This window comes from Nocardia sp. NPDC050412 (assembly GCF_044458825.1).
Taxonomy (GTDB): Bacteria; Actinomycetota; Actinomycetes; order Mycobacteriales; family Mycobacteriaceae; genus Nocardia.
The window spans coordinates 77,173-134,435 of record NZ_JBITIJ010000007.1 but is presented as its reverse complement, the minus strand read 5'-3'; the positions used below and the strand labels follow the sequence as shown (position 1 = coordinate 134,435).

Here is a 57,263-nt window from a genome sequence, read left to right as displayed (position 1 = left end):
CGGACGCGCCCGAAGATATCGCCGAGCCGCCCGAACATCACCACCAGCACCGCGGTGACGAGCAGATAGCCCATCAGCATCCACAGCAGATAGCCGACATTGCCCGCTTCCAGCGGATTCAGTCCGATGCCTCGGAAGATCGCGGGCAGCGAGATCAGCACGATCGAGGCGTTGACCGCGCTGAGCAGCACACCGATGGTGGTGTTGGTCAGCGCGATCCATTTGTAGTTCGGATGGTCTCGGTCGTAGCGCAGGCGGCGGCGAATGGTCTGGACATCATCCAGATCGAGATCGGCGGATGGAATCGTCACGGTAGTCCCTTGCTGATTGTTACCTCAGGAAACTATATAGTTAGCCGATGTAACTATCAACTGGCCGCCCCACTCAATGGACTGGTCAGCTCTCCGCGGCCTTGCGGTAGCCGCGAACCGCGAAGGCGCCGAAGACCAGCGCAAGCCCTGCGGACCAGGCGACGGTCTGCAGCAGCGGGGTGGCGATGGGACCGCCGATCGTGCAGCCGCGCATTGCCTCGATGGCGCAGCTCATCGGCTGGACGCGCACCACCGGCTGCAGCCAACCCGGGTAGTTCTCCACTGGCACGAAGCCGGAATTGAAGAACAACCCGAGCAGCACGAGTGCCGAAAACAATTGCACGACCTTGTCGCCCGCCTTGCTGACGGCGACCGTGATCACCATGGTGGCGAAGCCGGGAATCAGCAGCACCGGAACCGCGAGCGCACCGAGCACGCCGGGCCAGCCCTGCTCGAAGCGCAATCCGAGCGCCACGCCGAGGGCGACCACGATGATCGTCGCGATCAGCGTCCGTCCGCATTCGGCGAGCAGTCTGCCGATCAGTCCGGCCGCGCGGTGCACCGGCAGCACCCAGATGCGCCGCAGCAGACCGCTTTCCCGCTCCGCGTACAGCGACAGTCCGGTGCCCATGGCACCGTACATCGCGCCGGTGACCGCGATCATCGGGACGAAACCGTAGATGGCGTCCACGCCGGACGATGCGCTGAGGAATTTGTGGAGCACCAGTTGGTACATCAACAGCAGCAGCACCGGCAGGATCAGCGTCGAGGTCAGCACCTCCTGCTCACGCGGCCAGCGGCGCAGCAGTCGGCCCGTTTCGACGAAGCTCTGGTCGATCAGTGTTTTCACGGCCGCCGCCTTTCCACCAAGACCGAGATCGCGGTGAACGCCATGATCAGACCGAGAATCCAGACCGCCGCTATCGCGACGGCCGAGGTGGATTCGCCATTGGCCAGATCGCGCAGGGCGGCAGCGGCCTGGGACACCGGCTGATTGCGGACGAAGGGCTGGATCCAACCCGGAAACCCCTCGGCCGGAACGAGACCCGTGGACATCATGATGAGCAGAAGTTGCGGTGCCAGCAGCGCGGATGCGCCGATTTCCGGCCTACCGGTGGCGACGCCGAGTGTGTCGGCGCCGATCACCAGTGCCACGGCAAAGGCCAGCGACAGTGCGATGAAGACGAGAGCCGCTGTACCGCTGTGGAATCGGAATCCGAAGATCGCGCCGATGACCAGCGCTCCGGCTAGTCCGGCCAGCGCGCGAACCAGGTTCGCGGACATTCGGGCGGCCAGCGGGACCCAGGATTTGACCGGCATGGATCGCATGCGGGTTCCCATGCCGCTGAAAGTGTCTCGGGCGGCGCGGTCGCCCGCCGACATGGCAGTGAAGAACATGCCCTGCAGCACGATTACCGGCAGCAGGTACTGAGCGTAGTCCGCGCCGGTCTGCTCCATCGACTTGCGCAGTGGGACATAGAAACAGACGAAGAAGATCATCGGCGCGATGAAGCCGAAGGGCAGATCACCCTCGCGGACCGCCGCGCGCACGGTGCGCCCGCTCAGCGCGGTCCATTGCATTCCGGCGGGAATGGTGACTGATTCGGTCATGCGGTCACCAGCCCCGGTTCATCGGTGGTGAGCTTGATGAAGACCTCGTCGAGTGAGGGTCTGCGCAGGGCGATATCGATGAGTTCGATACCGGCTTCGGTAATGCGGCGCAGCGCTTCGGCCAGTGTGGCGGCACCGTCGGGAGCCGGAAGCGAAACCCGGTCCTTGGATTCGGCGACCGTCACCGTGCCGAGGCCGCCCAGCGCGGTTACCACGGCGGGCAAGTCACCGGCATCGACCGGCACGACCTCACAGTAGCTCGAACCCGAACGTGCCTTGAGTTCGTCCGCGGTGCCCTCGGCGATCACGCGGCCCTTATCGATGACGATGATGTTGTCGCTCAACGCATCCGCCTCCTCGAGGTACTGCGTCGTGAGCAGGATTGTCACACCCTGTTCCGCGAGCGAACGCACCAGCGACCAAACCCTCTGTCTACTCACCGGATCCAGGCCGGTGGTGGGTTCGTCGAGAAAGACGACCTTGGGCAGGCGCACCAGGCCGCAGGCGATATCGATGCGCCTGCGCATACCGCCGGAATAGCCGCCGACGCGACGATCGGCCGCCTCGGTGAGATCGAACTGTTCGAGCAGTTCGGTGGCGCGGACCTTGGCCTGCTTCGGACGCAGACCCATCAGACGACCGAAGAGGACGAGGTTCTCCCGACCGGTCAGCACCTCATCGAGCGCCGCGTACTGGCCCGTGAGCATGATAGATGCCCGCACAGCCGCGGCCTCACGCACGACGTCGTGGCCCGCAACCAGGGCGCGGCCCGCATCGGGCTTGGTGAGCGTCGACAGGATGGAGACCGTGGTGGTCTTGCCCGCGCCGTTCGGACCGAGCACGCCGAGCACACTTCCGGCGGGCGCCGAGAAGGTCAGGCCGCGCACGGCATGGACGTCGCCGAAGGACTTGCGAACGTCCTCGACCACGATGGCGTTTTCGATCGCGTTCATCGTTCTCCCGGAGTTGCGCTTGGTATGGCGGCGGCCACTGCGGTAACGCAGCGCTGCCAGATCGTTGCGAAACGGTCGATCTCGGTGGTGTCGAAAAGTGCGTCGCTCCAGCGGAACAGGGTGGCCAGCTGGGGTCCGTCGGCGCCGGGGTAGACGGCGACGACGAGGTCGAGTGCGTAGCGCAGCGGCATTTCCGGTTCGGGGGCGACCGGAAGCCGTTGGTGCAGGGTGAGATCGGTGATCGGGGTCCATGGGCCCGATGTGCCTGCGGCGAGGTCCATTCGACCCAGGTAGTCGAGCATTACCTGCGGGTCCGTGTGCGGTTCGGTGTCGCCGTAGCGAAGCAGGCCGTAGTCCAAGCCCTTGTTCGGGACGCTGTCCAGCTGTGCTGAGACGGCTTTCAGCAGGCCTGCTGCTTCGGCCGGATCGGATTCGGCGCGGGAGATGTCGAGTGTCGAGCCCGCACCGACGCGCAGTGGATAGACGGTGGTGAACCAGCCGACGGTGCGCGAGGTGTCGACAGTGCGCGAGGTGTCGGCGTTGTCGACAGTGCGCGAGGTGTCGGCGTTGCCGACGGTGCGCGAGGTGTCGGCGTTGCCGACAGTGCGCGAGGTGTCGGCGTTGCCGACGGTGGCATCCTCGCGGCCGTGGCCCTCGAGGGCGACCAGTGTGCCGGTCGAGCCGTCCTGGTTGCGTTGGGCTCGCCAAGTCGTGACCGCGATTGTCAGTGCGGTGAGCAGCAATTCGTGCATGCTGAGGTCGGTTCCGAGGCCGTCGAGGATGCGGCGGGTGATGTTTGTCGGCGTGAACGATGGCGTGAGGCGGCAGGAGGACCAGGTGTCTCGGGTCGGATCCGGGTGCCGCAGTCCGAGTTCTGGATCGGGGCCGGTTAATTGGTTGGCCCAGAAGTCACGTTGTGCTGTTACTTCAGGTGCGGTGCGGCGCTTGTCGAGTAGTTCCGCCCAAGTGCGATACCCAGTGAATTCTGGTGCGACAGTGAGGGTTTGCCCGTCAAGGAGATGCGACCACGCGTCGGCGAGATCCGCGAAGATGATGTGCCAGGAGACGGGGTCCACCGCGAGGTGGTGGATCGACAGCAGCAGCACATCTGGGCCTGCGAAGCGGACGGCCTGAATCATGGTGCCCGTCTTCGGATCGATGCGGTCGATCGCCGCTCGCGCATGCTTCTCGAGTGCGGGGCCGAAGTCACCGGAGACCTGAACCTCGTGGAGGATATCAGCGGCGCGCACGCTGCCCTGTGCTCTGGTTTCGAACCTGTCTTCGGTCGTTGACAGTTGGCCGCGCAGCATGTCGTGTCCATCGAGGAGTGCCTGCAGCACCGCTTCCAACCCGACTCGATCCAACTCGGCGGGTAGCGATACCAGTGTGGAGAGTGCGAGCCTGCGGAAGCCGCCGTACTCGTACATCCAGGACATGATCGGTGTCGGGAGCACCGCACCGACCGCGGTTGGCGTGTTCTCCTGCTGTGCCGCACAGGAATCGATGGCGGCCGCCAGATCGCGGACGGTGCGGTTGGTCATGACCATGGCGGGGCTGATCGAGAGTCCCGCGCGTCGCACGGCGTTTACCAGGGAGATGGCGACAATGCTGTCCATGCCGAGTTCGATGAAATCGTCATCGATGCCGGGTGTGGTCCCGCCCAGTGTCTCCGCGAGCGCGCGGCACAGGGTTCGCTCGGTATCGGTGCTCGGCAGGGTGCGCTGAGCCGAACCTTGCAGCGCCTCCAGCCCAAGAGCATGCAGAGCGCGGACATCGAGTTTGCCGTTAGGGGTGACCGGTAGCTCGGGCAGCGAAATGACCCGCGCCGGAACCATATATGCAGGCAGGCGCTCGGCAAGTCCGGCGCGCAAGTTGGCCGAATCAGCACCGACCGCGAAGGCGAGGAGACTCGGGCCACTCGGCCGCCGCACAACCAGTACGGCGCCCGCGCGGACCTGCGGAAGCTGCAGCAAAGCTGTTTCGATATCGCCGATTTCGATCCGGTAGCCGCGAATCTTGACCTGGTCATCGATGCGGCCGCGGTAAGCGAGATCGCCATTCGGCAACTGCCGCACCAGATCACCTGTGCGATACATGCGGGCACCGGGTCGGAATGGGTCGGCGACGAAGCGGCCCGCGGTGATGGCGGCCTTGCCGATATAGCCGCGTGCCACCTGAGCGCCCGACAAATACAGCTCACCGATGACACCGCGCGGCACCGGCCGCAGCATGGCATCGAAGACATAGGCGGACATGCGATCCACCGGTCCGCCGATGGTGGGCTGGGCACTGCCCGACTCGCTGCGACCGGTATTCACCGTCGCGACCACCGCCTCGACCGTGGTCTCGGTGGGGCCGTAGCAGTTGTAGACCGCGGTGCCCGGCAGCGCGCGCAGTTGCTCCCACATGGGCGTACCGATGGCCTCGCCGCCGAGGGCGAGCACGGTCAGCCGCTCACCGTCCACTAGGCCGGCGGCCGAGAGCTGGGTGAACATGGACGGCGAGGTGTCGATCATATCGATCTCGTGCCGGACGATGCCGTCGACGAGGCCCTGCGCATCGCGCATTTCGGTCTCGTCGAACAGGTGGACGGCGTGGCCGTCGAACAGGCCGATCATGGGCTGCCAGGAGGCGTCGAAGCTCAGCGACCAGGCATGTGCGATGCGCAGTCGGCGGCCGAGTCGGGTCACTGCCGGGCGGTAGACGCGGTCGCGGTGGTCGGTGAAGTAGCTGGTCAGAGCGGCGTTTGTGGCGATGACACCCTTGGGTTCGCCGGTTGAGCCGGAGGTGAAGATCAAGTACGCGGCGGTCTGTGGGGGAACCGGGTGGTAGGACGGGATGGGGTGGTTTGCGATTCTTTCGGCTACGGCCGGCTCGTCGAGTACCAGAACGGGACGCGCGGTCTCGCCGAGCAGCGAGGCAGACTCGGCGACCGTCAGTACGAGTTTCGGGTCCGCCTGGCGCAGGATGGATTCGATGCGTGCTGCGGGTGCCGAGATATCTACCGGCACATAGGCTCCGCCGGCTTCCAGTACGGCGAGGATCGCGACGATAGACCTGCCCGATCGCGGTAGCGCAAGGGCGACAACGGTTTCCGGACCGATACCGCCGGCGATCAGCTCATTGGCCAGTTGCCCGGCGGCTGCACGCAATTCACGGTAGGTGTAGCGATCCGAACCGGCGCTCAGGGCGATCGCATCCGGAGTGTCGGCGACCTGGTTCAGGAAGAGCTCGTAAGCCGTCCCATTAGCGTCGACCTGCTTCGCGGCCACGGTAACCTTCTCATCGGCCAGCAGCAGGTCCAGCGAATCAGGGCTCGAATCACCGTGATCGGGCAATTGACGCAGCACCGACAGTATCCGCTCGCCGATATCGGCGATCGGGAAGTGCGGCAGGGCTTCGGCAATCGCCTCGAGCATGACGACGAGTGTGCCGTCGTTCAAATGCGACACCACCGAAAGCGGATAGTGCACCAGACTTTCCATCGCCACTGGCAGGAACCGGGTGCCGCTCGCGGTGACGATCGGATCGGTGGCCGCACCGATGGGCGCGTTCTCGAAGACGAACAGCACGTCGAACAGCGCACCGTGACCGGCGGCCCGCTGAATGGTCGACAGGCTCACACATCCCGCATCCCGCATGGCCGCCGATTCGCGCTGTAGCTGCGCGCATTGCTCGGCGACGGTGCGGGTTCGGTCGATGAGGACGCGCGCGGGCACCGTATTGATGAACAGTCCGATCATCGTTTCGACGCCGGGCAGTGCATCCGGACGGCCGGAAATGGTGGTGCCGAAGACGACATCATGTCGATCGGTGAGTCTGCCGAGGACGACGGCCCAGGCGAATTGGACGACCGTGCTCATGGTCAGGCCGTTAGACCGTGCCCATCGCACCAGCCGCGCGGTTTCGGCATTGCCCAGGCTGAATCGGCTGCGGCGTGGAATCGCCGCGCCGATTTCGGTTGCCGCACTACCGGCCAGCATGAGCGGACCGCTCAGCGGCGCAAGGTATTCGGACCAGCGTCGGGTAATGGCCGCGGTGTCCTGCACGGCGAGCCAGCCGATGTAATCGCGGTACGGCCGTGCCGGTGGCAGCGAATCCGCCTGTCCCCCGGCTTCATACACCGCCATCAGCTCGCGGAAGAACACCGCGACCGCCCAGCCGTCCATCAGGATGTGGTGCGCGGTCACGATCATCCGGCGCCGCTCGTCGGGAAGCGTTACCAGCGTGATGCGCAGGGCCGGACCGCGAGAAAGATCGAACCGCCGTTGCCGGTCGGCCGCGGCGATGGTATCGAATTCCGCCGGAAGCGCCGAGATTTCGAACCAGGGCAGATCCACCCAGGTCGGGACGATCTGCACCGGCCTGGGCAGATCTTTATCCCAGAACGCGGCCCGCAGATTGGCGTGCCGCTGCAGGATTGCTTCGCTGCTGCGGCGCAACATCGGCACGTCGATCGGACCGCCGATATCGATGACGAACTGCATGGTGTACAGATCGACCCCGTCGGCGGCCAACCGCGCCAACGCGAACAGCCCCTCCTGTAGTGGGCTGAGCGCGAGCACATCCTCGATTTCGGCCGGGACGCTCCGGTCCACAGTCATCGCAACGCCTTTCGGCCCGAGGTCATCGTATCGCCGCACGTCGGGCCAGTCGCTCGGAAGTAGTCGCCTTTCATTGCGACTGCTTCCAAGCCGCGCCCAAGGCGGCCAGCGCGTCCGAGCTGAGGCCGGATACGCTCATCGCGGCATGTTGGCGCTGATCAGGTTCTGCTGGTTGGGCCGTATCGGGATGGCCGTCATCGCCGTTCGCGTCGGCTGCCACACCGAAGGTGTCGCCGATGGTCGTTGTCACCCCCGCAGCCACCGCCTCGTCGACCGCGGCCGCGAGTTCGGCGATGGTGAGGTGCTCGAATACCAGCTGTGGAGACAGTGGGAGGCCGAGCTGATTGGCGCGTGCCGACCACTGAATGGAGATCACGCTGTCGCCGCCGAGTGCGAAGAAGCCGTCATCGGCGGCGACATCCTCGATTTCCAGCAACTCCTCGAGGATTGCGATGAGCTGCTGCTCGGTCTCTGTCTGCTCGGCAGCGGAAGATGCTGTACCTGTGGCGGTTTCAACAGTGCCACCGGGCCTGGTCGCGAACACGAGTCGTCCTGCGGTGTCCCAACGCGCCCGCTGTTCGGTGCGGAACAATCGAGCTCCCGGCAGGTACGGGTCGTCGATGAATGCTTTTGCCGAATCCTCGACGTACCCCTCGGCAAGTCCGGCCCCACCGACGTACACGTCGCCGTCGACGCCGGGCGCAACCGGTCGCCGGGCTTGATCCAGCACCAACACCCGCGCACCCGGAATGGGACGCGCACGTCCGCTTCCGTCGACCGCCCCGCGCGCCACCGCGCCCGCGTACTCCGGAATCCGGAAGTCGAAGGTCGCGACCGAACCGGCCGCGAGCGCAGGCAGTAGATCGGGGAGTGCTGGGGGCCAATCGGTTCCGATGACCTCCCAGCTGCGCACCGACGGCAACATGGAGACGCCGGTCTGCACGAACCGCGACAGCGTGATGGGATCGGCAACCACATGGGTTACCGAATGTGCCCCGATCAGCTCGACCAGCGCGACCGGATCTTCGTGTTGCGGTTCGGTGGCGAGGATCAGCGTCGCCCCGTCGGCGAGCGCAGCCAGCAACTCGACCTCGATCTCGGGTCCGGACCAGGGTGCGGCGACCAGTCGAACATCCGCCGAACCCGTTGCCCGATCCAGCGATTCGCTGCGGCGATCCGCGGCGATGGCCCGTCGATCGGCAACCACGGCCGCCACAGCCTCGCGGCCGAGCACAACGTGCGAAACCGCGATAGTTCCATCGGTATTCGCTACCGCGTCCAGTGCGGCAAGCCGTCGCACCACCCCCGCCGCCGAAGCGCCATCGGGCACCTGTGTCACGCCTCGATCGAGCTGTTCGAATAGCTCGCCATAGGTGAGTGTCTCGGTACCGGAGCGCAGAGCGATCCGATCGGCCGGAACACCGCGACCACGCCGGATCAGCTCGGCAAGGCCCGGTACCCAGGTCAGCTCCACACCGGTGGCCCATTCACCGAGGACCCGTTGCCGCTCGGCGGCGGGCATCACGTCGAGTTCGCCGACGGTGCTGTCGGGAGTTTCGGCGAAGGCTGTGAGTACCCGAAGCATGCGCTGCGCGAACAACTCTCCGGTCGCGGGCTCATACAGATCGGTATTCACGATGACACTGGCATCGAAGCCGCCGTCGGATCCCGCGAAGAAATTGATGCTGAGATCCAGCAGCGAGGTGTCGAAATCCAAAGGCAATACCGTCAGTGCGGTGTGCGCGTCCAAACCCTGACCCGCGCCGTCCCAGTTCTCCTCGCGGAAGTGCATCATGGCCTGGAACAGCGGGTTCCTGGACCGGGACCGAGCCGGATTCAGCGCGTCGACCAGGCGTTCCATCGGGATATCCTGGTTGCTGTACGCGCCGAGTGCGGTATCGCGGGAGCGCTTCAGCACGGTCCGCAGCGTCGGCTCGCCGGATAGGTCATTGCGCAGCACCACCATATTGGCGAGCAGTCCGACCAACTCGGCCGCGGCCGGATCGACCCGACCCGCGATCGGCGTGCCGAGCGGAATATCCACACCCGCACCGAGTTTGTGCAGCAGCGTCGCGACAGCGGCCTGGTAGAGCATGAACTCGCTGCCCCCGCTCGCCTCGGCGAGCGCCTTCAGCTTGCCGCGCAGGGCGGCGGGGACCGCGAACGGCACTACATGTCCGTTCTTGCCGAGTATGGCGGGACGCGGGCGGTCCAGGGCGACATTGATCTCGTCCGGCAGGTCGGCGAGTGTGTCGCGCCAGTAATCCACCTGCGCACCGAGCGAATCGACCACATCGCGCTGCCACAGTGCATAGTCGGCGTACTGAATGTCGAGGGGCGTCCAGTCCGGAGCAGCGCCCGCGGTGCGAGCACGGTAGGCGGTGGCGAGATCGTCCAGAATCGTCCGGAACGACCAGTGATCGGCCACCAAATGGTGCACGAGCAGCGAGAGCACGTGAGTCCTGTTGTCCAGCATGAAGACTCGCGGTCGAATCAGCAGCTCGGTATCGACCGCGAAGCAGTGGCCACCGGCTGCGGCGAGTTCTGCGCGCAGTTTTTCCGGATCGTCCAGCTGCGTCACTGGCACAGCTATCGGCCCTGCGGGCAGCACCAATTGATATGGCACGCCGCCGTTCTCGGGAAAAACGGTGCGCAGCACCTCGTGCCGTGCAACGACGTCGGCGAGCGCGGCAGTCAGCGCATCGAGATCCAGCCGACCGTCGACCCGAACCGCGAATGGGATATTGCCGATCGCACTCGGCCCCTCCAGCTTGCGCTGGAACCACAACGCGAGCTGCGAGTACGACAGCGGAATATGATCGGGCCGTTCGCGTTTCAGCAGTGGGCGCACAGCGGCAGTGACCCGCGCCGGTGTAGCTTCGATCTGTGCGGCAAGTCCCGCGACGGTCGGGGTATCGAACGGTGCGCGCACATCGATCTCGACGCCGAATTCGGTGCGAATCCGCACGACCAGGCGGGTGGCAAGCAGCGAATGCCCGCCGAGTTCGAAGAAGGAATCGTCCGCGCCGATCTGCTCGCGGCCGAAGATCTGCGCGAACAGGCCGGCCAGACGGATTTCGGTGGCGGTGCTCGGCTCCCGGTAGCGGTGGCTGGTGGCGCGTTCCGGATCCGGCAGCGCACGACGGTCGAGTTTGCCGTGTACGGTCAGCGGGATCTCGTCGATCGCCGCGAAGGCGCTCGGCACCATGTAGTCCGGCAGCGTCGCGGCGGCATGTCCGCGGACCTCGTCCATATCGAGCGTCGACGCCGAAAGTCCTTTGGCCGCAACCACATATGCGGCCAACATCGCACCGACCGCCGCATCCTCGACCGCGATGACGACACAGTGTCCGACACCCGGATACGACGCGATGGCCGCCTCCACCTCGCCGAGTTCGATCCGGAAGCCACGCACCTTGACCTGCTCATCGGCCCGGCCGACGAATTCGATCTCACCATTGGCATTGCGCCGGGCGAGATCTCCGGTCCGATACAGCCGAGCGCCCGGCGCGAACGGATCGGCGACGAAGCGCTCCGCTGTCAACCCACGCCGATTCAGGTAGCCTCGCGCCAATTGCGCTCCGCCCAAATAGATCTCACCGACAACACCCGGTGGCACCAGCTGCAGCGCCGCATCGAGCAGGTACACCGTGACGTTCTGATTCGGCACACCGATCGGCACGATCCGGGTGCCCTGCGGGCCTTCCACATTCATATGCGTCGCGCACACAACTGCCTCGGTCGGGCCGTAATGGTTGCGCAGCTCGGCATCGAAGACACCGGCGAACTTGTCGGCCACCTCACCGGGCAGCGCCTCACCACCCACCGGAACATGCCGCAGCGCACGCCATTCGCTCACCTCCGGCAGCAGCAGGAAGGTGCTCAACATCGACGGCACCATATGCAGCACCGTGACCCCGCAGCGGGTGATCAACTCGGCGACGTAGGGAATATCGCGGAAGGCATCGGGCTTCGGGATGACCAGCCGGGCGCCGAGCGTCAGCGTCACGAAGATATCGAGCAGGGAGGCATCGAAGCTGACCGAAGAGGACTGCAGCAGCCGGTCCTCGGCGGTCATACTCCATTCCGCGACGAAGCCAGCGAGATGTTCGGCGATCGCGGCGTGGGATACCGGGACGCCCTTGGGCTTTCCGGTGGACCCGGAGGTGTAGATGACATACGCGAGATGGCCGGGCAGCAGCGGCCGCACCCGGTCCGCATCGCCAGGATCGGTATCCGGGAGTCCGCCGGCCGCGGCTTCGGCGGTATCCAGTTCGACCCGACCGAGCACCAGTCGGGGTGCGGCGTCCTCGGTCAGGTAGTCGATGCGGTCGTTCGGGTAGGCCGGATCGATCGGTAGATAGGCCGCACCGGCTTTTAGCACGCCCAGCACCGCGACCACGAACTCCACCGAATTCGACAGCCGCAGCCCGACGATGTCTTCGGTACCGAGTCCCTGCCCGATCAGCCAGTGCGCCAAGCGATTGGCGCGCCGATTCAGTTCGGCGTAGATGAGTTCGGTGTCGCGTTCCGCGGGGGCGACAATGGCGAGCGCATCGGGCGTTGCCGCGACCTGATTTTCGAAGAGCGCAACCATGGTGGTCGGTTCCGCCTCGACAATCGGGCCGTGCGACAGCGCGAGGATCGCGGCGCGATCGGCCGCGCCGAGCATATCGATATCACCGAGCCTGCGATCGGGATTCGCGAGTGCGTTGTCCAGCAACTGCAGGTAGTGGTCGAGCAGCTGTTCCACCAGGGCGCGGTCCAGATCGGCGATCCGGTATTCGGCCTCCAGATAAGCGCCATCGGCTTCTGTGACTACGGTCAGCCCCAGCGGAACCTGCGCCACCGCACTGCCGAGATCGAGCAGTGTCGCCTCGACACCTGCCAGGTCGAATCCCTGTGCGCTCCTGCGCACCCCGAAGCCGAGTCGGACCAGCTGTTCCAACCCGTCCCGGCCACCGATGCGATCCGGATTCGCCTCGCGCACAACGCGATCGATGCCGACATTCTGATGCGCGAAGGCACCGACGCAGGTGTCGCGAATGGTTTCGGTGAAGCGGGCGAAGTTGTCTTCGGCACCGATGGTGGCGCGCAGCAGCAGCGTATTGCCGAAATAGCCGATCAACGAGCCGGCGGCGGCATCGCGGCGCACGGTAACCGGGACCGATACCAGGAAATCCGTGGCCGCGGTGTAGCGATGGATCACCGCGTCATAGGCGGCCAGCCACACCATGAAAGGGGTGGCGCCGTGCGCACGCGCGAAGGCCTCCACGCGGCCGACGAGCTCCCCGGGCAGCGACAGGGTGCACCGGTCGGACTGCTTCGCCGCAGCCGTGGCGACCGTGGCTGGACCGGGGAGTTCCAGGGCTTCCGGTAGCGGGCGCAGGGTTGTACGCCAATAGTCGATATCGGTGTTGTCAGTGAGATCGCCGAAAATCGCGACGTCGACGAATTGCGCACGATCGGACTGGACGGGCTCGGCACGGTAAGCGGCATTGAGCTCGGTGAAGAAGACCGCCCACGAGTCGTCATCCCAGCTGATGTGATGCGCTACCAGCAGCAAAGCGAATTCATCGGCACCGATGCGCACCAGGCTGACGCGCAACGGCGACTCGGTCGCGAGATCGAACGGTCGGCCGAATTCCCGGCGAGCCAGCACTTCCAGCCTGCGTGACCGGCCGGTCTCCGGCATATCGGTCAGATCGTGTGTCTGCCAAGACAATTCGAGATCCGAGCGGACGATCTGGTACGGCTCGCCGTTCTCGTCCAACCCGTAGGTGGTGCGCAGAATGTCGTGGGCGTTTACCACGGCCGTGACCGCATCGCGCAGCCGTGCCTCGTCGAGCGCACCCGTCAGCCGATAGGCCACACAGATATTGAGGGTGGTGTCCTCCGGATCACGCGTCTGCAGAAACCACATGCGCCGCTGTCCGGCCGAAAGCGGATGACGTTCACCGGGTTTCGATCTCCGAATGGGCGCGGCCTCGGAAACCGGTGCGGTCAGCCCACTTTCGGCCAAACGCTGGCGCAGCAGCGCCTTCCGGCGGACCAGCACGCTGGCCGGCTCGTTGTTCGACATCGTCAATCCCTCGCCTAGACGTTGCTGTCGGCCATCAGGCGCACGACGTCGTCCAACGACGCGCCGCCCAGAATGGCCGCCACCGGAAGATCGCGGTTCAGTTCGGCCTGCACCCGCTTGCGGAAGTCCAACGCCTGCAGCGAATCCAGACCGAGCGCCACCAGCGGCACCGAGCTGTCGATGGCGTCGAGCCCATCGGCGCCCATCACCTTGCCCAGTTCGATGCGCACCTGATCGGACAGTGAACCGGCGGATGGCGCGACCCCCTCCGGCACGACCACGACGGCAGGGGCAGCGACTCTGGGCTCGACCCGCGGCGGTGCCGGTTCCACTTGCGCGAGCACATCGGCGAGCAGCGGACCCCAGCCGACCGCCGAAATGATGTCGTTCAGCTGCGACCAATCGGCCGCCATCACAATGCGATTGCTGGGCCATCCGATTTCTGCGTACTCGGTGAAACCGACGGCGAGCGCGTCACGCGGGTCCATGGACTGGCCGCCCGCGGCGGCGATCCGATCCACGCCGACCGCATGCAGTGGGCCTTCGAGATCCCAGATACCCCATTGCATCGCAACGGCATTCGTGCCAGCCGCACGCAAACGCATGGCCAGCACATCGAGCATGCGGTTGACCGTGGCGTAGAGAATCTGCCCGCGACCGCCGAAGGTAGCCGCCGCGGACGAGCAGATGACAATCCGGGCGTCAGCGGCCACCGGTAACAGCCGTAGCAGATGGTCGGTGCCGATGATCTTCGATGCCGCCATCTCGAACAGCTTTTCGGCGGTCACATCGGTGAGTTCGGCGCGCACATAGTTGACTGCGGCGTGTACCAGCATGGTCGCCGGTGTGTCGGCCAGCGCGGCGGCGAGCTCGCGCACGCTGGATTCGTCGCCGACATCGCACGCGACAACCGCGACCGCGGCGGTGCCTACCTGTCGGATAACCCGCAATCGGCCTGCGACGGAATCGGTTTCGCCGGACCGGCTGAGCAGCGTGATCCGCCGCGCACCACGACCGGCGAAGTACTCGGCGAACTTCAGGCCCAGAGTGCCGGTCCCGCCGACGATGACGACGTGCTCGAGCTCCGCATCATCCGGAACTCCGCCAGCCGGTTCGAGTTCCACCTCGAGCCGCTTGGCATAGAGTCCGCCCGCGCGCAATGCCAGCTGCGGTTCGTCCTTGGCATGCAGCGCGCGCACCATCTTGGCGGCCTGCCCCGCATCGGCGGCGTCGAGGTCGAGGTGTCGGAAGGCGGTGCCGATATTCTCCAGTCCGATGCAGCGGAATCCGGCGGAGACCGCGCCGTGGAACAGGTGTGGTGCCGGGTCGTCGGCGACCGCGGCCTCACCGCGGACGGTCACCAGCCAGCAGTCGGTGACCGTGGCATCCAGAGCGGGCAGCCACCGCGCGTCATAGAACCGCGCCAGTTCCGCGATCGCGGCGGGCCCGTCCAGATCGGGCAACTCCGGCAGCAGCACGACGATCGAGTCGTAGTCGGCGGTGTCGGCGGGCCGATCGGGATCGTAAATCGCCGCGCCGCCGCCGTGATTATGAGCCGCGGTGCACAGCGCCGCCGCGAGTTCGGCGCACTGACCGGTGTGATCGACGACGAGCATTGTGCGCGGCGAAATCAGCGAACGACGCTCGAGCCGCACCCAGTGCTCCGCCAGCCGGGTCGCGGTGTGCTCGGGGGCGACCGGCGTCGTCGTCCGGTAGGGAGCCCACAGTCGCTGCGGATTCAGCACGGTATTGGGGAAGTCGCGCAGCGGCAAACGCACCGTGTCCGAATCGGATTCGACCCGCAATGCATCCCATCGGTAGTTCAGGTCGTGCACCGCGACGGTTGCCAGGTTGCGGGTGAACTCACCGAGTCCCGCCGCCGTGCGCAGCGAGGTTCCGATCACCCGGAATTCGCGCTGCGGCCGGGCCGGATCCGGACGCACCGTGCTCAGGTTCTCCTGAATGGCCAACTGCAGCATGGGATGTTCCGACATCTCGACGAAGGTGTCGACGTCGGCGGTGGCCGCCGTGATCGCCCGATCGAACCGGACCCGGTTGCGCAGATTCCAATACCAGTACTGGTCGTGCCGCAAATCGGGCGTAATTGTCGTGCCGAGTGTCGCACCGTAGCAAGGGATTTCGGTCGCGATGAAGTTCGGCCCGCTCATTTCGTCGCCGAGCGCCGCTTCCAGTCCCTTCCGATACTCGCTGACCACCGAGGTGTGCGCCGGATACGCGACGCGGATTTCCTTGGCGAACTGCCCCCGCGCGGTCGCGGTCGCCACCATATCGACGATGGTCTCGCGATCACCCGAAATGGCCAGGATATGTGCAGAATTGACCACCGACAGCTCGGCCCAGCCGGAGTGCCTGGCCAGCAGCGCCTCACACTGATCGCGGTCCATGCCCAGCACCGCCATCGAGTAGCCGCGCGGCGAAAGCTGATCGACGGCCAGGGCCCGATGCGTCACCGCGAGCACCGAATCCCGCAGCGTCATGATTCCCGATACCGCACCGGCGGCCAGCTCGCCCTGACTATGTCCGATCGTCGCGGCGGGTTCGACACCGGCCGCGCGCCACATGGCGGCCAAGGCGTACATCTGGAACATCAACGCAGGCTGGAGCACCCGCACGTGGTCTTCGAACCGATCATCGTTGCCGAGCAGATAGTGCAGCGGCTCCCGGTGACCGAAGCGCTCCTCGAAGATCGCGGTGCATTCATCTACCGCGCGACGGAAGCTCGGGGAGATCTCGTAGAAGAGTTTGCCCATGCCCGGCCGCTGACTGCCCTGTCCAGGGAAAACGAATCCGATGCCGCGCGCGGTGGCGACGCCGGCTGTCACCGCAGGATGTTCGGCGCCAGCGACGATCGCTCGCAACGCGTCGAGGAGGCCGTCTCGGTTGCCGACCATCGCGAGCGCCCGCCGCCGACGTGCCATCCGAGTGCGAAACAGCGTGTCCGCCACCCGCTCCGGGGTCACGCCGGGATGCCGCTGCAGGTATCCCAGGATCGCTGCCGCCTCGCCGCGCAGCCCATCTGCTGTATCGGAGGACAGCAGCACCGGGACGGTTCCGTCCGGAAGTCGGTAATCAGGCATCGATTTCCTCCAGCACGGGCATCGCCAAGATCGCGTGCGCATTGGTGCCCGCGACGCCGAACGAGGAGACGGCGCCGTAGCGGACGCCGTCGACCGGGTCCCAGGGTTCGAGTTTCGTGGCCAACCGCAGGCTGGTGGCGTCCCAATCGACCTCGGTGGTCGGATTGTCCGCGTAGAGGCTCGGCGCGATCTGACCGTTCGCGCCGCTCAGCAGCATCTTGATCAGGCCGAGCACGCCCGAGGCGGCCTGTGCGTGGCCCATATTCGACTTCACCGAGCCGAGTCGCGGGCCATCGGTGCCGCGGTCGCCGCCGCCGTAGGACCGTGCGAGGGCGGTCAACTCGAGCGGGTCGCCGACCGGTGTTCCCGTGCCGTGTCCTTCGATCAGCCCGATGTCATCCGGCCGAATTTCAGCCGCCGCCAGGGTTTTCTCGATCAGCCGCTGCTGTGCCGCCGCGCTGGGTACCGCGAGCGGTGCCCCCTTGCCGTTGTGGTTGACCCGGGTGGCGAGCACGCGGCCGTAGATGCGGTGGCCGAGTCCGCGTGCGCGCGACTCGTGTTCGACAACGACCACACCGGCCCCCTCAGCCCACAGCGTGCCGGTCGCGTCGGCGGCGTAGGCGCGACAGTGTCCGTCCACGGCGAGCGCGTTGTTCTTGGCGAACTCGAAAAATGCCGCGGGCGAGCCCATGACACAGACGCCACCGGCCAGCGCCCAATCGCATTCACCGGCACGTACGGCATTGGCAGCCAGATGCAATGCGGTCAGCGATGACGCGCAGGCGGTATCGGTGGTCAGCGAGGGCCCGATCAGTCCGAGACTGTGCGAAATCCGACCGGCCACCGCGCCGAGGGCCGTCCCGGTGGCCCGGTATCCGGAGTACTCGGTGACCACACCGGACTGCGGCCCGTATTCATTGATGGACGCGCCCATATAGCAGCCGACCTCGGCGCCATCCAGCGCCCCCGGATTGATGCCCGCGTTCTCCAGCGCCCGCCAGGCCACCCGCAGCGCGACCCGCTGCTGTGGATCCATCGAAATAGCCTCGCGCGGCGTGATACCGAAGAACATCGGGTCGAATTCGGTTGCCTCCGAGAGGAACCCACCGGCATCGGCGACCCGGCTCCACCCTTCGGTGCGGTGCAGCGCAAGCAACTCCTCGATCGGCCATTCCCGATCGCGCGGGAATGGTCCGATGAGTTCGCGCGATTCGGCAAGCGCCGACCAGAAGTCGGGCAGCGTCTCGATACCGCCCGGCGCCTCGACGGCCATACCCGAGATGACGATCGGATCCGTTTCCGTACTCATCCGACGCGATCCAGCTCGGGCGCAAGCAATTCCGCGATACCGGCGGCATTGTCGTTCAGATAGAAATGCCCGCCGTCGAAGATGGTGACGCCGATTTCCTGTGCGCTGTGATTGGACCAGCCGTACAGCTCACGCGGCGTGATGAGGTGATCCTCGGCCCCGCCGAGCACGTGAATCTTGGCCTCCACTCGGACATCCACCGGGCAGCTATAGGCATCGAAGGCCCGGTAATCGGCCTTCACCACCGGCAGCGCCATCCGCATCACCTCGCGGCTGCCGAGCACATCCGCGCCGGTGCCCTCCAGCGCGCCGAGGTGGTCGAGGATCTGCTCGTCCTCGGTCGGATGCGGCGGCAAGTCGACCGCCCGACCCGGCGAGACCGCAGCGGACGGCGCGAGTAACCGCACCTCCAGTCCGGCCGCCTCGGCATTGCGCACCAGTTCGAAGGCCACCATCGCGCCCATGCTGTGGCCGAAGACCGTCAGCGGCAGACCGCGATTGTGTTCGGAGCTATGGAATTCCGCGAACGCACCGGCGGCGAGTTCGGGCAGCGTGGCGAGTGCCGCCTCGCGGGCGCGGTCCTGGCGACCCGGGTACTGGAAGATCAGGACGTTGAAGTGTTCGCTGAGCACCTTCGACAACGCGCGATAGGTGGACGCGCCGCTACCCGCGTGCGGGCAGATCAACAATGGCGGGCGTGCTGTGCCGACCTGCGAGCAGCCGCTAGCGGCGAAGCGGGGCTGGTGGAATTGCCGGATCCATCCGAGATTTGCTGGCATTTCTTGACTCCTGCGCTTCCGCCGGACGTCCCGGCGCAATGCTCGCGCCAGGCGTCATTCAATCGGCGGCGTACAACACCCCCCGGCTCGCTGCACTGATCTTTGGTTACTTCTGAACGGTCGCTCGATATTAGCGTAGCCTACCCTAACAAGTCTAGGCCGACTCCCCCTGCGTCACTGATCGGTGAGATAGCCACCGCGCGTGAAGAATTCCGCGGCCGAATGGTCGGTGCCGTCCTCGGCGCGAATCCGGGTGAGCACCAAGCCGCGATTGCGCCCGCGATGGGCCTCCGGACCACAAACCACCGCGCCGCCACCCTCCTGCACGATCACCCGGCCGGGCGTCCCGCCGTAGCGCGCCTCGGAAACCGCCGCCTCGAGCACCTCGATCCGCTCGCCGCGGAGGTAGGTGAACGCGCGCGGGTACGGCTCGGACAGTGCGCGCACGAAACGCTCCAGATCGACGGCGGACCAGCTCCAGTCGATGCGGCTGTCCCGCTCGGAACGCTTGTGGAAGTAGGTGCGCTCGGATTTGCGCTGCGGCTTCCATTGCGCGGTACCGAATTCCAGGGCGTGCAGCGCTTCCCGCAGCGCGCCTGGGATGAGTTCCATACCGCGCAGCACCAATTCGGTACCGGTATCGGTGGGGCCGATGGGCAATGCGCGTTGCACCAGGATGTCGCCGGTGTCCAAGCCCTCGTCCATCCGATGCACGGTCAGGCCCGTCTCGGACTCGCCGCTGATCAACGCCCACAGCACCGGCGAGAAGCCGGTGAACTTGGGCAGCAGCGAATCGTGCAGGTTAAGGGTGCCGTGCGGAGGCAGGTTGTAGAGTTCGGCGGGCATCCAGGTGTACCAACTGTTCACCACGATGACGTCCGGTTCGGCCCGCTTCACCAGATCGATGGTCTCGGCATCGGCCCGTTCGGTCAGATGCACCGGAATGCGGTGCTCACGGGCGAGGTCCTCGACCGAATCCGACCAGATCCCCTTGTAGGAGTCGGCACTTGCCGGATGGGTGACCGCGAGCACGACCTCGTGTTCCGAATCGATCAGTGCCTGCAGGGTTTTACGGCCCCAGGTCTGGAAGCCGAACGAGACGATGCGCATGAAAACCTCACGTAGATGTATTTGGGGATATCGAGGCCGAGTCAGCCCAGTCGAGCGGCCGCACCCCGTCGCGCACCGGCCACCTGACGCGCCGGCGCCGTACGCAATACCCGATCCGAGAGTTCGCCTAAGCAGCTGAGATTCGGGAACCCGGGCCCCTGCGCGATGGCCGCCATATTCGGCAGATAGAGCTTCGCGTCCAGACCGGAAACCGCCAGGTCGTAGCCGATCGAGGCCTCCAGCCTGGCTTGGGTCAACGGACCGCCGACGGCGAGTTCGAGTAGGTCGGCGGCATCGGAATCGAAGAGTTCCAGGAACCACAGCGGCTGCCCGCCGGTCGCGTCGACCACCAGGTCGAAGTTGTGCACTTGATCCGGACGGCGGTCATTGCGCAGCGTCACCGCCACGCCATCGCCCTGTTCGGCCACCCGCACGACCCGCCCCTGCAGATGGTGCACGCGGTCGTCGCCGATCACGCTCTCCTGCACGCGAACCGAGAAGACGCCGCGGTCGGTGCGCCGGATGACATCGCGGCGCTCGTCCATGCTCAGCGCGTTCCACTTGGTCGGATCGCTGAAGAGCGCGTTCTCGAAATAGCTTTCACCGCGGGTGTAGATGGTGGCTTTGGGCGTGATCACCGAGATGGTCAGCATGTCGTGCCGGACCAACTCGTCCAGCGCCGAACCCGCGGTTTCGCCGCCGCCGATCACCGCGACCCGCGAGGAGACCGGCAGCGCGCGTTTGCCTGCCAGGTTCCAGAACTCGGCGATGCTGAGCACCCGGGGGTGTTCGGCCAGGGCCCGACCGCTGTTGCCCGGACCTGTGATCATCAGTGCGTCCGTATCGATCTGGGTGATCACAGCAGTGTTGTTTCGAGCGACCTGCGAACAGTCGCTAGCGGCGGCGTCGGTCACCGAAACCAACCACCCATCGGCCGCCGCGGCGACCGAATCCACTGTTCCGAGGACCAATTCGAGATCGATCGCGCGGGCCACCCACTGCAGATATTTGGCCCATACGTGGTGGTGCGGGCTCGGGCGGCCGCGGTCGATCCATTCGGCGTAGGTGCCGTGCTCGACCAGGAACGAGGTCCAGCTGTAGGCCATCATCGCCTCGTCGATGGCCCGGTTGTGCCCGCGCGCCCAGGTCGAGTGGTACGGGAACCCGATGTCCTTCTCCGGACTGGTTCCGAGCCGGTGCTGTCCGTCGGTCCAGCCGCCGCTCGGCAGCCAGTTGCCGCCGACGGCATGCGCCTCGACGACGATCACGCGCGGGGCAGCGAGCCCCAATTTCCGCAGGACGTGCGCTTTTGCCGCCACCGCAAGGGCTTTCGGCCCTGCTCCGACCACCAATAGTGTGTCCACGGTTCTCCTGCGTTCGATCCAGGGGCGGGAGCCAGGGTCACCTAACTTCCAACTTTCAGCTTTGCATAGGCTTACCTTATATTGCACTGTAGTGCCAGTCCCGGACCGGCACACTCCCGGCAAACGAACGATTGGATGATCCGATGCTCAGCACCAGAAATAGGCCGGTGGCACGCCTTGCCACCGCGGCCTTCTCGCTCACCGCGGCCGCCATGGTCGGCGCATTCGGCACCGTCGCCACCGTGGCCCCGGCCATCGCCGCGCCCATCGGCGCGCCGATGCGGACCGCCACCCCCGGCCTGGGCGAGTTGAAGGCCAAGCTGCAACTGGTGCTCAACACCGGCGCTTCGCGCTCCGCCCGCGCGGCCGAGCTCGAGGCGGGCGAGGCCGGTCTGAGCCTGGTCGACCAGGTCGGCGGCGCGATGGCCTCGGCCCCGCCGAGCTTCCGCTGGGATGTCCTCGGCCCGGTCAATGTCTCCGGCGATCTGCTCACCGCCCAGCTGACCACCGCCATCGACGGCTGGGACCCCTGGTACTTCGACCTGTCCTGGAAGCAGATCGATGGCACCTGGAAGCTGACCCGCGAGGCCGAATGCACCATCGCGAGCGTCGCGATGCTGCCCTGCAACCTGTAATCGCCTGCGCCACGCGCGAGTTGGCCCCGAGGTAGCTCACCACCCCGGGGCCACACGGCCATTCGGAGTCGTTTCATCGGACACCCCAGGACATCAGAGTATGTTTAGGCTAACCTTAGCTGCATGGGTAGAGGCTTCGAAGGGTTGCTGCTGAAGGCGTGGCGCGCCGAGGATTACCGGCTCACGGTGACTTCGACCGAGTACATCAGCGACAAATACATGCGGCTCGGATTCGATGCCGGCGGACTGCTCACCGATCATCCGGTGCACCCGACGCAATGGGTGCGGCTGTGGATTCCGAATGATGAGCGCGAGCACCAGCGTGGCTACACGCTGGTCGATCCCGATCCGGCCGGGAACAAATTCTCGATCGAATTCGCGGTGCACCACGGGCCCGCCTCGATGTGGGCGCAGCAGGCGGCCGTCGGCGACCAGATCGACGTCTCGGTGCTCGGCTCGGATTTCCAACTGCCCGAGCCACTCCCGAGCGAGTTCGTCATCTTCGGCGATACCGCATCGCTGCCCGCCATCAATTCGCTGCTCGACGCGATCGGCGATGTGCCTGCCCGGGTCTGGCTGGAATGGCAATACGAATCCGATACCGGGCTCCCGGTGCGCAATAAGCCGCACCACCAGGTGAAATGGGTGCAGCGGATCGATAACGGTCGATTGCTGCGCGAGCAGGCCAACGAAATGCAGTGCCCGAACGACGCTTTCGCCTGGGTCGCGTGTGACGGCCACACCACGCGTTCGATCGTCAAGGCGCTGAAGACCACCCACGGGCTGCCGAAAACCGCCATCAAATACCGCGCTTATTGGAAGTAGTCATCCTCGGGGATGACACCGGACTCGTATCCGATCCGGCGAGCCGTGGCTTCGTCGTACTCGCCATCGACCATCTCTACGAGGTGGCGGTCACCGAACTCGCGAATGGCACCGTCGCGAGGGGCCGCCGGTCACCCGAATATCCACCGCGTGCCCATCCCTTAGAGCGCATCTGGGAACTCGGGGTTCGGTGGCAGGCTGCTCGCCGAGGGCAGCAGTCGATCAGCCAAAAGTCCCTGGAATCGCGGGCAGGTCATGATGTCGTCGTACGGGCATTCGCCCTCGAGCATGTCGAGTGCGGCCTGCGCCCGGGCAATCCGTGCCAGCAGCAGCTCGCGGTGGCGGACCGTCACCTCATGACGGGCCGGTGCGGACCGAGCGGCCAGCATCGTGCGGATATCGGCGAGTCCGAAGCCCGCCTCCTTCGAGATCAGGATCGCCGCCACCCGGTGCAGATCCGCGTCGGTGTAGCGGCGACGGACACCCGCGCGGGCCGGTGTCAGCAGTCCTTCGGCCTCCCAATATCGCAGCACGTGTGTCGGCAAGCCGAACTGAGCCGCCACCTCGCCGATTGACTTCATGTCGACATTAAGTCGCACAATGGCGGCCATGTCCACATTGCTCACTCTGCTCGACGCCTTCGATGACCTACCCCAGGTCCGTAACCTGCGAGAACACACCTACGAAGGGCTTGGCGACACCGTTGTCGACGTCGGCTGCGGGAGCGGACGCGCCGTCGGCGAGTTGGCTGCCCGCCGAGTGCGGGCCATCGGCGTCGACCTGGACCCCGCCATGATCGAGATCGCCAGCGAGCGCTGGCCCACAGGTGAGTTCCATATCGCCGACGCCACCGCGTTGCCTCTCGATGACGGCTCGGTCACCGGCTACCGCGCCGACAAGGCCCTGCACACCCTCGACGAGCCCGAGCGAGCCCTCGTCGAGGCCCGCCGGGTCCTGGCCGGCAACGGTCGCGCGGTGCTCATCGGCCAGGACTGGGACACCTTCGTGATCGACTCCGACGAGCCCGAACTCACCCGCACGCTGGTCCACGCTCGCGCGGACGGTATGCCCAACCCGCGAGTCGCCCGCCGATACCGGAACCTCCTGCTGGACAACGGGTTCGTCGAGGTTACCGTCGCTGTCCACACGATCGTGTGGACAGATGCCACGGCCCTGCCGGTGCTCGCCGGCATCGCAGGAGAAGGCACGTGGCTCGAAGACCAAGCCACCAGGGCACGCAACGATCGGCTGTTCGTCGCCGTCCCTATCGTTCTCGCCTCTGGGAGGCGCGGCGATTGAGAACCAGTTCGCCGTCGTCGGCGAAATGGCCTGCCATATCGGGACCCCACCCAGCCATCACCGGAGCAACCAGTTACGAATTCGCTAGACCGGCGCGGGCTCCAATCGCCAACCGGTGGCTCGCGACCGCTCGTTCCAGAAGTCGGCATAGCGGCCGTCGAGCGCCAAAAGTTCGGCGTGCGTGCCACGTTCGACGATCCGACCACCATCCAGGAACAGAATCTGATCGGCATGCGCGATGGTGGCCAGCCGATGCGCGACGACGATTACCGTTTTATCCCTGCTGAGTTCGTGCATCCCGCGCACCACGACCGCCTCGCTGTGCGGATCCAGCGCACTGGTCGCCTCGTCGAGCAGCACGATCGGCGCATCCTTCAGCAGCGCGCGGGCGATCGAAACCCGTTGCCGCTCACCACCGGATAGCGTCGCGCCGCCCTCACCGACCGCCGTGTCGTAGCCGTCGGGCAGCCGCTCGACGATCTCGTCCACCCTGGCCGCCTCGGCCGCGCGCTGCAGTTCGGCGTCGGTGGCATCGGGGCGGCCGATCCGAATATTGTCCGCCACCGACTGATTGAACAGATAGACGTTCTGGAAGACGAGTGAGAGCTGGTCCAGCAGTGTCTCCGACGGTTGCTCGCGCACATCGTGTTCGCCGACCACGACCCGGCCCGCCTCGACATCGTAGAAACGTGCGGCGAGCCGCAGCAGCGTTGTCTTGCCCGCGCCGCTCGGCCCGACGATGGCGGTGGTGGTCCCGGCGGGCACCTCGAAGCTCAGCTGCGACAACACCGGGTCACCCGGCCGGTAGCCGAAGGAGACATTGTCGAAAACAACGGATGGCGCACCCGGCGTCACCGACGACTTCGCCTCGGGCAGTACGGGTTCGGCGAGCAGTCCGGTGACCCGGTCGGCGGCCGCCGCGGCCGACCGCAGCGCATTGCCCAGCTGCGCGGCCTGGTTCAGCGGTTCGATGAACCGGGAGCTCACCGCGATGAGCGCGATCGCGGCTGCCGCCGAAACGGCGCCGTCGGTAACCCGGCCCACCGCGATGTAGACCAGCACCAGGAACACGGCCTGCACGAACAGCGCGAATACGATCAGACCGGGCACCGATGCGAACATCAATCGGGTAATCGCCGAACGTTGTTGTGCCAGTGCGCTATCGAGTGCACAGTTACCTGGTCCCACCGCGCCGAAGGCTCGCAACACCGGCTGCGCCTGGGCGAATTCCACCACCCGCGAATCGGCTTCGGCCGCCGTCTCGTGCATCCGCGCGTCGGAGCGGGTGTAGGCACGATTGGCCAGTCCATTGACCACGAATAACACCGGTGCGGCGAGCAGCATGGCCAGCGAGATCCGCCAGTCGATGAACAGCATGCCGACCGCGACACCGAGCGGAACCACGATGCTGGTCAGCACCTTGGTCAGCAGATACGCGATGAGGCCCTGGATCTCGCGCACATTCTCGACCACGATCCGCGAGAGCGGTCCGGCACTGTGCGTCTCGAACCAGCCGAGCGGCAAGGCATTCAGATGATCGCCGAGCCTGGTCTGCAGTCCGCGCTGCATGCCGACTCCGACGCGCAGACCGATTACGGCCTGCAGATATCCGAAGACAACGACCCCGGCGACCGCGACCAACATCCACAGCGCCCAGAACCAGGCGCGGCCGAGATCGTTGTCGAACAATGCCTCCAACACCGGCACCAACAGCAGATATGCCACGGCCTGACTCAACGCCTGGGCGATGATGGCCGCCAACAGTTTCGGCGTCAGGTGGGTGAACTCCGCCGGAATCAGCCCGAGCACCTTGCGAATCATCGTGTCACCTCGACATTTTCGATCAGCGCGAGCGCGCCGAGAGCCGCCTCGTTGATTTCCCAGAGCCGCTGATAGGTACCGCCCGCATCGCGCAGACGGGCATGATCCCCCTGCTCGACCAGGGATCCGTTCGCCAGCACGAGAATTTGATCGACACCGGTGATGGTGTGCAGCCGATGCGCGATCACGAGCACCGTCCGACCCGCGACCAGCGCTGCGAGCGCATCCTGCACAGCCACCTCGGATTCCGGATCCGCGAAGGCGGTCGCTTCGTCGAGGACCAGCACCGGGGTATCCGCGAGCAGCGCGCGGGCAATCGAAAGTCGTTGTGCCTCACCGCCAGATAGCGTCGCATCGACGCCGATCTCGGAGTCATAACCACGCGGCAGCGCCAGAATTCGGTCGTGGATCTGGGCCGCCCGCGCCGCCTGCTCCAGCGCGGCATTATCGGCATCGGGGCGGGCCAGCCGCAGGTTCTCGCGAATGCTGCCGCGGATCATGCGCACATCCTGGAAGACGAATCCGACAGTGCGGTAGAGCTCCTCGGTCGAGAAATCGCGAATATCGCGGCCCGAAATGGTGATTCGCCCGGCGCCGACGTCGTAGCAGCGCGGCAGCAGCTTCGCGAGCGTCGACTTACCCGACCCGCTCGGCCCGACCAGCGCGGTAATCGTGCCCGGCCGCAGTTCGAGGTCGATCTCGCGCAGCACCTGATGATCCGCGCGATAGCCGAAGCTCACGCCCTCGAACCGCACCACACCCGCGGTCACCGGTTCGGGAGCCGAAGTCGCCTCGGGCACAGTCAATTCGGGCGTCTGCTGCAGTTCGTACAGTCGCACCGCGGCCGCACCGGCGGCCCGCAGTGCCTGAGATCCGTACCCGAGACCGAGCAGCGCACTACCCAGACCGAGGCCGACGAGCAAGAACGGCAATACATCCAGTGGCGCGACCCAATCCAGCCCCACCGCGGTGAGCCCCGCGACCACCACCACAAGCATCACGAATACCGGCATGACCACGATGTCGGAGGCCGACTGGATGCGAATGATCGGCATCTTCAACCGATTCAGGCTATCGGCCTGGCCGTCCACCGCCTCCTGGAATACCGTGTGCGCCTTACCCGCTTGCCCGAATGCCCGCACCACCTGGATGCCGTCGACGAATTCGATGGTGGCGTCCTGGGTTCGGCGTTCCCAGCGGGTATAGACGGCCATGCGATCGCGGCCGTCCTGGTCCATCATCCGGCTGAACAACACCATGTAGGCGATCAGCGGAATCAGCAGTGCCAGCGTGAGTCGCCAGTCGACGGTGATGAGGTAGCCGAGGGTGACCAGCGGCACGGTGAGCGCGCCGACGAACTCCAGTCGCGCATGCGCGACCAGATAGTGCAGCGCCTCGACATCGTCCTGCAGATACTTCTTCACCTCGCCGGAGGACCGCTCATCGAACCAGCCGAGCGGCACCCTGGTCAGCTTGGCCGCCAATAGTCGACGCAGCGTCAGCTGGTATCCGGCGTCGACCAGATGCGACCAGGTCAGCGCCGCCGCCTGCAGCAGCCCGCGCGCGAGGAGCACCAGCACGGCGATCAGCAGCAGTCGCCACACCCGATCGGTATCCACCTGGTCGGCGAGCAGTTCCCGGCAGGCCGCGACAATCAGCACGAACGGCACCACGGTGCCGACCGAGGCAATGGCCACGATGATGCTGGCGAGCGTCAATGTGGCGCGCACGGGCGCAAGGATCTCCTTGCGCGCCGCGGTTTCCTGCCGCTTTCGCGCCTTCAGCACCGTCTTCGGCGGCCGGTTTCCGGTTTCCTCCACCGTCATCTGCCTTGCCCCTCTCGCCCCTTCGCGGAGCCTCTTGCCGGAATCGGCACCCATCCTCACACAAGATGGGCCGAGAAGATAGGTTAGGCTAAGTTATCTAGTGGTGGTTCCAGCCGAGGTCACGTCCGATCAGCGCCTCGTTCCACGGGCGATAGAACTCGCGCAGCCGGGCCAGCGGGCCACCGCATTGACGTACACGCCGGTGCCGAGCATCGGCACGGATGGCAGCGCGGTCGGTGGCGGCGGCGCGGAGACCACTGAATCCCGGCTGTCGAGACACAGACGACGATGCACCCCATCTAGGCGACTTCACTAGACCGCCAACAAGGGATGCGCCAGCCACCGCTGCTCAGCGGTCGAAATCCCGCACCGGGCAGGACACTTGCCGACGAGCTCGATGCGAAGCTCGCACGGTGGGATCTCGCCGCCGGTGCCGATTTCCACGGACACGAGCGGTGGTGAGAAGCGACCGGATCGGATGCTGCGGGAAACCACCCACTACTCAATACCGAATGACCGGTTCTCATAGCGCACTTGGCAACACATTTTCGACGTGCCGGGGAAGCCTGTGTGAACGGCCGACTTTCCCAGCAACTTTCGCGCACGAGCATTACTAGCTTTGGCATCTACACAGATTGCGACTGCGGTTGGAGTTGTGAAAATGTTTGTCACGACAATTATTTCGAATTTCGGCGATTGCTACCGCGACCCCGGCACCTTGTCCGAAGTGCAGGCGCACCGGGCGATGCAGGTGCACTTGTATTGCAGCGTGGACAGCTGCAAGGTCCGCCGCCGCGCCAGGCAGACGCTCGTCGAGTCCCGGCGAATGGTGCTGGACGAACGTGCCGAGCCGTAGTCGCCGTGGCACATCTGCGCCGACGCGGAATCGACTGCACCGCGTCGGCGTTGCGACAGCCATGACCACCACCGAACCCGATCGCTCCGCCACGCCCGTCGTCGACACCGGCACCGCATTCGGTGCCACGGTCGCCGCCCGCCTGGAACGCGAGAATGTCATCTGGCTGACCACTGTCGGCCGCAGCGGAACACCGCAGCCGAATCCGGTGTGGTTCCAATGGCGCGACGGCGAATTCCTGATCTTCAGCCAGGCCGATAAGTCGAAGTTGCGCAATATCGCCCGCAATCCACGGGTGTCGCTACATCTCAACAGCACCGAGACGGGCGGCGACGTGGTGATTCTCACCGGCACCGCGCGCATCGATGAAGCCGGGCCCACCCCGGTGGAAGTCGCCGCGTTCACCGAGAAATACACCGAGGGACTCGCCTCGCTTCCGATGACCGAGGAACAGTTCCACGCCGAATACTCGGTCGCGGTGCGCGTCACGCCGGATCGGCTGCGTGGATTCTGAGCCCGACCCGGCCGTGAGCTGGGGCTTCGTCGCCAACTAAGGTCATCGGTGATGAGACGCAGGCAGCAGCCGCCGTTGCCCAAGCGGCACGGCCTGGATCCGGCCCGGCTCCGCCTGCCGGAGCAGGGCGATTGGGCGACCATTCGCGACCATTTGGTGGACCGGCTGCCTCGCGTCCCCGCCACGCGGATCGATGAACTGCTGGATGCGGGCGGAATCGTCGATCTATCCGGTCCGGTCGCGCCGGACGCGCCGTATGTGCCGGGCGGCGCGGTCTGGTTCCATCGCGACCTACCGGACGAGACCGAAGTGCCGTTCGATATCCCGATCGTCTACCGCGACGACGATCTGCTCGTCGTCGACAAGCCGCATTTCCTGGCGACGATTCCGCGTGGCCAGCACATCCTGCAGACGGCGTTGGTGCGGCTACGTCGCGAACTCGACCTACCCGATCTGATTCCGGCGCACCGACTCGACCGCGTCACGGCGGGGCTGGTGCTCTTCGTGATCAATCCGGCACGGCGTGGGGCCTATCAGACGATGTTCCACAAGCGCACGGTGCGCAAGGAGTACGAGGCCATCGCCCCATTCGATCCGGAGCTGACGCTGCCGCGCACGGTACGCAGCCGGATCATCAAGGAGAAGCAGGTGCTCGCCGCACAGGAGGTGGCTGGCGAGCCCAATGCGGAGACCTGGATCGAGTTGCTGGAGCAGCGCGACGGACTAGGTCGCTACCGGCTACGGCCACTGACCGGGCGCACCCATCAGCTGCGGCTACATATGAATGGGCTGGGCATTCCGATCCTCGGCGACGACTTCTACCCGGTACTCACCGACAAGTCTGTGCACGACTTCACTCGGCCCCTGCAACTGCTGGCCACATCGCTCGAATTCACCGACCCGGTCAGCGGCGAACCGCGCCGGTTCGACAGTGCTCGGACGCTGCAGGCATGGGCGGATCCGCAGGGTTGGCGAGGTCGGAATTAACGCCGACAGTGCGTAGCGCGAAACAAGCTACGACCATGTTGATGACGCAAACCCCCGAAGCCGAACCCGTCGCGCCAGTTGCGGGCATCCGTAAACTGGGCCGGGTGCTTCAACAGGACCTCGACGAAGCGGCACCGCCCCGCCACAAACTGCACGCCTATCTCGACGTGGCCGTTGTGGTGATCGTCCTGGCCGGCACGAATCTGATCGCCCACTTCACCACCGCATGGGCGAGCATCCTTACCGTTCCGATCGCCGCTGTGGCGTTGCTCGCGCTCATGCGCCGACGCGGACTCGGCTGGGCCGAACTCGGACTCTCACCGCGGCACTGGCGACGCAGCACGCTCTGGGCGCTCGGTGCGGCCGGCTTGGTGCTCGCCGTGGTCGCGATCGGGGCGCTGCTGCCGATCACCCGGCAGTTCTTCCTCGCCGACCGCTACGCCACCATCTCCGGCGCACTCATCGCATCGATGATCGTCATCCCGCTGCAGACCGCGATTCCGGAAGAACTTGCCTTCCGCGGCGTCCTGCACGGCACGCTCGACCGCGTCTACGGCGTCCGCGGCGTCTTCGCGGCGGGCTCGCTGCTGTTCGGCCTCTGGCATATCGCCTCCTCGCTCGGACTGACTGCCAGCAACCGCGGCCTGACCGGCTTCATCGGCGGTGGCACGGCCGGTCAGATCATCGGCGTCCTGCTCGCCGTTTTCGCCACCGCCGCCGCGGGCGTCGTCTTCACCTGGCTGCGCCGCCGCAGCGGTAGCCTCCTGGCCCCCATCGCGCTGCATTGGTCGGTCAATGGCGCAGGCGCATTGGCCGCCGCCATCGTTTGGCACACCACCCTCACCTGAACCCGGGTCGAGCGTAAATTCCGAGCATGCCCCTCGGACACCTCGGCATCAACGTCACCGTCTCACTGCGGCCCGATCCTATTACGACGAGCTGACGCCGCTGCTCGACTACGCGCCGCTGCTCAGTGCGGCCGACCAATTCGCCTACTTGCCCGCCGACAACAGGCCCGGCACGTATATCTTCTTCTACCCCCGACGTCCCCAGCTACGTGCGCACCGCTCCCGGCCTGCAATACATCGCCTTCATGGTCCATACCCGAGCTGCTGTCGACCGCGTACACGCGTGGGCCACCACCCGAGGCGACGAAATCATCCACGCCCCACAAGAATTCCCCCCGTACCGGCCCCCGTACTACGCCCGCTCCTGGACCGGCCCCGATGGCCTCGTGCTCGAGGCGGTCTGCCACACGAACGCATGACGCCGTAGGACGACAGGGCGTCCGATTCGCGCATTTGTTCGAGTTTTCGGAGTGCGCAGCATTGACCTCGGACGGGTAGCGGTTTAATCTCGGTGCGATCACACATATGTTCGAGCATGTAGGTCTGCGTCGGTATGACACCTGCTATGACACCTGCTCCTGGGAAGGCTCGCGATGCGCGACAAACAGTCGACCGGTAGGTCCGAGATTGCCGCATTGGCCGAGCGGGTCGCGAATGCGCGGGGTCGGTTGCCGCTGCAGGATGACGCGGCGCTGGTGCAGGCGTTATCGGATGCCGAGATCGATGCGGAACGTGAACTCGCGCAATGGGTTCGGGCGCAACGACGGGGACAGCGGAAACGGGCGGTCCAGGACGAACTCGCGGCGGAGAAGCGTAACCGGCGGACCACGTCCGCCATCCAGCGCGCCGATGACGCGGACGCGCGCTGGCATCGGCGGGCGCTCGCGGCTCGACGGCGGGTCTCGAATCAGGATGCGCGCCTCGCCCAGTTGTACCGCCGGGCCGAATGGTCCTCGCGCGCATTGATCGCCGTCGTGGTGCTCGGCATGGTGTGGGCCGGGGTGAATGTGCAGCACAACCTGGTGCCCAGCGGGAATATGGCAGATCCCCTGTACTGGTTGAGCTATGGCATCGAGGCGATGATCTCGATCCCGATCATCACCATCATGGTGGCCGCGACCACGGCCGCCCGCTGGGGCCGCGAACTCGACCGCGGCAAGGTCGTCTTCTTCGAAACCGCGCTGCTCGGCACGACCATCGCGCTCAACGCGGGCCCGCATCTGGCCGCTGGATCCTTCGGCCAGGCCGCCGAATACGCGATCGCCCCGGTCATGGTCGGCGTCGTTATCTGGTTGCACGCCTGGGTTTCCGCGCGATACGCCCTGCTCATCGACAGCGTTCCGATGGTCGAGGACGAACCCGACCTGCCGCCCCGGCATCGGGTCACCACCGAACGCGGCGCACCTGTCGACACCTTCCGCGACGAACCCACCGACCGTCGAGAACTGCTCGCCGCCAAGGGTTTCGATCCCCTGCTCGACCAAGCCGGCGTCCGCTTCCCGGTCGATATCGATCCCCACGTCGCCGAGGCGGCGATGCGCGCCGCCCAACCCGACACGGTTCCCGTCTCACGCCTCGATTGCACGGAAACCCTGGTGTACCACGCGCAAAGCACGCGCTCGACCAACGGCCGTCTCACCCAACCGATCCCGAGCGAGGACTACCGGTCCAGGCACTCAGCGCATGGGTCGGATTCGATCCATGACACCGCGCGCACCTTTACCGACGCCAACGGCACACGGCCTGCGCATGCATCGGCCGCTGCCGCGAACACCTTCGACGAAAACCCATTGCACGCCGCCGAAGTCGATCAGCACATTGCACCCGGTGCCGCCGCGAGCGCCAGCCAGCGCTCGCCTCATGGCACCGTGCGTGTCCAGTCAGCGACGGCACAGGTACCCGCTCGCGACGCGCACACGAGCGTTACCCCAGCCGGATTCGATTCAGCGACCGCGGCGACGGCTGCCGACGCGCGTATTGCCCCTGGTGCCACCAGATTCGAGTCCGATACCGCACCTGCTACCACTGCCGATGAGCACACGACTTCCGCCGCCACAGGTTTCGCCCCCCAGACGGCTGCACCGAATGCTGTCAGCACACGCAACGAGCACACGGCCGTTGCCGACACCGCATTCGCCTCCCAGACCGCTGCCGATGAGCGCACAGCTTTCGCTGCCGCAGGTTTCGCCCCCCAGACGGCTGCACCGAATGCTGTCAGCATGCGCGACGAGCACACGACTGTTGCCGCAACCGGATTCGATTCCCAAGCTGCGGTGACTGCTATCGATGAGCGCGCGGCTGCCGCCGATATCGCTACCACGTCCGCGGCTAATGCTTCCGCTGGCGACGAGGTCACGGCCTCCGAGAAAAGCGGCGGCGATGCCCGGACGGCACCTGTGACCGCCGATCACGCGGCTTTTTCTGCCTCAGGCATCGACGTCCGGACCGCGACGGCGGCTGACTCCAGTACTGAGCGGGAGCGCACGCCCCCCGGTGCCACAGGCTTCGAGCGCGATACAACAACCACAGCTTCCGTTCGCGATGAGCGTTCCACTCGCGACGCGAGCACGACAGCTATTGGCGCAGAGGTCGAATCGCAGAAGGCCGCAACACGCCCCGCAGCGCAATCGCAGCTGAGCATCTTCGATACGGCGACTGTCGAGCCAGCACTGCAATCCAGTGATGACACCGCCCACACACCACGGGGCCGCGCACAGGCCGACAAGAGTCGCGCCACGGTTTCACGCACCGCGGCGACAGCAGGCACGGGCACGGGCACGGGCACGGGCACGGTAGCTGACACTCCCCGCCCCACGAAGTCCAGCATTCGCACCGAAACCCCCACGCGCACAAGTTCACCCGCCGATCCCCAGGGTGCCGCCCGTAGTTCCGTGGCACCCACCCCGGCCGAACGAATCACGCGAGCAATGGAGGTTCCCCTCCCTTCGAGCGCGGGCAACACCGCAACAGATCCCCAGGCGCAGACCGCAGAGGACGAGGCCGAGGTCAGGAAACTCGTTCCGGATGAAGCACCGCGCCGCACCACCAGCGAGGTGATCAGCGAAGTCGTGCAATCACTTTCGGCGGAGGACCTGCTGACCGAGAACCTCGGCTCCGAGAGCGATGATGTCGAGGTATGGTCGGTCGCCCGCGCGATCGCGGGCCGCGGCCTCTCGGTCATCCCGGTGGAACAACTCGCCGAAATCCTCATGCTCGCCGACCAATCATGGACCCCGACCAGCATCGGCGCAGAAGTCGGCCTCTCCCGCACCGCCATCGCCCAAGTCTTGGAATTCGCCCGACGAGTCCGCCGCCCCTACGCGATCAGCAGCTAGCGAGCCCCCGCCGCCGCGACCTCGGCGGCGGGTTCGAGCACGTATGCGTGAACAGTGCCCCCGTCGGTAGCGACCGTTCGCGACATGTCGCCTGTCGACACTGCGGGATATTGCGTGTCAACGAAATCACCGATAGCGGCCGATTAAGCACTGCGGCAGACTCGATACCGTCGCCGCCGAGCGCAAGGATCTGCTCGTGTGAGCGCATTGCGGCAGCGCACATTCCGCGACGGCGAGCGAGCAGCGGGTGGTCCGGGGGACTTGGCCTGGCTGTCACATTGACCGAAATGCAGGTGCTCGGGACCCGCGAGAGGTCGGACCTCAACTAATTAGCTGACCCACCATCTGGCCGACTGGACTTTCACCGACGTCCGACCCCACCTCACCGCAAACGAACTGATCGGTGAGATACGCGACGAAATCGACCGGCTGAACGAGCGACCGAACTCGACCGGCCGATGCCTCGCCGCACCGACTGGCCGCAGATCCGTGTCGCGGTCATGGCTCGACTGATACGCGCGAAATTCGACCAGCACCCCGAGATCGCCGCCGTCCTTCTCGGCACCGCACCGATCCGATACTCCGACTCGACGTCACCGCACTGGGACGAGCGGGGCCGCGACTGGACCGGTCGACTCCTGGAACTGACCCGTTCCGAGCTGGTAATCATCAGCAATGCATGAGACGAAAGGCCGTCCGACTTGGATATCCCAAGTCGGACGGCCCTGTTCACTCAACGGCTGAACTACCGGCGTTCCCCGGTAGACGCTGCCCCTAGTTGTTGTACGTATCCGAGTACGCGTACTGATCCGAGCGCGCATCCTGCGATTGCCCCTCGGACGCACCCTTCGAATCCCGGTCTCCATGCCCCGGCCACCAGGCCCGGTGCCCGATCAGCGCCGTCACCGCCGGGGTGAAGAACATCGCCATGACGAATGCGGCGATCGCGATGCCCACCGAGATCGCAAAGCCCATCTGCGACAGCACATTATTGCCGGCCAGCATCATCGAGGCGAAGGTGCCCGCCAGGATCACACCGGCCGCGGCGACCGTCGGACCGGTATGCCGAACCGCGAGGGCCGCAGCCTGTTTCGGCTCGTTTCCGGCCCGCGCCTCCTCACGCAAGCGAGCGACCATCAGAATGTTGTAGTCGGTACCGAGGGCGACCACGAACAGGTACATGATCACCGGCAGGGTGAAGATCAGTCCGGAATTGCCCTGGAGGTGCTGGAAAACCAGTACCGCGGCACCGAGCGTCGCGGCGAAGCCGAGGAAGACCGAGACCATCAGGTACCACGGTGCCACCAGACTGCGCAGCAGCAGCGCGAGCACGATCATGATCAGAATCGCCGCCACCGGGAACACGATCTTGTAGTCGTGGACCATCGCGTCCTGGAAGTCGACGTACACCGACGAGATGCCACCCACCACAGCGGTAGTGCCCGTGGGTGCCGACGAATGCGCGGCCGCACGCAGCGGATCACGCACCGTATCGAGCGCGGCATCCGATTCGGGCGCACCAATGAGGGTCACCTGGAAGTCGGCGGCCAGTCGGTCACTCGATACCGTCGGCGCGCCGACCTGACTCACACCCGGCACCGCCGCGAGCACGGCACGGTAGGCGGTGAGCTGGTCATCGTCGAGCGGTGCGCCGGTGTCCGAACGCAACAGCACTTCGGACGGTTGGGTCGCCCCGGCGGGCATCCCCTTGAGCAATTCCTTGTTGTAGACCGTCGATTCGGAGGAATCCGAGGTCGAGCCCGAGCTCAGATCGAACGTCGGATGGAAGCCGAACGCCAACACCCCGAGGGCCACCAGTAGCCCACCGGATACCGCCGCGAACGCACCGGGCCGCCGCCCCATCGCCGCGCCGGCCGCGCTGAAGCGCGCACCTTTCGGCTCCTGCTGCCACGCCTTGGACGGCCAGAACACCTTGGTGCCCAACAGCGAAACCACGGCGGGCACCAGCGTCAGCCCGGCCAGCAGCGCCACCGCGACGGCGATGGCCAGCGCGGGACCGAGCGCACGGAACATGCCGAGCGTCGACAGGGTCAGCGCCATGAATGCGATGATCACCGCACCCGCCGCCGAGGTGATCGCCTCGCCGACCTTGGTGACCGCACTGACCATCGCGGTCTTCGGATCCTCGCCGGCCCGCAGTCGCTCCCGGTACCGGAACATCAGGAACAGGATGTAGTCGGTGCCGACACCGAAAAGCACCACCAGCAGAATGGAATTCACCGAACTGTCGACCTTCAGATCGAAGGCCTTGCTGACCATCGCGATCAGGCCGCCGACAGTGCTGGAGATCGCGCCGATCACGACGATCGGCAGTAGCGCGATCACCGGACTGCGGAAAATGATCAGCAACAGCACCAGAATCAGCACCACTGTCGCGATACCGATAATGGCCATACCCTTTTCACCGGACTCGGTCTGATCCAGCATCTGCGCCGCTTGACCGGTGACGCCCGCCTTCAGATCCGTGCCCTGCACCTGATCCCGCAATGCGTCTCGCAGTTTCTCGACCGCATCGCTCTGCGTCGTATCGCCCGCATTGGTCACCTTCGTCATCTGCACGGCGGCGATCTGCACCAAGCGGTTCTCCGAGGCCGGAACGGCCTGGATGCCGATGACATCCTTGATTCTGTCGCCATTGAGCTTCGACGCGATTGCCGTCACGCTCGCCGAATCGGCCTCGGTTAGCGGTGCGCCGTCCGCGCGGACGAAGACCAGTAGCGCTGCGGGGGCCTGCTGCTGTGGAAATGCCTGCTGCTGCAATTGCATTGCCTGAATCGACTCGTAATGCGATGGCAGGAATTCGGATTGGTCGGTGGTCGATTTCAGTTGCGGCGCCGAGGCCACCACCGCGATCACGATGAACAGCCAGAGACCGATCACCTTCCACGGGTTGTGCACAACGATCGCGCCCAGTCGAGCGAACATGTGGGAGAAGTCCTTTCGAGGTCCGAACGAGCGGACCGGTCTCAGATGTCGAGTTCGTCGATCTTCGGACTCGTCGCGGTGTCGACGAGTTCGCGGTAGATGCGGGCCGGAACCCGCCCGGCGAGTTCCTCGACCGAGTCGACGATGTCCACCGTGTAGTCGCCCCAGGTCTGGTCGTCGACGTCGAAGATCTCGCGCCAGTTCTTCAGATCCCTGGTCCAATTCGTGAATGCGAAGTCCATCCAGTCGGCCTGCTGCCGGTGCACCACGTATTTGCCCTTGCGGCTCAGGTAGACCCGGATCACCGCGAGGCCCGACTTGGTGAATTCCCGTGCCTCACCGAGCTTTCGCCCGACGAAACGCTGCCTGTGCAGGCCGCCGGGACCGGTTTTGAGCAGCACATCGCGCATATCCGATGCGCTCTTATCAATATTGACCGTGACAGTGTCGGCCGGTGTGTGCGGATCCGCGTTCATGATTCCCCGTCCCATTAATAGATATGCAATAAAGCATGAGATCTACGCCAGCGGACCCCGATTCGGTCCGCTGCGATGAGTTGATCTGCTGTTTTCCGGTCCCCTCGAGCAGGCTCGTCAGCTTCCGTCGGGAATCACTATAAGTAGATGTATACGTATAACGCAAGGCCTGCATCGAGCGGCTTCAGATCGCGCCGACCGGCCGCCGCTCCCGGTCGACCCGACGCACCACCTTGACCAGCAGCAACAGTCCGATTCCGAGTCCGAGCCCGAGTACCGCGGCCGCCGCGAATCCCGCCGGGAAACCGCCCGCGTCGATCGCAACCCCGCAGAGCGAACTGCCGATGCCGTTGCCGAGCGTCATCGCGGCGCCGTGCCAGCCGATCGCCTCGCCGCGCCCGCCCTCCGGAACAATTCGACTCAACTGATCGACGGATGCGACAAGTGTTGGTGCACAAAGCGCTCCGGCGATGAGTCCGGTCACGCCCAGCGATAGCGGACCGACGGCGAAGCACATCGGAATGGTGACGACGCCGAGCCCGGCGAGCAGCACATACGTCGATATGGATCGATGCAACGCGCCGTAGACGAGCCCACCGACCAGCGAACCGAAACCCCAGACCGCCATGACCACGCCGAGCCACCGCTGCGCGCCGAACTCGCGAATCGCGGATACGAATGTCAATTCCGACCCCGCGAGCACCGCGATCGCCACACACGCGCCGATGCACAGCGCGACGAACTCGACCTGGAACCATTCGCGCCGCGGCACCGTCGCGGCCTCGGCCTTGTCATCCCCGCCCTTGACATCGCAGCGCAGCGGCGGATTGCGGACCCACACAAAGACTCCCGACAACACCAGCGCCATCTGCATCCCGAAGAGGGTGAGCGTCGTCGACCAAGCCGTCGCGGCGGCGACACCGAGCACCGGCCCGACCATGAACGCCATCTCCACCGAAACCGATTCCAGTGCCAGCGCCGGTTGACGGCTCTGCTCGGTCGTCGCCGCGATCACGGCCTGCCGCACTACCGTGAAGATCGGAATATCGAAAAGCCCGGCGACCGCCGCGAGCACCAACAGCGCCGCATACCCCACAAACGGCGCGATCGACCAACACACCGCCCCGACCACAATCGACGGCAGAATCGTCCGCCGCAATCCGAACCGATCCAGCATCCGCCCCCGCCAGGGCCCACTCGCCGCAACACACAGCGTCACAACTGAACTCAGCGCTCCCGCCTGCCCATACGACCCGTGCAACGTCTGCACCACATGCAACGCGAGCAACACCGCCCCGGCGAAAAACGGAATGCGAACCATCACCCCCAGTAGCAGCACACTGCGCACCGCCGAATCCGCCAACACCTCCCGATAGGCCCGCACCCGACCGAGCGTCCCACGCCCACCCACCCCACGCCACCAATTAATCCCATGATTCGATCCACAGCGCACCAACGTCGCGAGTTCAGATTCGCACGTACCCAAGCCTTTCGGATCCGGCCGAATCGCTCAGGCGTGATCGCGGCCTAATAGCGCAGTAGCTCGACGCAGTACACGAGAATCCAGCTGACCCAGCCGAGCCATCCGATGAGGCCGATGAGTGCGCCGCGGCTGGTTCCATTCGCGTTGTAGGGGCTGGTCGACGCGGAGATGAACAGTAGTGCGGCGCTGACGTATCCGAGCGACGCGTGCCAAACGGCGATAAGTCCGGTACTCACTCCGGCGGCGGTGAAGCCAAGCATCGCCATGGCGAGGAAGACCTGGTTGAACCCGAAGAGCACGTTGCTCAGCGCCCACAGGCCTGCCACCGAATCACGGTCACGCGAAGCGGCCGCGGCCATGCCGAATCGGAGTGCCTCGACGCAGGTGAACGTGACGTTCTGCATGAGCACTCCGGCGAAACCGACCAGGGCCCACGCCTGCGGTCCGGACCCGCCCTGCCAGAGCACCGATAACAACCCGGCGGCGAAGACGGTGAGGCACACCCACCCGGCCGGAGCCGCGACCGACGGTTTGCGCAGTGCGCCGCCGACGGAGGCGAAGGATGCGACGACGGTGTCGAAGCCATCCCTCGACACTGGAAGCGGTAGTCGGCCGCGCACATAGACGGCGTTGATCACGACCGCCAGCAGCACGAATCCGAAACCGCCCAGGCCTGCCAATGCGGTGAACTCCATGAAGCCACATCCTTCTACAATTAGCTTTAACGAGACTATATTGAATATAGTTAGCAACAACCCAGGAGGACAATGGAAGCGCAGCCAGACCGACGCCGCTACGACTCGCTGCGCCGACTGACGCAGGCCAAACAGACGCACGCCGAGATCGCCGAGGCCGCGCGCCGATTGTTCGTCTCCCAAGGCTGGACGGCCACCACGGTGCGCGAGGTGGCGCGCGAAGCGGGGGTTTCGGTGCCGACGGTATATGCGGCATACGGGAGCAAAAAGGGATTGGTCCAAGCCCTGGTCGATGCGGCCGACCTCGCGGCCGACCCGGCACGGATGGTCGCGGAGTTGGAAGCCACCCCCGCCCCCGAAAGCCAGCTCGCGGGAATGGTCGGCTATGACCGCAGGCTGTTCGAGCGCGCCGGAGATCTCATCGCATTGTTACGCGAGGCGGGCCGCGTCGAATCCGATCTGGCCGCTGTGTATCAGCAAGGCAGGCTCCTGGCTGATCGAACTCGCATCCAAGTGTTCTCTACCTGGCCCGACAACACCCTGCGCGTAGACCTCGACCTCCCCACCGCTGTCGACATCTACGCCGCCCTGTGCAATATCGACGTCTACACCACCCTCACCACCGAACGCCGATGGCCACCGCAACGCATCGAACATTGGTGGACCCAAGTCCTGACCCGCGAACTCCTCAACCCGCACCGCCCATAGGCGAGCGCGAGGGCAGTGGCACAAATGCAGCGCAGCTAGCCGATTCGCGGTGCGGACTAGAATCAACGAGCTGGACACCTCACGGCGCAGACTCGCCGTGCTCTAGGTACCGGGTCACAGCTTCGGCACGTGCGACACCGGCTTGCCGCAGACGTCGGGCGAGAGAGTCTTATCACCTTCGCCCTCGCTCGGTGCCCAGTCGTGGACGAGCAATCGCTTTGGCAGGCGGTCGATTCCGAGCTCTTCACGAACCTCGCGGCGGCACGCCGATGCGGGTGCTTCACCCGGCTCTACATAGCCACCGGGTATATCCCAACCATTGCCATAGGTCTTGTGTACCAACAGCACCTCGTCGCCGCGCACGAAAAGCGCTCCCGCCGCCAGCCGTGCGCGCGCAAAATGATTGTCCTCGTCGGTCATTGGTTCACCTCACGACATGCATCCGTTGGGCCAAGGATTGCAAGACGAACGAAGGACCGCCGTGCGCATTGCGCATCCAGGTGAGTACGAGTTGTCGGCTGAGGTAATGGTGGCGAACTTGTTCCGGTGCCGCCTGCTCGGCATCGAGTAGGGCCGATACCGAATCCTGTTGGCGACCTGCCAAATTGAATGCACGCGCAAGCTCGAGCTGGTGCCGAATCCGGCGCTCCACCGGCAGGGCGGAGGTATCCAGCCCGGGACCCAACCGAAGCGCGATCTGCACATCGCCGAGTTCCATCGCGGTGTTGACTCTGAATGATCCGAACCGCTGAGCAAATATGAAAAAGGCCCGCTTCCCAAATGGGAAGCGGGCCTTTGCTTTACCGCCGGAAAAGGCTGACCGTTTCGAGCGACCTGCAAGCAGTCGCTACGGTTACTTGGCCTTCTCCAGGACCTCGACCAACCGCCAGTGCTTGGTGGCCGACAGCGGGCGGGTCTCCATCAGCTGGACGCGGTCGCCGACACCGGCGATCTCGTTCTCGTCATGCGCCTTCACCTTGGTGGTGGAGCGAATGATCTTGCCGTAGAGCTTGTGCCGCGTGCGGTCTTCCAGCTCGACCACGATGGTCTTGTTCATCTTGTCCGAGACCACGTAGCCGATGCGGACCTTGCGGGTGCCGCGCTTGACCTCGGGGGTCACTTTCTCTTCACTCATGCCGCATCTCCCTTGCCAGCGGGTGCCGAGGCCAGGCCGAGCTCGCGCTCACGCATGACCGTGTAGATGCGCGCGATCTCGTGACGCACGACGCGCAGGCGACGGTTGTTGTCCAACTGACCCGTCGCCATCTGGAAGCGCAGATTGAACAGCTCTTCCTTCGACTCGCGCAGGCGGGCGACGAGCTCCTCTTCGTTGAGCTCGCGGAGCTCTGCGGCCGGTGTACCGGTAGCCATCAGAACTGCTCCTCCCTGGTCACGATCCTGCACTTCATGGGGAGCTTGTGCATCGCGCGGCGCAGGGCCTCACGAGCGATCTCCTCGTTGGGGTAACTCATTTCGAACATCACGCGTCCGGGCTTGACGTTCGCGATCCACCACTCCGGCGAGCCCTTACCGGAACCCATGCGGGTTTCGGCCGGCTTCTTGGTGAGCGGGCGATCCGGGTAGATGTTGATCCAGATCTTGCCGCCACGCTTGATGTGGCGGGTCATCGCGATACGCGCGGACTCGATCTGCCGGTTGGTGACGTAGGCGGGCTCGAGAGCCTGGATGCCGAATTCACCGAACGCGACCGAAGTGCCGCCCTTGGCCATGCCGCTGCGGCTCGGGTGATGCTGCTTCCGGTGCTTGACCTTCCGTGGCATCAACATGCGTCAGCCCTCCTGTGTTTCTGCCGGGGCGTCGGCAACCGCGGTAGCAGCGCCGGCACGCCCGGCCTCGGTGCTGGTCGCGGTGGTGCCTGCGGAACCGGACCGACGCGGGCGGCTCGGCCGCTCCCGACGCTCGCGGCGGTCACCAGCGGCGGGCGCGGCCGCAGCCGTGACCTCACGCTTGCCACCGACGATGTCGCCCTTGTAGATCCAGACCTTCACGCCGATGCGACCGAAGGTGGTCTTGGCCTCGTAGAGGCCGTAGTCGATGTCCGCGCGCAGCGTGTGCAGCGGGACGCGACCCTCGCGGTAGAACTCCGAGCGCGACATTTCGGCGCCGCCGAGGCGGCCCGAGCACTGCACCCGGATGCCCTTGACGTTCGGCGAACGCATGGCCGACTGGATGGCCTTGCGCATCGCGCGACGGAACGCCACACGGTTGGACAGCTGCTCGGCGACACCCTGGGCAACGAGCTGCGCATCCGACTCGGGGTTCTTGACCTCGAGGATGTTCAGCTGCACCTGCTTCTTGGTGAGCTTCTCCAGTTCGGCGCGAATGCGATCGGCCTCGGCGCCACGGCGACCGATGACGATGCCGGGACGCGCGGTGTGGATGTCGACGCGAACCCGGTCACGGGTGCGCTCGATCTCCACCTTGGAGATGCCCGCCCGCTCCATGCCAGTGGCCAGGAGCTTGCGGATGGCGACGTCTTCCTTCACGTAGTCCGCGTACTGCTTGTCCGCGTACCAACGCGACTTCCAGTCGGTGGTGATACCGAGGCGGAAGCCATGGGGGTTGATTTTCTGTCCCATTTACTTTGCCCCTCCCTTCCGGCGGTTACGAGTGGATCCACCGGCGGTGGGCACGCTCTCGACCTCGATGGTGATGTGGCTGGTGCGCTTGCGGATCCGGAACGCGCGGCCCTGGGCCCGCGGCTGGAAACGCTTCATGGTCGCGCCCTCGTCGACGTAGGCAGTCGAGATCACCAGGGTCGACGGGTTCAGGCCGAGGTTGTTCTCGGCGTTCGCCGCGGCGCTGGCCACGACCTTGGCGACCGGTTCGCTCGCGGCTTGCGGCGCGAACTTCAGGATCGCGAGGGCGTCCTCGACCCGCTTGCCGCGGACCAGGTCCACGACACGGCGAGCCTTCATCGGGGTCACGCGAACGTGCTTGGCGGTCGCGCGCGCAGTCGGGTTCTGAGTCTCAGTGGTCATCGCCGCTTGCTCTTCCGGTCTTCCTTGACGTGGCTCTTGAACGTCCTGGTGGGCGCGAACTCACCCAGCTTGTGGCCGACCATGGACTCCGAGACGAACACCGGCACATGCTTGCGGCCGTCGTGGACGGCGAAGGTGTGTCCGATGAAATCGGGGATGATGGTCGAACGACGGGACCAGGTCTTGATGACCTGCTTGCTGCCCTTTTCGTTCTGAACGTCCACCTTCGCGAGGAGGTGGTCGTCGACGAACGGGCCTTTCTTGAGGCTACGTGGCATTTCTTACCTCCTCCTTCAGCGCTTCTTGCCGGTCTTGCGACGGCGGACGATGAGCTTGTCGCTCGGACGGTTGGGCTTGCGGGTACGGCCTTCCGGCTGACCCCACGGCGAGACCGGGTGGCGACCACCGGAGGTCTTGCCTTCACCACCACCATGCGGGTGGTCGACCGGGTTCATGACGACACCACGGACCGTGGGGCGGCGACCCTTCCAGCGCATGCGGCCGGCCTTACCCCAGTTGATGTTCGACTGTTCGGCGTTGCCGACCTCGCCGACGGTGGCGCGGCAGCGCACGTCGACGCGACGGATTTCACCGGAGGGCATACGCAGCGTGGCGTAGGGGCCTTCCTTACCGAGCAGCTGGACACTCATGCCGGCGGCGCGGGCCATCTTGGCGCCACCGCCCGGACGCAGCTCCACGTTGTGGATCGTGGTACCGGTCGGGATGTTGCGCAGCGGCAGGTTGTTACCCGGCTTGATGTCGGCGGTGGGGCCGGACTCGATCGGGGTGCCCTGCACCACGCCCTTGGGGGCGATGATGTAGCGCTTCTCGCCGTCCACGTAGTGCAGCAGCGCGATATTGGCGGTGCGGTTCGGGTCGTACTCGATGTGCGCGACCTTGGCCGGGATGCCGTCCTTGTCCAGGCGACGGAAGTCGATCAGACGGTAGGCACGCTTGTGGCCGCCACCGCGGTGACGAGTGGTGATGCGACCGTGCGCGTTGCGGCCACCCTTGCTGTGCAGCGGGCGGATCAGCGACTTCTCGGGGGTCGACCGAGTGATCTCAGCGAAGTCCGAGACGCTGGAGCCACGACGGCCCGGCGTAGTCGGCTTGTACTTACGGATTGCCATGAGTTCTTCTCTGCTTTCTGGATTCCCAGGCGCTTACGCGACCGGGCCTCCGAAGATCTCGATGGGCTTGCTGTCGGCCGAGATGGTCACGAGCGCGCGCTTGGTGTCCTTGCGCTTGCCGTAACCGAAGCGGGTCCGCTTGCGCTTGCCCTGACGGTTGGCGGTGTTGACGCTGGTCACCTTCACGCCGAAGACCTTCTCGACGGCGATCTTGATCTGCGTCTTGTTGGAATCCGGGTGCACGATGAAGGTGTAGGTACCTTCCTCGATCAGTCCATAGGACTTCTCCGAGATGACCGGCGCCAGCAGAATGTCGCGGGGGTCGGCGATCGTGGTCACTTGCTCTCCTCCTGTGCGGATTCGGCGGGGCCGTGCACGAAGGCGTTCAAGGCCTCGACGCTGAACACCACTTCGTCGCTCTCGAGCACGTCGTAGGTGTTGAGCTGATCCGGCGCGATCGGGTGCACGAACTCCAGGTTCTGCACGCTCTTCCAGCCCGCGACGTCCTCACGTCCGAGGACGAGCAGGAACTTCTTCCGGTCCGAGAGCTCGGACAGGAACGACTTAGCGGTCTTGGTCGACGGGTTCTGACCCGAGACCAGTTCGGTGATCACGTGGATGCGCTCGTTGCGCGCACGATCCGAGAGAGCTCCACGCAGCGCGGCGCGGATCATCTTCTTGGGGGTGCGCTGGCTGTAGTCGCGCGGCTGCGGACCGTGCACGGTGCCACCACCGGCGAACTGCGGCGCGCGGGTCGAACCCTGACGGGCGCGACCGGTGCCCTTCTGGCGATACGGCTTCTTGCCACCACCGGAGACCTCGCCGCGCGTCTTCGTCGAGTGCGTGCCCTGGCGTGCGGCAGCGAGCTGCGCGATGACGACCTGGTGCATCAGCGAGATGTTCGCGGTGACATCGAAGATCTCGGCGGGGAGCTCGACGGTGCCGTTGGTCTTGCCGCCGAGTTCCTTGACCGGGAGGGTCAGATTGGTCTTCTTCTCGACGCTGGTCATGCGTGCGCACCACCCTTCACTGCGCTCTTGACGGTCACGACGCTGCCCTTGCGACCGGGGATCGCTCCCTTGATGAGCAGCAGGCCGTTCTCGGCGTCCACCTTGTGAACCGAGAGGTTCTGCGTGGTGACGCGGTCGTTACCCATGCGACCCGACATGCGCATGCCCTTGAACACGCGGCCGGGGGTGGCGCAACCACCGATGGAACCCGGGCGACGGTGCACCGCCTGGGCACCGTGCGAGGCGCCCTGACCACGGAAGCCGTGGCGCTTCATGGTGCCTGCGAAGCCCTTGCCCTTGCTGGTGCCGGTGACGTCGACGTAGGCGCCCTCTTCGAAGACATCGGCGTTGATCTCCTGGCCGACCTCGAAGGTGGAGGCGTCCGCGACCCGGATCTCGGCGACGTGGCGGCGCGGAGTGACACCGGCCTTGGCGAACTGACCGGAGACCGGCTTGTTCACCTTGCGCGGGTCGATGGCGCCGAAAGCGACCTGGACGGCGCTGTAGCCGTCGCGCTCCACGGTGCGGATCTGGGTAACGACGTTCGGTCCGGCCTTGATGACGGTCACGGGGACGACGCGGTTCTTGTCGTCGAACACCTGGGTCATGCCGAGCTTGGTGCCCAGGATGCCGGCCGCTGGCCTGTTCTTGTTGTCAGTCATATCTCGAGTCCCCGTCACTGAATGTTGACGTCGACGCTGGCCGGCAGGTCGATGCGCATGAGGGCATCAACCGTCTTCGGCGTCGGGTCGAGGATGTCGATCAGCCGCTTGTGCGTCCGCATCTCGAAGTGCTCGCGCGAGTCCTTGTACTTGTGCGGCGAACGGATGACGCAGTACACGTTCTTTTCGGTCGGCAACGGCACCGGCCCGACCACACGGGCCCCGGTGCGGGTCACCGTCTCCACGATCTTGCGCGCGGACGCGTCGATCGCTTCGTGGTCATAGGCCTTGAGCCTGATGCGGATCTTCTGTCCCGCCACGCTAAGTGTCCTTTTCTCCGCTTATCGTTCGTGGTCCGGAAGCCGGCTTCCGTACCACCTTCAATTGCACAGCCCGAACACACGAAGACGTCCCAGCCCGAGTGGATCAGGCCCGGAGGAGGCAGCCTGCGCAACCACGCAGGTCCCCCGCTCGGGCAGATCCAACACAGTGAGACCGCGACCGGGCACCGCCCGATCCTCGCCGCTGTTCATCTGTCATGGTTCTCCGGTCCACGCGGTCGGGCGTGTCGCCCCTCCGCTCATTCCTCGGCCCCGGTTCGAAACTTCACCTGGCCTGGAACGTTTGTCCCGGACGCACCCACGCTGGATGTCCAGCGAGGTACACGATTGGGTGTTGCTCGCCTCACCACCCGCCACAACCGTCGAACGGCATGACCCGGTGCAAGGCAACCCGAACAGTATGCCCGACCGCGTTGGCGACTTCAAATCCGCCCCCCGCCAATGACTCCTCAGCAGGTCAGGTTGTGAATCCCGGGCGCGCCCCGGTCGCTACCCGCACGAACTTACTTCCGAGTAAGATAAGGGCATGACGAAACCGACCGCGACCCATCGGATCTGGAACAAACTGCCGGACAACCGGCTCGGGCACACCCTGTTCTCGCTCGGCATGGTGGCCCGGGTGCCCTACTTCGGCACGGTGCTGCCGAGCGTCGTGCGGTTGGAGCCCGGACTATGCGAGGTGACCTCGCCGAAGTGGTTCGGCATCCACAACCACCTGGGCACCTTCCATGCGATCGCGGCCTGCAATCTGGCCGAGGTGGCGATGGGAATGCTCAGCGAGGCCACGGTGCCCGATACCCACCGCTGGATTCCCAAGGCCATGAATGTGGAGTACCTGGCCAAGGCCGAGACCGGTCTGCGCGCAGTGGCCGAGCTGGCCGAGGTACCCGACTTCACCCAGATCACCGAGGGGCAGGAGCTGACCGTCCCGGTCTCCATCTACGACAAGCACGGCCGCGAGGTGGTGCACGCCGACATCACCACTTGGATTACACCCAAGTAGGCAACACCGTGAACGCGGCGAAGTCCCAACGCCGACGCGGCCGGTGCCCTGCGCCAGCGAGGTACACACCCACTGCGCGACCTACACACTATTTTCAGCGGGTGTGCAGGTCACACGGGGGTGTGCGGTTGGCCGCACCTACGGGGAGCATTGTTGCGGGCGAACGGGGGGAGCGGATTGAATGCGGAATATGAGCGACAGGGCGGTCCGGGAATTCGACCTCTGCGTGGTCGGGCTCGGACCGACCGGTCGGGCGCTGGCGCATCGGGCGATGCTGGCCGGGTTCCGCGTCGCCGCCGTCGATCCGCGGCCGGACCGGCTCTGGATGCCCACATTCTCCTGCTGGATCGATGAGCTGCCGGAGTGGTTGCCGTCGAGCGCCATTGCCGCGCGCATTCCGAAGCCGACGGTCTGGACGAAGTCCGAGCATCGGATCGACCGCCCCTACTGCGTGCTCTCGAAGACCGGACTGCGCGATGCCCTGCCGCTCGACGACGCCACCGTCATCGCCGGGCGGGCCACTCGCGTCGAGGCCAATGAGCTGGAGCTCGCGGACGGCACGGCTTTCAGGGCCACAACAGTTTTCGATACCCGCGGGCTGCCGACACTCGGACGGCGTCGAGCCGCCAGCGCGCACGGCATCTTCGTCGACGCCGAAACCGCCGCGCCCATGGTGACCGAAGGCGAGGGACTGCTGCTGGATTGGCGTGCGGAGAACGGCGCGGGACCGAATGAGCCGCCGTCGTTCCTCTATTCCGTCCCGCTCGGTGACGGCACAGTGATCTTCGAGGAGACCAGCCTCGGCCTGCGCGGCGGCATGCCGCAGCACGAGTTACGCAGGCGCACCCTGAATCGTCTCGCCGCACACGGCATCCGACTCAAAGGCGACGAACCGACCGAGGCTGCGCACTACCCACTCGACCAGCCACCGCCGAAAAAGGGTACCGCCCAGGCGATTCCTTTCGGCTCCCGCGGCGGCATGATGCATCCCTGCACCGGCTACAGCGTCGCTGATTCGCTGGCTTTGGTCGACACCGCCGTCGAAGCCCTGCGACAAGGCCGTGACCCCATCGCCGAACTCTGGCCACTGCAGGCCCGACTGGTGTACTGGATGCGCATGCGCGGCCTCTGGGGCATGGGCCGCCTGACGACCGAACAGTCCATCGCCATGTTCGACACCTTCTTCCGCGCCTCCCCCCGCGGCCAGCGCGCCCTGCTCTCCGCCCACGACGACTACACCGCGCTCGGCGCCGTCCTCTTCAACACCGTCGCCCGCACCTGGCCGTTTCGCTGGCGCTACGACCTGGTCGGCTGGACGAACCGGAACCGCTGGGCCGATTTCGAATTCGCCGCAGCCGAACGCGAGGAAGGCCGGATCGGCTGACCCGGACCCGCGAGCCATCCGAACCCGCGGGGACCCGATACGTCAGGCGCCGGTTTCGGCGGCGCGCTGGTAGCCGCGGATCGCGGGGTACGCGAACACGACGATGAGCCCGAACACCCAGGCGATGGTCTTCAACAGTGGGTCGGCGACGGCACCGCCGTAGGACAGTCCCTTCATCGCATCGATGGCGCAGCTCATCGGCTGATTCGCGACCACGTCCTGCAACCAGGTCGGGTAGGCGATCACCGGCACGAACCCGGAATTGAAGAACATCAGCAGGGTATTGACGATGCCGATAATGCTGACCAGCATGACGCCCTCGGTAATGGTTGCCAGCGCCGTGACCAGCACCGCGAAGCCGACTCCGAACAGCACCGGAATGCCGATCAACGCGATGGCCGCCAGCGGACCCTGCCCGAAGCGGAAACCGAGGCAGAAGCCGACCACGATCACGAACAGCGTGGTGACCAGCACGCGGACCGCTTCGGCGCAGAGCCTGCCCGTCAGTCCAGCCGCCCGGTGCACCGGCATGGTCCAGAACCGACCGAGCAGTCCGGTGTACTTCTCGCCCTTGAAGCCGAGCGCGCTGACCACCGCACCGGACATCGCCGCGACCAGCGTGATCAGCGCGACCTGTCCGTAGATGCTCGGTTTACCGGTGGCCGCGGTAATCGAATTGCCGAGCACGACACGGAACATGAACAGTGTCAGCGCCGGATAGATCAGCGTCTGGATGGTGGTCGCGGGATCGCGCGCCCACACCAGCAGCAACCGCCTGCACTGGATCAGGCTGTGCGCGATCCAGGTCGACAGCGCGCGTTCGGATGGCGTGGCCACCCGCGGCAGCGGGTCGAATCCGTCCACCTCGATGCGCTCCAAGGTCTCGACCGAACTCATGACCGCCTCACACTCGCCCAGATCGCCAACGGGGTGAAGACGATCGCCATACCGCCCAGCCAGGTCAGCGGCACCCACAGCACATCCCAACTCACCCCGTCATGCGCCATATCGCGCAGCGCGAAGGAGAACTGGGAGATCGGCTGATTGCGCACGAACGGCCGGATCCACATCGGAAAACTGCGTTCCGGGACGAATCCGCAGGACAGCATGCCGAAGATCAAGGTGGGCAGCGTCAATGCCTGACTCAGCGATTCCGGACTCTTGGTCAGGCTGCCGAGCGCGTCCGCACCGAGTGCGAGGACGGTACCGACCGCGATCGAGAACACACAGAACAGCACGGCCTGACCGAGTCCGGCGATGAAATGGAAGCCGATCATGTAGCCGAAGATGATCGCCGCGGTCAGCGCGGTCAGCGAACGCACCAGGCCCGCGCCGATGCGAGCGCTCAATGGCACCAGTGCGCCGATCGGCATCGTCTGTAGTCGGGTGCTCAGACCGGTCAGCGCCTCGTATGCGGACAGCTGCGCATTCGACATCATCGTGAACGCCATGGTCTGCAGCACGATGATCGGCATGACGAACTGGGCGTAGTCGATACCCTGGAACTTCATGACGAACCGCAGCGGCAGATAGAAGCCCAGGGTGAACACCAGCGGGGTGACCATCGCGACGATCAGTTCGCCCTTGACGGCCATGGTCCGCACAATGCGTCCGGCCAGCGCGCGCCACTGCGCGAAGTAAGAGAGCCTGGCCACGGGCAGCTCGGCGAAGAGCAGCGCCGAATCGGCCCGCTCGACGGTTCCGGAACTCACTAGTGGCCGCCCGAATGGCCGGTGATGGAAAGGAAGACATCGTCGAGCGACGGCCTGCGCAGTGCGATATCGGCCAATTGGATCCCGGCGGCATCGAGCCTACGCAATGCCTCCGACAGCGTGGCCGCGCCGTCGGGGGCGGGAATCGAAATCCGGTCGCCGCCATCGATATCGGCGAGTACGGCGGCGGGCACCAGATCACCGAGTGCGTTGGCGGCCTTGCCGAGCTGACCCGGAACCAGTGGGACCACCTCGCAGTAGCTGCCGCCGGTCTTCTCCTTGAGTTCGTCGGCGGTGCCCTCGGCGATCACCGTGCCCTTATCGATGACGATGATGTTGTCGCTGAGCACATCGGCTTCCTCGAGGTACTGCGTGGTGAGCAGCACCGTGATGCCCTGATTCTTCAGCGCGGTCACCAGATCCCACACGCCCTGCCGGCTGCGCGGATCCAGACCGGTGGTCGGCTCGTCGAGGAAGACCACCTCCGGCCGCACCACCAATCCGCAGGCGATATCGACCCGACGACGCATACCGCCGGAATAGTGGCGCACCGCGCGACGGCCCGCGTGCACCAGGTCGAATTCCTCGAGCAGGGTGTCGGCGCGCTTGCGGGCGGCCGATTTGCCAAGTCCCATGAGTCGGCCGAACAATTCCAGGTTCTCCCGGCCGGAGAGGTTCTCGTCGAGCGCGGCGTACTGGCCGGTCATCATGATCGAGCGGCGCACACCCGCCGGATCCTTCAGCACATCGTGGCCCGCGACCACGGCGGTGCCGGAGTCCGGGCGCAGCAGGGTCGACAGCACTTTCACCATGGTGGTCTTGCCCGCACCGTTGGGCCCGAGGATGCCGAGCACACTCGCCCGCGCGGCGGTGAAGCTGATGCCCTGCAGCGCGTGCACATCGCCGAATGACTTCCGGACATCCGCAACCGCGACCGCCGCGTCACCACCATCGACGGGTGGTGGCTCGCTGGTATGCGAATCCGCTTGGTTCAAACTCGGCATCAACTCTCCACTGTGTCTGATCGGCGGCGTTCGCGGGGCCGGGGCGGCGACCGCGGGTCGCCAAAAGCGTGGGCATGAATACGTCCCGGTTGGTGATCCCTGTCGCCACGCGTGATGTTACCGGCAGAGCCATCCCTGCAGGGCAGACCGCGCCATACCCAGCGGACTGCAGCCTAAGTGTGTGCTTACTCACATTTCTTTCCGCCGACCCACCCGACCGGAGAACGCCGCTGGTGACGGCCCTCGAGGGGCAGCATAGGGGCGGTAGCGACACCTTGTCCGGCCGTCGCGGCGCCCATAGTCTGCTAGACGGGGGAAACGCACTCACTCGTTTGCGGCAGCGCTGCTTCGCCAAGCGTTCAGCGACCTGCGGCGGATCGACCCTGCGAGAGGTGACCATGGCCGAGACCGCGCAGCCGAGGCTGGCAGCGCATACGGGAGGATCGGGCCGACCGAACGTGCTGACGTCCTATGACCCGCGCACCGGCGAAATCGTCGGCAACTACGCCGTGATGGGCGCGGGCGAAATCAACCGCACCGTACGCGCCGCACGCTCCGCTGAAAAGTGGTGGGCGGAGCTGGGATTCAGCGCCCGCAAACGCTGGCTACTGGATTGGAAGCGCAGTATCGCCAGGCGCGCAGGCGAATTGGTGGAAATCCTGTGCGAGGAAACCGGAAAACCGGAGGCGGACGCGGCAATCGAGGTGATGCTCGCCGTCGAGAATCTGGATTGGGCGGCCCGCAATGCCGCACGCGTGCTGGATCGACGCAAGCTCGGCGCCACCTGGCTGACCCGCAATCAGCACGCCTCCGTCGGCTATCTGCCGCTCGGCGTGGTCGGCGTGCTCGGGCCGTGGAACAACCCGGTCTTCACCCCGATGGGCTCGATCGCCTACGCGATGGCCGCGGGCAATGCCGTGGTGTTCAAACCCGATGAACTCACCACCGGCGTCGGGGTCTGGCTGGCCGACAGCTGGAACAAACTGGCGCCGAATCAGCCTGTGCTGCAGGTCGTTACCGGGGATCACGCCACCACCGCGGCTCTATGTCGGGCAAAGGTGGACAAAATCGCCTATGCCGGTTCGGATGCGGGCTCACGCGAGGTGATCACGCTGTGCGCGCAGACCTTGACGCCGGTGGTGGTCGAACGGAACGGCAAGGGCACCATGGTGGTTCACGTCGACGCCAAACTCGACGAGGCCGCCGAGGCCGCGGTATTCGGCGCGATGGCCAATGCGGGCCAGAACTCCACCGGCATCCAGCGGGCTTATGTCGCCAACTCCGTCTACGACCGATTCCTGGAACTGGTGATCGAACAGGCGCGGCGGCTGCGGCCCGGTGCGGATAAGCGCGCGTCCTACGGTCCGATGATTCTGGAATCGCAGGTCGAGGTGGTGCGCAAGCAGGTGCGCGACGCAGTGGCCAAGGGCGGGCGCGCGGTGGTCGGCGGACTGGATTCGATTCGCGACCCCTATATCGAACCGATCGTCTTGGCCGAGGTGCCGGAGGAGAGCCTCGCGATCACCGGCGAAGGCATCGGGCCATTGCTGATCGTCAACAGGGTCGCGAATATGGACGAGGCGGCGCAGCGGATCAACGCGGTCGGCAATGGTGTCGCGGTGTCGGTGTTCACCCGGGATGTGCACGGTATCGAATCCTTCGCCGAGCAACTGCGGGTTGGCGTTGTGACCATCAATTCTTCGACCACGTATGCCGGGATTCCGGCGCTACCCTTCGGTGGGGTCGGTGAATACGGACAGGGACACCATCACGGCGATCAGGGACTGCGCGAGTTCAGCCGGACGTTGGCGATCGCACGCAAGCGGTATCGGGCCCCGGTCAATCTGTCCACCTTCGACCGGCACTCACGGCATCTGCGCACGGCCAAAGCGATCTTCCGGATGCGTCACGGAGGTGTTTGATTTGCCGCGCCTGCGGCGCGACCCGTTCGCGGCCCATGGTGTCTCGCGTCCGTGCCGTCGAGACTCGCTCCATCGGGGTCGTAATGGCGGGCCCTACAGCACCTGATGCACGCGCGTGCTGCAAGGGCGAGTCCCGCGCCTGCAGCGCATACGCTTCGACAACTCAGAAGCGAGACCGGCCGCGAACGCCGCTCGTAAGACACGCTCCGTTGGGGGCGACGATCGTGCGAGCGTCAGCCCAGAAGGACGGCCTCCATCAGGGCGCAGACTCGGGCCAGTTGTTCGGGGCGTGGGTCGAATTTGGTCAACCGGCCCACGTCGATCACCTGAGCGATGGCGGCATGCACGCGAAAGCGCGCCTCCACCGAGTCGCCGTCGAGCAGGTTGGCCCACTCCAGCACGTTCTGGCGCTGGATGGCGCGCAGCTTGTGCTGTTCGGCCTGCGGCAGGTTGCTGAATTCGGCGTAGTAGACCGGCATGATCTCCGGCATCGCGAAGGTGAGCCGGGCCTGGCGGTAGGCAATGCGCCGCACCGCGTCCGGACGGCTGGTGGCCTCGGCCAGCGCCTCGGTGATCGCGATGGCCACCCGGTCGCCGGTGCGGTGGAAGGCGGCGGCGAGTAGATCGGCCTTGCTGCTGAAGTACCGGTAGACGCTGGAGGCGTTGATGCCGACGGCCGCGCCGATTTCCTCGATGCTGGCCTCGTGATAGCCCTGGCGACCGAAGATCCGGATCGCCTCGGTGAGCAGCTGTTCGCGTTTCGAGGTGACCGGCAGGCCGCGGGTGGCCGGTCCGGGCGTGGGCTCGGTCGGTGCGGGCGGCAGTTCAGCGCGCAGGATCGACCAGCTCATCTCGCGCAGCAGTGGCATCAGCCGGGCGGTGGCGAGCGTGGTGCGATGCGAGGAGATGCTGGCGATGGCGCTCAGCACGCCGGCGGCGAGCATTGCCACGTCGGCGGGCGGTGCGCTGGGACGCAGCTGTCGGATCGGTTCGGCGAGCGTCGCGTTGAGCGCGTCGTAGACCTTCCTGATCCGGGCGCGGTCGTCGGCCTCCAGGTAGCGCCGCTCCCAGCGGTACAGTCCGGCCTCGCGACGAATATCGATGGTGTGTTCGCTGATCGCCTTGATCAGCGCGTCGAGCCGGGATTGCGGCTCCAGATTCGGATCGTCCGCGGCGCGCGCGACCTTCAGCAGATGCAAGGCACCTTCTTCGGCGGCCGCGACCAGCAGCGCGTACTTGTTCGCGAAGTGGCGATACAGCGCGGGCCCGGAGATGCCGACCTCCGCGGCGATCTCGTCGACGCCGACCGGGTAATACCCGCGTTCGCTGAATGCACGCGCGGCGGCCCGGATGATCTGGACCTTGCGATCCTTCGGGCGACGCCGCACCGTCTGGGCCGGCTCCGCCCCCGTCCTGTTCCCACCCGCGTCGGGCCGCGCGGAAGCGAGACCGACCTCGCTGCGATCCGCGACCATGTAGCTCTCCGTTCCGGTGCGGCGCCGTTGGTTGACAGCGCCGGACAAATCATCCTAAGTTAACCACAATTCGCAAAGTTAACCACCATTCATGGGAATGCCCCGCCGGATTCCAGACCAGGAGCACCAAATGAGCAACCCCGATTCCGCGACCACATCCGCGGGTTTCAGTGCCGTCAATGACGGCAAGGTGCTCCGGGTCACGCTCACCAAGCCCAAGCGCAAGAACGCCATCGACTACGACACCATGGTCGCCCTCGGTGACACCTTCCTCGCCGCCGCCGAGGACCGTTCGGTGCGGGTGATCGTACTGACCGGCGAGGGCGGCGACTTCTGCACCGGCGCCGATCTTGCCGCATCGGCCGCCGAGGCGCAGCGCGGGATCACTTCGGACATGGTGATGGATGCGGCCAACCGGCTCGTGAAAGCGATTGTGGACGCGCCGATTCCGGTCATCGCGCGGGTCAAGGGCGCGGCCGCGGGTGTTGGTGTCGGCATCGCGCTGGCCGCCGACCTGGTCTACGCCGCCGAGGATTCCTATCTGCTGCTCGCCTTCATCAATATCGGTCTGATGCCCGACGGCGGTGCGGCAGCCATGGTCGCCGCCGCGGCCGGCCGACCGCTGGCCGCGGAAATGGCTCTGCTCGGCGAGCGACTCCCCGCGCCGGCGGCCAAGGCGGCCGGACTGTTCACCGCCGTGGTCCCGCAGGACGAACTCGACGCCAAGGTCGAGGCCGCGGCCGCCAAGATCGCCGCGGGCCCGCGCCGCGCCCTCGAACTCACCAAGAAGGCATTGAACGCCGCGACACTGCCCGCCTTGGACGCCGCGCTCGCCGCCGAAAAGTCCGGCCAGAGCGAACTGCTCCAGTCCCCCGACTTCTTCGAGGGCGCGACCGCCATGCTCACCAAGCGCAAGCCGGTCTTCGCCGACTGATCGGGTCGGCGAGCGAGCATCGAACCGAGCTCGGTGCGGGGATCGTCAGCGTCCCACGGCTTACCGCTGCCTAGCGAGTGATGCGCGGGGGCCGCGCCGACCACAGGTGCGGCGACCGTCCCGAGGGCGGAGCGTGATCCCGGACACAAGCGTGCCCGCACGAGCGACTATGTTGATCGGCTATGGCTTACCTGGTTACCGGAGCAACTGGGTTCATCGGTCGATTTCTTATTCCCGAGCTGCTGAAACGGGAGCGGGATATTCATGTGCTGGTCCGGCCGGGGGATGATTCGGCGGACCGGTATACCTGCTGTGCTCGGGAATGGATGGGCGGGGAGCGGGTGCGGGCGGTACACGGGGATATGGGAGCGCCCAGGCTCGGCATCGATCCGGCCTGGATCGCCGAGCATCGGGGCTCGATCGAGCATGTCTTCCATCTGGCGTCGAGCTATGACCTCGCCGAACGCGGCGACGGCACCAGACATGTCGTCGATGTCGTGCAAGAGTTGAAAGCCACTCTGCTGCACCATGTCTCGACGGTGGATGTGGCGGGCGGGTTCGACGGCCTGTTCACCGAGGATATGTTCGACGAGGGTCAGGTGCTGAGTTCGCCCATGCAGCGGGCGAAATTCGAAGCCGAGAAGATCGTGCGCGAATCCGGGTTGGGCTGGCGGATCTATCGGCCCTCGATCGTGATCGGACATTCGCGCACCGGTGAGATCGATCGAATCGAAGGGCCCTACTACTTCTTCCGGCTGCTGCGGATGGCCGCGCAGCTGCCGAGGATCCTGCCGGTGCTGGTGCCGAAGCTGGGTGAAACCAATATGGTCCCGGTCGATTTCGTGGCTCGCGCACTGGCCCACATCGCACACCAGCCCGACTCGAACCACACCACCTACCACCTGGCCGATCCGCGCCGACAGAGCGCGGCCGAGGCGCTGAATCTGTTCGCCGACGAGGCCGGTGCGCCGCATCTGGTGGAGGTGATGCCCAAGCGCACCCTGGAGATGATGCTGCGCGTTCCCGGCACGAGCTGGCTACTACCCCGCGTCGGCGTCCCCCAGGATGTGTTGGAGCACAGCGAATTCAGCTGCTGGTTCGACTGCCGCAACGCCACCGCCGCACTGGCGGGCACCGACATCAAGGTGCCGCCCCTGGCCGCATATGCTCCGGTGATCTGGAAGTACTGGATCGAAAACTGGGTGTGAT

Annotated in this window: 52 protein-coding genes (2 of these 52 only partly in view); 15 read left to right on the top strand and 37 right to left on the bottom strand. The window is 65.7% G+C overall.

Going from position 1 to position 57,263, the window contains the following annotated elements:
* The 11 genes from ACIBI6_RS20835 to ACIBI6_RS20785 form a co-directional block, all read right to left on the bottom strand.
* Positions 1-311, bottom strand: the start of a protein-coding gene (locus ACIBI6_RS20835) for an MFS transporter (protein ID WP_396957407.1). Its footprint begins 1,459 nt before the window's first position; 311 of the gene's 1,770 nt are visible here — the first part of the coding sequence; it begins with the start codon at positions 309-311; its stop codon lies beyond the left edge, outside the window.
* An 85-nt stretch (positions 312-396) separates the two neighbouring features.
* Positions 397-1,161: an ABC transporter permease gene (locus ACIBI6_RS20830; RefSeq protein ID WP_364355470.1), complete on the bottom strand. Its 765-nt coding sequence runs from the start codon at positions 1,159-1,161 to the stop codon at positions 397-399.
* Positions 1,158-1,922 carry an ABC transporter permease gene (locus tag ACIBI6_RS20825; protein ID WP_364355473.1) on the bottom strand — a complete coding sequence of 255 codons (765 nt, stop codon included), beginning with the start codon at positions 1,920-1,922 and terminating at the stop codon, positions 1,158-1,160. Before ACIBI6_RS20825 ends, ACIBI6_RS20830 begins: the two co-directional genes overlap by 4 nt.
* Entirely contained in the window at positions 1,919-2,875 is a 957-nt protein-coding gene (locus ACIBI6_RS20820) for an ATP-binding cassette domain-containing protein (RefSeq protein ID WP_364355476.1), read from the bottom strand. The genes ACIBI6_RS20825 and ACIBI6_RS20820 overlap by 4 nt, the downstream gene beginning before the upstream one ends.
* The gene (locus ACIBI6_RS20815; RefSeq protein WP_396957406.1) at positions 2,872-7,479 is read right to left on the bottom strand and encodes an amino acid adenylation domain-containing protein; all 4,608 of its coding nucleotides are present in this window, start codon (positions 7,477-7,479) and stop codon (positions 2,872-2,874) included. Before ACIBI6_RS20815 ends, ACIBI6_RS20820 begins: the two co-directional genes overlap by 4 nt.
* A gap of 70 nt (positions 7,480-7,549) precedes the next feature.
* A complete protein-coding gene (locus ACIBI6_RS20810; protein WP_396957405.1) occupies positions 7,550-13,561 on the bottom strand; it encodes an amino acid adenylation domain-containing protein in 6,012 nt (2,003 codons plus the stop codon).
* 14 nt (positions 13,562-13,575) lie between these two features.
* The gene (gene nbtC / locus ACIBI6_RS20805; RefSeq protein ID WP_396957404.1) at positions 13,576-16,659 is read right to left on the bottom strand and encodes a nocobactin polyketide synthase NbtC; all 3,084 of its coding nucleotides are present in this window, start codon (positions 16,657-16,659) and stop codon (positions 13,576-13,578) included.
* Positions 16,652-17,968 carry a polyketide synthase gene (locus ACIBI6_RS20800; RefSeq protein ID WP_396957403.1) on the bottom strand — a complete coding sequence of 439 codons (1,317 nt, stop codon included), beginning with the start codon at positions 17,966-17,968 and terminating at the stop codon, positions 16,652-16,654. The genes nbtC and ACIBI6_RS20800 overlap by 8 nt, the downstream gene beginning before the upstream one ends.
* Entirely contained in the window at positions 17,965-18,747 is a 783-nt protein-coding gene (locus tag ACIBI6_RS20795) for a thioesterase II family protein (protein WP_396957402.1), read from the bottom strand. Before ACIBI6_RS20795 ends, ACIBI6_RS20800 begins: the two co-directional genes overlap by 4 nt.
* A 174-nt stretch (positions 18,748-18,921) precedes the next feature.
* The gene (locus ACIBI6_RS20790) at positions 18,922-19,857 is read right to left on the bottom strand and encodes a methionyl-tRNA formyltransferase (RefSeq protein ID WP_396957401.1); all 936 of its coding nucleotides are present in this window, start codon (positions 19,855-19,857) and stop codon (positions 18,922-18,924) included.
* 41 nt (positions 19,858-19,898) lie between these two features.
* The gene (locus ACIBI6_RS20785) at positions 19,899-21,221 is read right to left on the bottom strand and encodes a SidA/IucD/PvdA family monooxygenase (protein WP_396957400.1); all 1,323 of its coding nucleotides are present in this window, start codon (positions 21,219-21,221) and stop codon (positions 19,899-19,901) included.
* A gap of 143 nt (positions 21,222-21,364) precedes the next feature.
* Between ACIBI6_RS20785 and ACIBI6_RS20780 the strand changes: the two genes are divergently transcribed.
* Positions 21,365-21,856, top strand: coding sequence for a hypothetical protein (locus ACIBI6_RS20780; RefSeq protein ID WP_364355500.1), 492 nt, complete (start codon positions 21,365-21,367; stop codon positions 21,854-21,856).
* 123 nt (positions 21,857-21,979) lie between these two features.
* Complete coding sequence (locus ACIBI6_RS20775) at positions 21,980-22,681, top strand: siderophore-interacting protein (protein WP_364355503.1); 702 nt, start codon at positions 21,980-21,982, stop codon at positions 22,679-22,681.
* A 161-nt stretch (positions 22,682-22,842) separates the two neighbouring features.
* Here the strand turns inward: ACIBI6_RS20775 and ACIBI6_RS20770 are convergent, their stop codons facing one another.
* Positions 22,843-23,262 carry a MerR family transcriptional regulator gene (locus ACIBI6_RS20770; protein ID WP_396957399.1) on the bottom strand — a complete coding sequence of 140 codons (420 nt, stop codon included), beginning with the start codon at positions 23,260-23,262 and terminating at the stop codon, positions 22,843-22,845.
* 28 nt (positions 23,263-23,290) lie between these two features.
* On the opposite strand from ACIBI6_RS20770, the gene ACIBI6_RS20765 reads away from it, so the two are divergent.
* Positions 23,291-23,980 (top strand): methyltransferase domain-containing protein, encoded by a 690-nt coding sequence (locus tag ACIBI6_RS20765; RefSeq protein WP_396957398.1) that lies wholly within the window; start codon positions 23,291-23,293, stop codon positions 23,978-23,980.
* A gap of 84 nt (positions 23,981-24,064) precedes the next feature.
* Here ACIBI6_RS20765 and ACIBI6_RS20760 read toward each other — a convergent pair whose 3' ends face one another.
* The 3 genes from ACIBI6_RS20760 to ACIBI6_RS20750 form a co-directional block, all read right to left on the bottom strand.
* Complete coding sequence (locus tag ACIBI6_RS20760; RefSeq protein WP_364355512.1) at positions 24,065-25,801, bottom strand: ABC transporter ATP-binding protein; 1,737 nt, start codon at positions 25,799-25,801, stop codon at positions 24,065-24,067.
* A complete protein-coding gene (locus ACIBI6_RS20755) occupies positions 25,798-27,627 on the bottom strand; it encodes an ABC transporter ATP-binding protein (protein ID WP_396957397.1) in 1,830 nt (609 codons plus the stop codon). The genes ACIBI6_RS20760 and ACIBI6_RS20755 overlap by 4 nt, the downstream gene beginning before the upstream one ends.
* A 97-nt stretch (positions 27,628-27,724) precedes the next feature.
* Positions 27,725-27,907 (bottom strand): hypothetical protein, encoded by a 183-nt coding sequence (locus tag ACIBI6_RS20750; protein ID WP_364355518.1) that lies wholly within the window; start codon positions 27,905-27,907, stop codon positions 27,725-27,727.
* A gap of 381 nt (positions 27,908-28,288) precedes the next feature.
* Here ACIBI6_RS20750 and ACIBI6_RS20745 point away from each other — a divergent pair, with 381 nt between their 5' ends.
* The 6 genes from ACIBI6_RS20745 (at position 28,289) to ACIBI6_RS20720 (ending at position 34,850) form a co-directional block, all read left to right on the top strand.
* Positions 28,289-28,483 (top strand): hypothetical protein, encoded by a 195-nt coding sequence (locus tag ACIBI6_RS20745; RefSeq protein WP_364355521.1) that lies wholly within the window; start codon positions 28,289-28,291, stop codon positions 28,481-28,483.
* Between the two features lie 61 nt (positions 28,484-28,544).
* On the top strand, positions 28,545-28,997 hold the full coding sequence (locus ACIBI6_RS20740) for a TIGR03667 family PPOX class F420-dependent oxidoreductase (protein WP_364355524.1): 453 nt from the start codon (positions 28,545-28,547) through the stop codon (positions 28,995-28,997).
* Positions 28,998-29,048: 51 nt separating this feature from the next.
* Positions 29,049-29,984, top strand: coding sequence for an RluA family pseudouridine synthase (locus ACIBI6_RS20735; RefSeq protein WP_364355527.1), 936 nt, complete (start codon positions 29,049-29,051; stop codon positions 29,982-29,984).
* Between the two features lie 41 nt (positions 29,985-30,025).
* Positions 30,026-30,832, top strand: coding sequence for a lysostaphin resistance A-like protein (locus ACIBI6_RS20730; RefSeq protein ID WP_396957396.1), 807 nt, complete (start codon positions 30,026-30,028; stop codon positions 30,830-30,832).
* 593 nt (positions 30,833-31,425) lie between these two features.
* Positions 31,426-34,167, top strand: a complete 2,742-nt coding sequence (locus tag ACIBI6_RS20725) for a hypothetical protein (protein WP_396957395.1) — start codon at positions 31,426-31,428, stop codon at positions 34,165-34,167.
* Positions 34,168-34,667: 500 nt separating this feature from the next.
* Complete coding sequence (locus tag ACIBI6_RS20720) at positions 34,668-34,850, top strand: hypothetical protein (RefSeq protein WP_396957394.1); 183 nt, start codon at positions 34,668-34,670, stop codon at positions 34,848-34,850.
* Between the two features lie 91 nt (positions 34,851-34,941).
* On the opposite strand, the gene ACIBI6_RS20715 is transcribed toward ACIBI6_RS20720, so the two are convergent.
* The 4 genes from ACIBI6_RS20715 to ACIBI6_RS20700 all read right to left on the bottom strand — a co-directional run bounded on the left by ACIBI6_RS20715 (position 34,942) and on the right by ACIBI6_RS20700 (position 39,767).
* On the bottom strand, positions 34,942-37,113 hold the full coding sequence (locus tag ACIBI6_RS20715) for an MMPL family transporter (protein ID WP_396957393.1): 2,172 nt from the start codon (positions 37,111-37,113) through the stop codon (positions 34,942-34,944).
* Positions 37,114-37,154: 41 nt separating this feature from the next.
* Positions 37,155-37,589: an EXLDI protein gene (locus tag ACIBI6_RS20710; protein WP_396957392.1), complete on the bottom strand. Its 435-nt coding sequence runs from the start codon at positions 37,587-37,589 to the stop codon at positions 37,155-37,157.
* Positions 37,590-37,773: 184 nt separating this feature from the next.
* Positions 37,774-39,000: an MFS transporter gene (locus tag ACIBI6_RS20705; RefSeq protein ID WP_396957391.1), complete on the bottom strand. Its 1,227-nt coding sequence runs from the start codon at positions 38,998-39,000 to the stop codon at positions 37,774-37,776.
* Between the two features lie 116 nt (positions 39,001-39,116).
* Positions 39,117-39,767, bottom strand: coding sequence for a 2-oxoglutarate/malate transporter (locus ACIBI6_RS20700; protein WP_364355545.1), 651 nt, complete (start codon positions 39,765-39,767; stop codon positions 39,117-39,119).
* A gap of 72 nt (positions 39,768-39,839) precedes the next feature.
* Here ACIBI6_RS20700 and ACIBI6_RS20695 point away from each other — a divergent pair, with 72 nt between their 5' ends.
* Positions 39,840-40,475, top strand: a complete 636-nt coding sequence (locus ACIBI6_RS20695) for a helix-turn-helix domain-containing protein (protein ID WP_364355548.1) — start codon at positions 39,840-39,842, stop codon at positions 40,473-40,475.
* Positions 40,476-40,589: 114 nt separating this feature from the next.
* Here the strand turns inward: ACIBI6_RS20695 and ACIBI6_RS20690 are convergent, their stop codons facing one another.
* From ACIBI6_RS20690 to rpsJ, 13 genes are all read right to left on the bottom strand, one after another.
* Complete coding sequence (locus tag ACIBI6_RS20690; protein ID WP_364355551.1) at positions 40,590-40,895, bottom strand: NUDIX hydrolase; 306 nt, start codon at positions 40,893-40,895, stop codon at positions 40,590-40,592.
* Positions 40,896-40,899: 4 nt separating this feature from the next.
* The gene (locus tag ACIBI6_RS20685) at positions 40,900-41,193 is read right to left on the bottom strand and encodes a hypothetical protein (RefSeq protein WP_364355554.1); all 294 of its coding nucleotides are present in this window, start codon (positions 41,191-41,193) and stop codon (positions 40,900-40,902) included.
* Between the two features lie 135 nt (positions 41,194-41,328).
* Positions 41,329-41,610 carry a 30S ribosomal protein S17 gene (gene rpsQ / locus ACIBI6_RS20680; RefSeq protein WP_040686553.1) on the bottom strand — a complete coding sequence of 94 codons (282 nt, stop codon included), beginning with the start codon at positions 41,608-41,610 and terminating at the stop codon, positions 41,329-41,331.
* Complete coding sequence (gene rpmC / locus ACIBI6_RS20675; RefSeq protein WP_040686552.1) at positions 41,607-41,846, bottom strand: 50S ribosomal protein L29; 240 nt, start codon at positions 41,844-41,846, stop codon at positions 41,607-41,609. The genes rpsQ and rpmC overlap by 4 nt, the downstream gene beginning before the upstream one ends.
* Entirely contained in the window at positions 41,846-42,262 is a 417-nt protein-coding gene (gene rplP / locus ACIBI6_RS20670) for a 50S ribosomal protein L16 (RefSeq protein WP_014981662.1), read from the bottom strand. The genes rpmC and rplP overlap by 1 nt, the downstream gene beginning before the upstream one ends.
* A gap of 3 nt (positions 42,263-42,265) precedes the next feature.
* Positions 42,266-43,075, bottom strand: coding sequence for a 30S ribosomal protein S3 (rpsC, locus tag ACIBI6_RS20665; RefSeq protein ID WP_040686551.1), 810 nt, complete (start codon positions 43,073-43,075; stop codon positions 42,266-42,268).
* Positions 43,076-43,477 carry a 50S ribosomal protein L22 gene (rplV, locus tag ACIBI6_RS20660; protein WP_364355561.1) on the bottom strand — a complete coding sequence of 134 codons (402 nt, stop codon included), beginning with the start codon at positions 43,475-43,477 and terminating at the stop codon, positions 43,076-43,078.
* Complete coding sequence (rpsS, locus tag ACIBI6_RS20655; RefSeq protein WP_040686549.1) at positions 43,474-43,755, bottom strand: 30S ribosomal protein S19; 282 nt, start codon at positions 43,753-43,755, stop codon at positions 43,474-43,476. The genes rplV and rpsS overlap by 4 nt, the downstream gene beginning before the upstream one ends.
* A 15-nt stretch (positions 43,756-43,770) precedes the next feature.
* Complete coding sequence (gene rplB / locus ACIBI6_RS20650) at positions 43,771-44,607, bottom strand: 50S ribosomal protein L2 (protein WP_364355565.1); 837 nt, start codon at positions 44,605-44,607, stop codon at positions 43,771-43,773.
* 33 nt (positions 44,608-44,640) lie between these two features.
* Positions 44,641-44,946, bottom strand: coding sequence for a 50S ribosomal protein L23 (gene rplW / locus ACIBI6_RS20645; RefSeq protein WP_040686547.1), 306 nt, complete (start codon positions 44,944-44,946; stop codon positions 44,641-44,643).
* Positions 44,943-45,617, bottom strand: a complete 675-nt coding sequence (rplD, locus tag ACIBI6_RS20640) for a 50S ribosomal protein L4 (protein WP_364355568.1) — start codon at positions 45,615-45,617, stop codon at positions 44,943-44,945. Before rplD ends, rplW begins: the two co-directional genes overlap by 4 nt.
* Positions 45,614-46,279: a 50S ribosomal protein L3 gene (gene rplC, locus ACIBI6_RS20635; protein ID WP_040686545.1), complete on the bottom strand. Its 666-nt coding sequence runs from the start codon at positions 46,277-46,279 to the stop codon at positions 45,614-45,616. Before rplC ends, rplD begins: the two co-directional genes overlap by 4 nt.
* A gap of 14 nt (positions 46,280-46,293) precedes the next feature.
* Positions 46,294-46,599 (bottom strand): 30S ribosomal protein S10, encoded by a 306-nt coding sequence (rpsJ, locus tag ACIBI6_RS20630; RefSeq protein WP_003938093.1) that lies wholly within the window; start codon positions 46,597-46,599, stop codon positions 46,294-46,296.
* Positions 46,600-47,146: 547 nt separating this feature from the next.
* Between rpsJ and ACIBI6_RS20625 the strand changes: the two genes are divergently transcribed.
* Complete coding sequence (locus tag ACIBI6_RS20625) at positions 47,147-47,623, top strand: hotdog fold domain-containing protein (protein ID WP_364355573.1); 477 nt, start codon at positions 47,147-47,149, stop codon at positions 47,621-47,623.
* 190 nt (positions 47,624-47,813) lie between these two features.
* Positions 47,814-49,007, top strand: a complete 1,194-nt coding sequence (locus ACIBI6_RS20620) for a lycopene cyclase family protein (RefSeq protein WP_396957390.1) — start codon at positions 47,814-47,816, stop codon at positions 49,005-49,007.
* Between the two features lie 42 nt (positions 49,008-49,049).
* On the opposite strand, the gene ACIBI6_RS20615 is transcribed toward ACIBI6_RS20620, so the two are convergent.
* From ACIBI6_RS20615 to ACIBI6_RS20605, 3 genes are read right to left on the bottom strand one after another with little or no spacing between them, the layout of a single operon-like run.
* A complete protein-coding gene (locus ACIBI6_RS20615; RefSeq protein WP_396957389.1) occupies positions 49,050-49,904 on the bottom strand; it encodes an ABC transporter permease in 855 nt (284 codons plus the stop codon).
* Entirely contained in the window at positions 49,901-50,683 is a 783-nt protein-coding gene (locus ACIBI6_RS20610; RefSeq protein WP_396957611.1) for an ABC transporter permease, read from the bottom strand. Before ACIBI6_RS20610 ends, ACIBI6_RS20615 begins: the two co-directional genes overlap by 4 nt.
* A 35-nt stretch (positions 50,684-50,718) precedes the next feature.
* Entirely contained in the window at positions 50,719-51,723 is a 1,005-nt protein-coding gene (locus ACIBI6_RS20605; protein ID WP_364355582.1) for an ATP-binding cassette domain-containing protein, read from the bottom strand.
* A 398-nt stretch (positions 51,724-52,121) separates the two neighbouring features.
* Between ACIBI6_RS20605 and ACIBI6_RS20600 the strand changes: the two genes are divergently transcribed.
* Positions 52,122-53,645, top strand: coding sequence for an aldehyde dehydrogenase family protein (locus tag ACIBI6_RS20600; RefSeq protein WP_364355621.1), 1,524 nt, complete (start codon positions 52,122-52,124; stop codon positions 53,643-53,645).
* A 233-nt stretch (positions 53,646-53,878) separates the two neighbouring features.
* Here the strand turns inward: ACIBI6_RS20600 and ACIBI6_RS20595 are convergent, their stop codons facing one another.
* Positions 53,879-55,120, bottom strand: a complete 1,242-nt coding sequence (locus ACIBI6_RS20595) for a TetR family transcriptional regulator (protein WP_364355585.1) — start codon at positions 55,118-55,120, stop codon at positions 53,879-53,881.
* A gap of 130 nt (positions 55,121-55,250) precedes the next feature.
* Here ACIBI6_RS20595 and ACIBI6_RS20590 point away from each other — a divergent pair, with 130 nt between their 5' ends.
* Together ACIBI6_RS20590 and ACIBI6_RS20585 are read left to right on the top strand one after the other, a co-directional pair.
* Positions 55,251-56,054, top strand: a complete 804-nt coding sequence (locus ACIBI6_RS20590; RefSeq protein WP_364355588.1) for an enoyl-CoA hydratase-related protein — start codon at positions 55,251-55,253, stop codon at positions 56,052-56,054.
* Positions 56,055-56,236: 182 nt separating this feature from the next.
* Positions 56,237-57,262 (top strand): SDR family oxidoreductase, encoded by a 1,026-nt coding sequence (locus ACIBI6_RS20585; protein ID WP_396957388.1) that lies wholly within the window; start codon positions 56,237-56,239, stop codon positions 57,260-57,262.
* Here ACIBI6_RS20585 and ACIBI6_RS20580 read toward each other — a convergent pair whose 3' ends face one another.
* Position 57,263, bottom strand: partial view of a helix-turn-helix domain-containing protein gene (locus tag ACIBI6_RS20580; protein WP_364355594.1) — a 1-nt sliver only. 374 nt of this gene lie beyond the right edge of the window; only 1 of the gene's 375 nt is visible here; its start codon lies beyond the right edge, outside the window — the gene reads right to left on this strand; the stop codon is cut by the window's right edge — 1 of its three bases falls inside, at position 57,263. It abuts the gene before it with no gap.

What these genes read in the sequence shown, in the direction of transcription:
- ACIBI6_RS20825 (WP_364355473.1), bottom strand. Translation starts at nt 1,922, where the DNA reads ATGACCGAATCAGTCACCATTCCCGCCGGAATGCAATGGACCGCGCTG.
- ACIBI6_RS20820 (WP_364355476.1), bottom strand. Translation starts at nt 2,875, where the DNA reads ATGAACGCGATCGAAAACGCCATCGTGGTCGAGGACGTTCGCAAGTCC.
- ACIBI6_RS20815 (WP_396957406.1), bottom strand. Translation starts at nt 7,479, where the DNA reads ATGACTGTGGACCGGAGCGTCCCGGCCGAAATCGAGGATGTGCTCGCG.
- ACIBI6_RS20810 (WP_396957405.1), bottom strand. Translation starts at nt 13,561, where the DNA reads ATGTCGAACAACGAGCCGGCCAGCGTGCTGGTCCGCCGGAAGGCGCTG.
- nbtC (WP_396957404.1), bottom strand. Translation starts at nt 16,659, where the DNA reads ATGCCTGATTACCGACTTCCGGACGGAACCGTCCCGGTGCTGCTGTCC.
- ACIBI6_RS20800 (WP_396957403.1), bottom strand. Translation starts at nt 17,968, where the DNA reads ATGAGTACGGAAACGGATCCGATCGTCATCTCGGGTATGGCCGTCGAG.
- ACIBI6_RS20795 (WP_396957402.1), bottom strand. Translation starts at nt 18,747, where the DNA reads ATGCCAGCAAATCTCGGATGGATCCGGCAATTCCACCAGCCCCGCTTC.
- ACIBI6_RS20790 (WP_396957401.1), bottom strand. Translation starts at nt 19,857, where the DNA reads ATGCGCATCGTCTCGTTCGGCTTCCAGACCTGGGGCCGTAAAACCCTG.
- ACIBI6_RS20780 (WP_364355500.1), top strand. Translation starts at nt 21,365, where the DNA reads ATGCTCAGCACCAGAAATAGGCCGGTGGCACGCCTTGCCACCGCGGCC.
- ACIBI6_RS20775 (WP_364355503.1), top strand. Translation starts at nt 21,980, where the DNA reads ATGGGTAGAGGCTTCGAAGGGTTGCTGCTGAAGGCGTGGCGCGCCGAG.
- ACIBI6_RS20770 (WP_396957399.1), bottom strand. Translation starts at nt 23,262, where the DNA reads ATGAAGTCAATCGGCGAGGTGGCGGCTCAGTTCGGCTTGCCGACACAC.
- ACIBI6_RS20765 (WP_396957398.1), top strand. Translation starts at nt 23,291, where the DNA reads ATGTCCACATTGCTCACTCTGCTCGACGCCTTCGATGACCTACCCCAG.
- ACIBI6_RS20760 (WP_364355512.1), bottom strand. Translation starts at nt 25,801, where the DNA reads ATGATTCGCAAGGTGCTCGGGCTGATTCCGGCGGAGTTCACCCACCTG.
- ACIBI6_RS20755 (WP_396957397.1), bottom strand. Translation starts at nt 27,627, where the DNA reads ATGACGGTGGAGGAAACCGGAAACCGGCCGCCGAAGACGGTGCTGAAG.
- ACIBI6_RS20745 (WP_364355521.1), top strand. Translation starts at nt 28,289, where the DNA reads ATGTTTGTCACGACAATTATTTCGAATTTCGGCGATTGCTACCGCGAC.
- ACIBI6_RS20740 (WP_364355524.1), top strand. Translation starts at nt 28,545, where the DNA reads ATGACCACCACCGAACCCGATCGCTCCGCCACGCCCGTCGTCGACACC.
- ACIBI6_RS20735 (WP_364355527.1), top strand. Translation starts at nt 29,049, where the DNA reads ATGAGACGCAGGCAGCAGCCGCCGTTGCCCAAGCGGCACGGCCTGGAT.
- ACIBI6_RS20730 (WP_396957396.1), top strand. Translation starts at nt 30,026, where the DNA reads ATGACGCAAACCCCCGAAGCCGAACCCGTCGCGCCAGTTGCGGGCATC.
- ACIBI6_RS20725 (WP_396957395.1), top strand. Translation starts at nt 31,426, where the DNA reads ATGCGCGACAAACAGTCGACCGGTAGGTCCGAGATTGCCGCATTGGCC.
- ACIBI6_RS20720 (WP_396957394.1), top strand. Translation starts at nt 34,668, where the DNA reads ATGGCTCGACTGATACGCGCGAAATTCGACCAGCACCCCGAGATCGCC.
- ACIBI6_RS20715 (WP_396957393.1), bottom strand. Translation starts at nt 37,113, where the DNA reads ATGTTCGCTCGACTGGGCGCGATCGTTGTGCACAACCCGTGGAAGGTG.
- ACIBI6_RS20710 (WP_396957392.1), bottom strand. Translation starts at nt 37,589, where the DNA reads ATGAACGCGGATCCGCACACACCGGCCGACACTGTCACGGTCAATATT.
- ACIBI6_RS20700 (WP_364355545.1), bottom strand. Translation starts at nt 39,767, where the DNA reads ATGGAGTTCACCGCATTGGCAGGCCTGGGCGGTTTCGGATTCGTGCTG.
- ACIBI6_RS20695 (WP_364355548.1), top strand. Translation starts at nt 39,840, where the DNA reads ATGGAAGCGCAGCCAGACCGACGCCGCTACGACTCGCTGCGCCGACTG.
- ACIBI6_RS20690 (WP_364355551.1), bottom strand. Translation starts at nt 40,895, where the DNA reads ATGACCGACGAGGACAATCATTTTGCGCGCGCACGGCTGGCGGCGGGA.
- ACIBI6_RS20685 (WP_364355554.1), bottom strand. Translation starts at nt 41,193, where the DNA reads ATGGAACTCGGCGATGTGCAGATCGCGCTTCGGTTGGGTCCCGGGCTG.
- rpsQ (WP_040686553.1), bottom strand. Translation starts at nt 41,610, where the DNA reads ATGAGTGAAGAGAAAGTGACCCCCGAGGTCAAGCGCGGCACCCGCAAG.
- rpmC (WP_040686552.1), bottom strand. Translation starts at nt 41,846, where the DNA reads ATGGCTACCGGTACACCGGCCGCAGAGCTCCGCGAGCTCAACGAAGAG.
- rplP (WP_014981662.1), bottom strand. Translation starts at nt 42,262, where the DNA reads ATGTTGATGCCACGGAAGGTCAAGCACCGGAAGCAGCATCACCCGAGC.
- rpsC (WP_040686551.1), bottom strand. Translation starts at nt 43,075, where the DNA reads ATGGGACAGAAAATCAACCCCCATGGCTTCCGCCTCGGTATCACCACC.
- rplV (WP_364355561.1), bottom strand. Translation starts at nt 43,477, where the DNA reads ATGACCACTGAGACTCAGAACCCGACTGCGCGCGCGACCGCCAAGCAC.
- rpsS (WP_040686549.1), bottom strand. Translation starts at nt 43,755, where the DNA reads ATGCCACGTAGCCTCAAGAAAGGCCCGTTCGTCGACGACCACCTCCTC.
- rplB (WP_364355565.1), bottom strand. Translation starts at nt 44,607, where the DNA reads ATGGCAATCCGTAAGTACAAGCCGACTACGCCGGGCCGTCGTGGCTCC.
- rplD (WP_364355568.1), bottom strand. Translation starts at nt 45,617, where the DNA reads ATGACCAGCGTCGAGAAGAAGACCAATCTGACCCTCCCGGTCAAGGAA.
- rplC (WP_040686545.1), bottom strand. Translation starts at nt 46,279, where the DNA reads ATGACTGACAACAAGAACAGGCCAGCGGCCGGCATCCTGGGCACCAAG.
- ACIBI6_RS20625 (WP_364355573.1), top strand. Translation starts at nt 47,147, where the DNA reads ATGACGAAACCGACCGCGACCCATCGGATCTGGAACAAACTGCCGGAC.
- ACIBI6_RS20620 (WP_396957390.1), top strand. Translation starts at nt 47,814, where the DNA reads ATGAGCGACAGGGCGGTCCGGGAATTCGACCTCTGCGTGGTCGGGCTC.
- ACIBI6_RS20615 (WP_396957389.1), bottom strand. Translation starts at nt 49,904, where the DNA reads ATGAGTTCGGTCGAGACCTTGGAGCGCATCGAGGTGGACGGATTCGAC.
- ACIBI6_RS20605 (WP_364355582.1), bottom strand. Translation starts at nt 51,723, where the DNA reads ATGCCGAGTTTGAACCAAGCGGATTCGCATACCAGCGAGCCACCACCC.
- ACIBI6_RS20600 (WP_364355621.1), top strand. Translation starts at nt 52,122, where the DNA reads ATGGCCGAGACCGCGCAGCCGAGGCTGGCAGCGCATACGGGAGGATCG.
- ACIBI6_RS20595 (WP_364355585.1), bottom strand. Translation starts at nt 55,120, where the DNA reads ATGGTCGCGGATCGCAGCGAGGTCGGTCTCGCTTCCGCGCGGCCCGAC.
- ACIBI6_RS20590 (WP_364355588.1), top strand. Translation starts at nt 55,251, where the DNA reads ATGAGCAACCCCGATTCCGCGACCACATCCGCGGGTTTCAGTGCCGTC.
- ACIBI6_RS20585 (WP_396957388.1), top strand. Translation starts at nt 56,237, where the DNA reads ATGGCTTACCTGGTTACCGGAGCAACTGGGTTCATCGGTCGATTTCTT.